The organism is Pseudomonas mandelii, from assembly GCF_900106065.1.
GTDB classification, from domain to species: Bacteria; Pseudomonadota; Gammaproteobacteria; order Pseudomonadales; family Pseudomonadaceae; genus Aquipseudomonas; species Aquipseudomonas mandelii.
In genome coordinates this window covers 5,605,514-5,661,612 of record NZ_LT629796.1, presented here as the reverse complement: position 1 = coordinate 5,661,612, position 56,099 = coordinate 5,605,514, and the positions used below count along the sequence as shown (strand labels likewise).

The 56,099-nt window shown below is 57.6% G+C and carries 56 protein-coding genes, 2 tRNA genes and 5 pseudogenes (2 of these 63 running past the window's edge); 40 read left to right on the top strand and 23 right to left on the bottom strand.

From position 1 onward, the window contains the following. From BLU63_RS33905 to rarD, 7 genes and pseudogenes are all read left to right on the top strand, one after another. Positions 1-1,114: pseudogene (locus BLU63_RS33905) on the top strand (cache domain-containing protein) (its annotated part extends 14 nt beyond the left edge of the window); the annotation flags it as partial. A 339-nt stretch (positions 1,115-1,453) separates the two neighbouring features. Beyond that, positions 1,454-1,978: pseudogene (locus BLU63_RS33900) on the top strand (methyl-accepting chemotaxis protein); the annotation flags it as partial. A gap of 192 nt (positions 1,979-2,170) precedes the next feature. Beyond that, positions 2,171-2,617 (top strand): DUF411 domain-containing protein, encoded by a 447-nt coding sequence (locus tag BLU63_RS26335; protein WP_010460685.1) that lies wholly within the window; start codon positions 2,171-2,173, stop codon positions 2,615-2,617. Beyond that, positions 2,617-3,051, top strand: coding sequence for a YqaA family protein (locus BLU63_RS26330; RefSeq protein WP_077747751.1), 435 nt, complete (start codon positions 2,617-2,619; stop codon positions 3,049-3,051). Before BLU63_RS26335 ends, BLU63_RS26330 begins: the two co-directional genes overlap by 1 nt. Positions 3,052-3,136: 85 nt before the next feature. Beyond that, positions 3,137-4,162, top strand: a complete 1,026-nt coding sequence (locus BLU63_RS26325) for an alpha/beta fold hydrolase (protein WP_083376640.1) — start codon at positions 3,137-3,139, stop codon at positions 4,160-4,162. A gap of 13 nt (positions 4,163-4,175) precedes the next feature. Next, entirely contained in the window at positions 4,176-5,129 is a 954-nt protein-coding gene (locus BLU63_RS26320) for a D-2-hydroxyacid dehydrogenase family protein (RefSeq protein ID WP_083376639.1), read from the top strand. A 102-nt stretch (positions 5,130-5,231) separates the two neighbouring features. After that, a complete protein-coding gene (gene rarD / locus BLU63_RS26315; protein ID WP_010460694.1) occupies positions 5,232-6,113 on the top strand; it encodes an EamA family transporter RarD in 882 nt (293 codons plus the stop codon). A 127-nt stretch (positions 6,114-6,240) separates the two neighbouring features. Here rarD and hppD read toward each other — a convergent pair whose 3' ends face one another. After that, on the bottom strand, positions 6,241-7,317 hold the full coding sequence (gene hppD / locus BLU63_RS26310; protein ID WP_010460695.1) for a 4-hydroxyphenylpyruvate dioxygenase: 1,077 nt from the start codon (positions 7,315-7,317) through the stop codon (positions 6,241-6,243). Positions 7,318-7,566: 249 nt separating this feature from the next. Continuing rightward, the gene (locus BLU63_RS26305; protein WP_083376638.1) at positions 7,567-8,505 is read right to left on the bottom strand and encodes a DMT family transporter; all 939 of its coding nucleotides are present in this window, start codon (positions 8,503-8,505) and stop codon (positions 7,567-7,569) included. 78 nt (positions 8,506-8,583) lie between these two features. Between BLU63_RS26305 and BLU63_RS26300 the strand changes: the two genes are divergently transcribed. From BLU63_RS26300 to BLU63_RS26290, 3 genes are all read left to right on the top strand, one after another. Beyond that, positions 8,584-9,456 carry a LysR family transcriptional regulator gene (locus BLU63_RS26300; protein ID WP_010460697.1) on the top strand — a complete coding sequence of 291 codons (873 nt, stop codon included), beginning with the start codon at positions 8,584-8,586 and terminating at the stop codon, positions 9,454-9,456. A 116-nt stretch (positions 9,457-9,572) separates the two neighbouring features. Further along, the gene (locus BLU63_RS26295) at positions 9,573-11,105 is read left to right on the top strand and encodes an EAL domain-containing protein (RefSeq protein WP_083376637.1); all 1,533 of its coding nucleotides are present in this window, start codon (positions 9,573-9,575) and stop codon (positions 11,103-11,105) included. A 232-nt stretch (positions 11,106-11,337) separates the two neighbouring features. Further along, a complete protein-coding gene (locus BLU63_RS26290) occupies positions 11,338-11,700 on the top strand; it encodes a histone-like nucleoid-structuring protein, MvaT/MvaU family (RefSeq protein WP_077747869.1) in 363 nt (120 codons plus the stop codon). Between the two features lie 176 nt (positions 11,701-11,876). On the opposite strand, the gene BLU63_RS26285 is transcribed toward BLU63_RS26290, so the two are convergent. Then, positions 11,877-12,401 (bottom strand): DUF4946 domain-containing protein, encoded by a 525-nt coding sequence (locus BLU63_RS26285; protein ID WP_077747746.1) that lies wholly within the window; start codon positions 12,399-12,401, stop codon positions 11,877-11,879. A 145-nt stretch (positions 12,402-12,546) separates the two neighbouring features. On the opposite strand from BLU63_RS26285, the gene gloA reads away from it, so the two are divergent. Next, positions 12,547-13,068, top strand: a complete 522-nt coding sequence (gene gloA, locus BLU63_RS26280; protein WP_010460703.1) for a lactoylglutathione lyase — start codon at positions 12,547-12,549, stop codon at positions 13,066-13,068. A 131-nt stretch (positions 13,069-13,199) separates the two neighbouring features. Here gloA and ahpF read toward each other — a convergent pair whose 3' ends face one another. From ahpF to BLU63_RS26265, 3 genes are all read right to left on the bottom strand, one after another. After that, the gene (gene ahpF, locus BLU63_RS26275) at positions 13,200-14,762 is read right to left on the bottom strand and encodes an alkyl hydroperoxide reductase subunit F (RefSeq protein ID WP_083376636.1); all 1,563 of its coding nucleotides are present in this window, start codon (positions 14,760-14,762) and stop codon (positions 13,200-13,202) included. Between the two features lie 123 nt (positions 14,763-14,885). Then, complete coding sequence (gene ahpC / locus BLU63_RS26270; RefSeq protein ID WP_010460707.1) at positions 14,886-15,449, bottom strand: alkyl hydroperoxide reductase subunit C; 564 nt, start codon at positions 15,447-15,449, stop codon at positions 14,886-14,888. A 150-nt stretch (positions 15,450-15,599) separates the two neighbouring features. Further along, positions 15,600-16,538 (bottom strand): site-specific integrase, encoded by a 939-nt coding sequence (locus BLU63_RS26265; RefSeq protein ID WP_083376635.1) that lies wholly within the window; start codon positions 16,536-16,538, stop codon positions 15,600-15,602. A gap of 178 nt (positions 16,539-16,716) precedes the next feature. On the opposite strand from BLU63_RS26265, the gene BLU63_RS26260 reads away from it, so the two are divergent. Beyond that, positions 16,717-17,736 (top strand): DNA-binding protein, encoded by a 1,020-nt coding sequence (locus tag BLU63_RS26260; RefSeq protein WP_083376634.1) that lies wholly within the window; start codon positions 16,717-16,719, stop codon positions 17,734-17,736. Here the strand turns inward: BLU63_RS26260 and gorA are convergent. Together gorA and galU are read right to left on the bottom strand one after the other, a co-directional pair. Next, positions 17,733-19,091, bottom strand: coding sequence for a glutathione-disulfide reductase (gene gorA / locus BLU63_RS26255; RefSeq protein ID WP_077747742.1), 1,359 nt, complete (start codon positions 19,089-19,091; stop codon positions 17,733-17,735). The genes BLU63_RS26260 and gorA overlap by 4 nt on opposite strands. A 132-nt stretch (positions 19,092-19,223) precedes the next feature. Further along, positions 19,224-20,063 (bottom strand): UTP--glucose-1-phosphate uridylyltransferase GalU, encoded by an 840-nt coding sequence (gene galU / locus BLU63_RS26250; RefSeq protein ID WP_010460715.1) that lies wholly within the window; start codon positions 20,061-20,063, stop codon positions 19,224-19,226. A gap of 258 nt (positions 20,064-20,321) precedes the next feature. On the opposite strand from galU, the gene BLU63_RS26245 reads away from it, so the two are divergent. Then, positions 20,322-20,510 (top strand): hypothetical protein, encoded by a 189-nt coding sequence (locus BLU63_RS26245; RefSeq protein WP_010460717.1) that lies wholly within the window; start codon positions 20,322-20,324, stop codon positions 20,508-20,510. Between the two features lie 139 nt (positions 20,511-20,649). Continuing rightward, a complete protein-coding gene (locus BLU63_RS26240; RefSeq protein WP_010460719.1) occupies positions 20,650-20,931 on the top strand; it encodes a hypothetical protein in 282 nt (93 codons plus the stop codon). An 11-nt stretch (positions 20,932-20,942) separates the two neighbouring features. Here BLU63_RS26240 and BLU63_RS26235 read toward each other — a convergent pair whose 3' ends face one another. Together BLU63_RS26235 and BLU63_RS26230 are read right to left on the bottom strand one after the other, a co-directional pair. Further along, positions 20,943-21,173 carry a hypothetical protein gene (locus BLU63_RS26235; protein ID WP_010460721.1) on the bottom strand — a complete coding sequence of 77 codons (231 nt, stop codon included), beginning with the start codon at positions 21,171-21,173 and terminating at the stop codon, positions 20,943-20,945. A gap of 72 nt (positions 21,174-21,245) precedes the next feature. Next, positions 21,246-21,602: a hypothetical protein gene (locus BLU63_RS26230; RefSeq protein WP_083376633.1), complete on the bottom strand. Its 357-nt coding sequence runs from the start codon at positions 21,600-21,602 to the stop codon at positions 21,246-21,248. A 212-nt stretch (positions 21,603-21,814) separates the two neighbouring features. On the opposite strand from BLU63_RS26230, the gene BLU63_RS26225 reads away from it, so the two are divergent. From BLU63_RS26225 to ada, 6 genes are all read left to right on the top strand, one after another. Next, positions 21,815-22,117: a DUF1883 domain-containing protein gene (locus tag BLU63_RS26225; RefSeq protein WP_007946189.1), complete on the top strand. Its 303-nt coding sequence runs from the start codon at positions 21,815-21,817 to the stop codon at positions 22,115-22,117. Positions 22,118-22,146: 29 nt separating this feature from the next. Beyond that, positions 22,147-22,323, top strand: coding sequence for a hypothetical protein (locus BLU63_RS32875; RefSeq protein WP_010460725.1), 177 nt, complete (start codon positions 22,147-22,149; stop codon positions 22,321-22,323). A gap of 137 nt (positions 22,324-22,460) precedes the next feature. Beyond that, positions 22,461-22,967 (top strand): methylated-DNA--[protein]-cysteine S-methyltransferase, encoded by a 507-nt coding sequence (locus tag BLU63_RS26220; protein ID WP_010460727.1) that lies wholly within the window; start codon positions 22,461-22,463, stop codon positions 22,965-22,967. Further along, entirely contained in the window at positions 22,964-23,668 is a 705-nt protein-coding gene (locus tag BLU63_RS26215; RefSeq protein WP_077747739.1) for a 2OG-Fe(II) oxygenase, read from the top strand. Before BLU63_RS26220 ends, BLU63_RS26215 begins: the two co-directional genes overlap by 4 nt. Continuing rightward, a complete protein-coding gene (alkB, locus tag BLU63_RS26210) occupies positions 23,658-24,338 on the top strand; it encodes a DNA oxidative demethylase AlkB (RefSeq protein WP_077747738.1) in 681 nt (226 codons plus the stop codon). Before BLU63_RS26215 ends, alkB begins: the two co-directional genes overlap by 11 nt. 87 nt (positions 24,339-24,425) lie before the next feature. Continuing rightward, positions 24,426-25,490, top strand: a complete 1,065-nt coding sequence (ada, locus tag BLU63_RS26205; RefSeq protein ID WP_083376632.1) for a bifunctional DNA-binding transcriptional regulator/O6-methylguanine-DNA methyltransferase Ada — start codon at positions 24,426-24,428, stop codon at positions 25,488-25,490. Here the strand turns inward: ada and acuI are convergent, their stop codons facing one another. Next, entirely contained in the window at positions 25,491-26,474 is a 984-nt protein-coding gene (gene acuI / locus BLU63_RS26200) for an acrylyl-CoA reductase (NADPH) (protein WP_083377304.1), read from the bottom strand. Between the two features lie 238 nt (positions 26,475-26,712). Between acuI and BLU63_RS26195 the strand changes: the two genes are divergently transcribed. The 8 genes from BLU63_RS26195 (at position 26,713) to BLU63_RS26160 (ending at position 32,802) form a co-directional block, all read left to right on the top strand. Then, positions 26,713-27,777, top strand: coding sequence for an NAD(P)H-dependent flavin oxidoreductase (locus tag BLU63_RS26195; RefSeq protein WP_083376631.1), 1,065 nt, complete (start codon positions 26,713-26,715; stop codon positions 27,775-27,777). 145 nt (positions 27,778-27,922) lie between these two features. Beyond that, positions 27,923-28,690: a molybdate ABC transporter substrate-binding protein gene (gene modA / locus BLU63_RS26190; protein ID WP_083376630.1), complete on the top strand. Its 768-nt coding sequence runs from the start codon at positions 27,923-27,925 to the stop codon at positions 28,688-28,690. Beyond that, positions 28,691-29,371, top strand: a complete 681-nt coding sequence (gene modB, locus BLU63_RS26185) for a molybdate ABC transporter permease subunit (protein ID WP_083376629.1) — start codon at positions 28,691-28,693, stop codon at positions 29,369-29,371. A 3-nt stretch (positions 29,372-29,374) separates the two neighbouring features. Continuing rightward, positions 29,375-30,454 carry a molybdenum ABC transporter ATP-binding protein gene (modC, locus tag BLU63_RS26180; RefSeq protein WP_083376628.1) on the top strand — a complete coding sequence of 360 codons (1,080 nt, stop codon included), beginning with the start codon at positions 29,375-29,377 and terminating at the stop codon, positions 30,452-30,454. Between the two features lie 78 nt (positions 30,455-30,532). Beyond that, positions 30,533-31,573 carry a DNA topoisomerase IB gene (locus BLU63_RS26175; protein WP_083376627.1) on the top strand — a complete coding sequence of 347 codons (1,041 nt, stop codon included), beginning with the start codon at positions 30,533-30,535 and terminating at the stop codon, positions 31,571-31,573. Positions 31,574-31,645: 72 nt separating this feature from the next. Continuing rightward, entirely contained in the window at positions 31,646-31,867 is a 222-nt protein-coding gene (locus BLU63_RS26170) for a hypothetical protein (protein ID WP_083376626.1), read from the top strand. A 115-nt stretch (positions 31,868-31,982) separates the two neighbouring features. Beyond that, positions 31,983-32,213 (top strand): hypothetical protein, encoded by a 231-nt coding sequence (locus tag BLU63_RS26165; protein WP_010460746.1) that lies wholly within the window; start codon positions 31,983-31,985, stop codon positions 32,211-32,213. Between the two features lie 304 nt (positions 32,214-32,517). After that, positions 32,518-32,802, top strand: coding sequence for a hypothetical protein (locus tag BLU63_RS26160; protein ID WP_010460748.1), 285 nt, complete (start codon positions 32,518-32,520; stop codon positions 32,800-32,802). 107 nt (positions 32,803-32,909) lie between these two features. Here BLU63_RS26160 and BLU63_RS26155 read toward each other — a convergent pair whose 3' ends face one another. Further along, positions 32,910-33,629, bottom strand: a complete 720-nt coding sequence (locus BLU63_RS26155) for a TetR/AcrR family transcriptional regulator (RefSeq protein ID WP_083376625.1) — start codon at positions 33,627-33,629, stop codon at positions 32,910-32,912. Positions 33,630-33,784: 155 nt separating this feature from the next. On the opposite strand from BLU63_RS26155, the gene BLU63_RS26150 reads away from it, so the two are divergent. Continuing rightward, positions 33,785-34,621, top strand: coding sequence for an NAD(P)H-binding protein (locus BLU63_RS26150; protein ID WP_083376624.1), 837 nt, complete (start codon positions 33,785-33,787; stop codon positions 34,619-34,621). Between the two features lie 86 nt (positions 34,622-34,707). On the opposite strand, the gene BLU63_RS26145 is transcribed toward BLU63_RS26150, so the two are convergent. Beyond that, positions 34,708-34,794 (bottom strand) — tRNA-Leu (locus BLU63_RS26145). Positions 34,795-34,956: 162 nt separating this feature from the next. Continuing rightward, positions 34,957-35,030 (bottom strand) — tRNA-Cys (locus BLU63_RS26140). Between the two features lie 412 nt (positions 35,031-35,442). Here BLU63_RS26140 and BLU63_RS26135 point away from each other — a divergent pair. From BLU63_RS26135 to BLU63_RS26125, 3 genes and pseudogenes are all read left to right on the top strand, one after another. Continuing rightward, positions 35,443-37,038, top strand: a complete 1,596-nt coding sequence (locus BLU63_RS26135; RefSeq protein ID WP_083376623.1) for a hypothetical protein — start codon at positions 35,443-35,445, stop codon at positions 37,036-37,038. A 126-nt stretch (positions 37,039-37,164) separates the two neighbouring features. After that, positions 37,165-37,419 (top strand): annotated as a pseudogene (locus tag BLU63_RS26130) (methyl-accepting chemotaxis protein); the annotation flags it as partial. A gap of 544 nt (positions 37,420-37,963) precedes the next feature. After that, positions 37,964-39,946, top strand: coding sequence for an LTA synthase family protein (locus tag BLU63_RS26125; protein ID WP_391564242.1), 1,983 nt, complete (start codon positions 37,964-37,966; stop codon positions 39,944-39,946). A gap of 10 nt (positions 39,947-39,956) precedes the next feature. On the opposite strand, the pseudogene BLU63_RS33190 reads toward BLU63_RS26125, so the two are convergent. Beyond that, positions 39,957-40,718, bottom strand: a pseudogene (locus BLU63_RS33190) (sensor histidine kinase); the annotation flags it as partial. 318 nt (positions 40,719-41,036) lie between these two features. On the opposite strand from BLU63_RS33190, the gene BLU63_RS26115 reads away from it, so the two are divergent. From BLU63_RS26115 to dctM, 4 genes are all read left to right on the top strand, one after another. Continuing rightward, complete coding sequence (locus BLU63_RS26115; protein WP_083376621.1) at positions 41,037-41,555, top strand: hypothetical protein; 519 nt, start codon at positions 41,037-41,039, stop codon at positions 41,553-41,555. A gap of 259 nt (positions 41,556-41,814) precedes the next feature. Continuing rightward, positions 41,815-42,810, top strand: a complete 996-nt coding sequence (gene dctP / locus BLU63_RS26110; RefSeq protein ID WP_010460763.1) for a C4-dicarboxylate TRAP substrate-binding protein DctP — start codon at positions 41,815-41,817, stop codon at positions 42,808-42,810. 67 nt (positions 42,811-42,877) lie between these two features. Continuing rightward, the gene (locus tag BLU63_RS26105) at positions 42,878-43,510 is read left to right on the top strand and encodes a TRAP transporter small permease (RefSeq protein WP_083376620.1); all 633 of its coding nucleotides are present in this window, start codon (positions 42,878-42,880) and stop codon (positions 43,508-43,510) included. Continuing rightward, on the top strand, positions 43,507-44,790 hold the full coding sequence (gene dctM, locus BLU63_RS26100) for a C4-dicarboxylate TRAP transporter large permease protein DctM (protein ID WP_083376619.1): 1,284 nt from the start codon (positions 43,507-43,509) through the stop codon (positions 44,788-44,790). Before BLU63_RS26105 ends, dctM begins: the two co-directional genes overlap by 4 nt. 70 nt (positions 44,791-44,860) lie before the next feature. Here dctM and BLU63_RS26095 read toward each other — a convergent pair whose 3' ends face one another. The 3 genes from BLU63_RS26095 to BLU63_RS26085 form a co-directional block, all read right to left on the bottom strand. Continuing rightward, positions 44,861-45,259: a DUF1850 domain-containing protein gene (locus tag BLU63_RS26095; RefSeq protein ID WP_083376618.1), complete on the bottom strand. Its 399-nt coding sequence runs from the start codon at positions 45,257-45,259 to the stop codon at positions 44,861-44,863. Continuing rightward, entirely contained in the window at positions 45,256-47,283 is a 2,028-nt protein-coding gene (locus BLU63_RS26090; RefSeq protein ID WP_083376617.1) for a TRAP transporter permease, read from the bottom strand. Before BLU63_RS26090 ends, BLU63_RS26095 begins: the two co-directional genes overlap by 4 nt. An 81-nt stretch (positions 47,284-47,364) precedes the next feature. Then, positions 47,365-48,318 (bottom strand): TAXI family TRAP transporter solute-binding subunit, encoded by a 954-nt coding sequence (locus BLU63_RS26085; protein ID WP_083376616.1) that lies wholly within the window; start codon positions 48,316-48,318, stop codon positions 47,365-47,367. 133 nt (positions 48,319-48,451) lie between these two features. On the opposite strand from BLU63_RS26085, the gene BLU63_RS26080 reads away from it, so the two are divergent. The 3 genes and pseudogenes from BLU63_RS26080 to BLU63_RS33440 all read left to right on the top strand — a co-directional run bounded on the left by BLU63_RS26080 (position 48,452) and on the right by BLU63_RS33440 (position 49,471). Further along, on the top strand, positions 48,452-48,712 hold the full coding sequence (locus BLU63_RS26080) for a cbb3-type cytochrome c oxidase subunit I (RefSeq protein WP_231990913.1): 261 nt from the start codon (positions 48,452-48,454) through the stop codon (positions 48,710-48,712). Positions 48,713-48,731: 19 nt separating this feature from the next. Further along, positions 48,732-48,965, top strand: a complete 234-nt coding sequence (locus BLU63_RS26075) for a hypothetical protein (RefSeq protein WP_083376615.1) — start codon at positions 48,732-48,734, stop codon at positions 48,963-48,965. 29 nt (positions 48,966-48,994) lie between these two features. Next, positions 48,995-49,471 (top strand): annotated as a pseudogene (locus BLU63_RS33440) (sensor histidine kinase). Positions 49,472-49,513: 42 nt separating this feature from the next. Here the strand turns inward: BLU63_RS33440 and BLU63_RS26060 are convergent. The 4 genes from BLU63_RS26060 to BLU63_RS26045 form a co-directional block, all read right to left on the bottom strand. Further along, complete coding sequence (locus tag BLU63_RS26060; RefSeq protein WP_083376612.1) at positions 49,514-50,506, bottom strand: TerC family protein; 993 nt, start codon at positions 50,504-50,506, stop codon at positions 49,514-49,516. 305 nt (positions 50,507-50,811) lie between these two features. After that, positions 50,812-52,596, bottom strand: coding sequence for a SulP family inorganic anion transporter (locus BLU63_RS26055; protein ID WP_042932019.1), 1,785 nt, complete (start codon positions 52,594-52,596; stop codon positions 50,812-50,814). 217 nt (positions 52,597-52,813) lie between these two features. Next, positions 52,814-53,590 (bottom strand): SDR family oxidoreductase, encoded by a 777-nt coding sequence (locus tag BLU63_RS26050; RefSeq protein WP_083376611.1) that lies wholly within the window; start codon positions 53,588-53,590, stop codon positions 52,814-52,816. Beyond that, positions 53,584-53,916: a nuclear transport factor 2 family protein gene (locus BLU63_RS26045; protein ID WP_083376610.1), complete on the bottom strand. Its 333-nt coding sequence runs from the start codon at positions 53,914-53,916 to the stop codon at positions 53,584-53,586. Before BLU63_RS26045 ends, BLU63_RS26050 begins: the two co-directional genes overlap by 7 nt. A gap of 105 nt (positions 53,917-54,021) precedes the next feature. Here BLU63_RS26045 and BLU63_RS26040 point away from each other — a divergent pair, with 105 nt between their 5' ends. Beyond that, positions 54,022-54,939, top strand: coding sequence for a LysR family transcriptional regulator (locus BLU63_RS26040; protein ID WP_083376609.1), 918 nt, complete (start codon positions 54,022-54,024; stop codon positions 54,937-54,939). A gap of 61 nt (positions 54,940-55,000) precedes the next feature. On the opposite strand, the gene BLU63_RS26035 is transcribed toward BLU63_RS26040, so the two are convergent. Then, positions 55,001-56,099 carry the 3' portion of an HD domain-containing phosphohydrolase gene (locus tag BLU63_RS26035; RefSeq protein WP_010460792.1) on the bottom strand. It continues 341 nt past the right edge of the window, so 1,099 of the gene's 1,440 nt are visible here — the last part of the coding sequence; its start codon lies beyond the right edge, outside the window; its stop codon occupies positions 55,001-55,003.

Here is a 56,099-nt window from a genome sequence, read left to right as displayed (position 1 = left end):
CACCATCCAGGCTCGTTACACGCTGTTTCTGGTCCTGTTCATCCTTCTGTTATTCGTCCTCACGGTGGTCGGCATCAGCCAGTTGGTCGCCCCCAAGCTTCGTCACACCGAAGAACAGGTGGCCCTCAACCGCATCGCCGAAGTGGCCGAGCAAATCCAGGGCGAACTGAACAAGGTTCAGGCGCAACAGCGCAGCATCACCCAGACCATTCCGTTGCTCGACAGCGCCGCCATCGACACGGTGCTGCCAGGCCTGGTCGATCAATACGGCGAGTTGAAAGTGTTCGGAGGCGGTATCTGGCCGTTACCCGGCCAGCGTGAGGCCGGGCGTAACAAGTTCAGCACCTTCTGGCACCGCGACGCCTCGGGCAAGCTGGCGGTCAATACGTTCTGGAACAGTGACGCCGCTCCCAACTATTACGACCAGACCTGGTACAAGGGCGGCATGCAAACCCCGCGCGGCCAATGCGCCTGGGCCGCGGCCTATAAAGATGACGCCAGCGCCGAGCCACGGACCAACTGCGCCATGGCCATTCAGAAAAATGGCGCGGCGTATGGCGTCTCGACTATCGACGTGACGCTGGGCTTCTTCAATGACTTGATCGCCCGCAAGGAAAAAGACCTCGGCGCCGAAATGCTGATCGTCGAAGCCGACGGCAAGATCATCAGCAACAGCTCGCGGATCAGTGGGCCAATCGTGCTGAAGAACATCAGTGAGCTGGCCGGCAACTCGCCGTTCGCCAGTCAAGTGAAGGCCGGCCTGCACAACCGTGATCAGTCGCAGCGGGTCGAGTTCGACAACAACGGTGAAGCCAACACCTTCTTCATGCGCCCGATCGAAGGCACCCCGTGGTTCCTCGCCACGGCCCTGCCGACCTCGCTGATCACCGCCCAGCGTGACGATGTGCTCAGTACCTTGAGCCTGCTGCAAATCCCGATGGTGATTCTGCTGGTGTTGCTGCAGATCTATGCGATTCGCCAACTGATCCAGCGGATGAAAATCCTCAAAGCCAACATTGATGCCCTGTCCGCGGGCGATGCCGACCTGACCAAGCGCATCACTATCCGCGCCGAAGACGAACTGGGCGCCATCGGGCACTCGGTCAACGCCTTCATCATTTATTTGCAGAACATGATCGGCGAAGTCACCCAGGCCACCGGTGCCATGGCCTCCAGCCTGGACAACCTGCAGCGGACTTCCGCCCACACCAGTCAGATTCTGGTGCGCCATGCGTCTGAAACGGATCAGACGGTCACGGCGATTACCGAGATGAGTTCGACCGCCGAAAGCGTCGCACAGAATGCCGCTGAAACGGCGGCCTTCACCCAGCGCGCCAACGAGAACGCCGATCGTTCACGGGTCGTGGTCGGTGAAGCGTCCAGCAGCGTGATCGCCTTGATCGACGAAGTGGCGAGCGCCACCCATAAGGTCGAAAGCATGCAGGAAGACGCGCAACGCATCACCGAAATCCTCGGGGTGATTGGCGCGATTGCCGGGCAGACCAACTTACTGGCGCTCAACGCCGCGATCGAAGCGGCCCGGGCCGGTGAGCAAGGTCGCGGTTTCGCGGTCGTCGCCGATGAAGTCCGCGCCCTCGCCGCCCGCACGCAAGCCAGCACTTCGCAAATCAATGAAATGCTCAAGCGCCTGACCCAAGGCGTGAGTTCGTCTGTAACTGCGATGGAAAATACCCAGGCCAGTTGCCAGTCTGCCGCCGACGCCACGGCGCGGGTCAACACGGGCCTGGATGAAATGGCCGGCTCGGTCAGCCACATCAACAGCCTGAGTACGCAGATCGCCACCGCCGCCGAGCAGCAAAGCGCGGTGACCGAAGAGATCAACCGCAGCATGGTGCAGATCCGTCACATGGTGGATGAGCTGGTGAAAAGCGGCCAGGCCAGCGAGCTTAATACCCAACAACTGCTGCAAGCCAACGCGCGAGTCAGCTCGATCATGGGGCGGTTCAAGGTTCGTTGATCGCTGCTGAATTACACATGCTCCCTGTGGCCGGGGAGTTGGGTCTGGTGAGGATCTTTGTGGTGAGGGGGCGTGCCCCCTCGCCACGACAGCTTGGCGTACCTGTATTACTTCGAAACAACCTCGTATCTCTTCCCGGCAAAAAATGGTCAAAATGCATCTTTTTGGCCGCAACCCGAGACGAGATCCCCCATGCGAATCCACCTGCGTCTGGTCGCCCTGAGCGCCCTTTTTATCTCCTCCATGGCCCAGGCCGCCGACCTGGTCCCGATCGAAGTCCACCGTGACGCCAACTGCGGCTGCTGCAAAAAATGGATCAGCCACCTCGAGGCCAACGGCTTCAAGGTTGAAGACCACGTCGAATCCAACATGAGCGAATTCAAGCAGCAGCACGGCGTGCCTCCACGCCTGGCGTCCTGCCACACCGGCCTGATCAACGGCAAATTCGTCGAAGGCCATGTGCCTGCGGATCAAGTCCTGGCCTTGAGCAAACGCAATGACCTGCTGGGTGTTGCGGCACCGGGCATGCCTATGGGTTCGCCGGGCATGGAAATGGACGGCATGAGCGATGCCTATCAAGTGATCGGCCTGAAAAAGGACGGCACTGATGTGGTGGTGGCGGACTACCCGGCCCATTGATGGGTGGCGCCTACATCGGGCTGTTCTTCGCGGCGTTCGGTGCCGCGACCTTGCTGCCGTTGCAGTCCGAAGCGCTGCTCGTGGGGCTGTTGCTCAGCGAACAGTATTGGCTATGGTTGCTGCTGGCCGTCGCGACGCTGGGTAATGTCCTCGGCTCGGTGGTGAATTGGTGGCTCGGCTGTCGCATCGAGCGGTTTCGCGACCGGCGCTGGTTTCCAGTCAGCCCGCGCCATCTGGAACAGGCCCGAAAACACTATCAACGCTATGGTCATTGGTCATTGCTGCTGAGTTGGGTGCCAATCATCGGTGACCCGCTGACGTTGGTGGCCGGCGTCATGCGCGAGCCGCTTGGGCGGTTCCTGCTGATCGTGACGCTCGCCAAAGGTGCTCGTTATGGCGTGCTGGCCCTGGCCACGCTCGGCTGGATCGGTTGAACGATCGGCGGCGGCGATTGCCTGTCTTTAATGTCGCCCTAATCATGCCGATCCAGCATCGGCGGGTTTTCTATGGAGTTCACCCATGTCCCTTCCCCTCTCCCGTTGGCTGCCCGGCCTGTTTCTGACCGCTGCACTGCCTGTTCTGGCTCACGCCGAAGGCCCGGAATACGGGCCGGAACTGCAAGGGTTCGAGTACCCGTATACGGTCAAGCACTTCTCGTTCGAGTCCCAAGGCAAATCCTTGCAGATGGGTTACATGGACGTCGCCGCCCACGGCAAGGCCAACGGGCGCAGCGTGGTGTTGATGCATGGTAAAAACTTCTGCGGCGCCACTTGGGACAGTTCGATCAAAGCCCTGAGCGAAGCCGGTTACCGGGTGATTGCGCCGGACCAGATTGGTTTCTGCACCTCCAGTAAACCGGATAACTATCAGTACACATTCCAGCAACTGGCGACCAATACCCAGCAACTGCTCAAAGCGCTTGGCATCCAGAAGTCCAGCGTGCTCGGGCACTCCACCGGCGGCATGCTCGCCACACGCTATGCGTTGCAATACCCCGATCAGGTCGAGCAACTGGCGCTGGTCAATCCCATTGGCCTGGAAGACTGGAAAGCCCTTGGCGTGCCCTATCGCACCGTCGATCAGTGGTACGAGCGCGAACTCAAGCTCAGCGCCGACGGCATCCGCACCTATGAACGCAACACCTATTACGGTGGCCGCTGGAAGCCTGAATTCGATCGCTGGGTCGATATGCTTGCCGGCTTGAACAAAGGCCCGGGGCACACACAGGTGGCCTGGAACTCGGCGTTGATCTACGACATGATCTTCACCCAGCCGGTGTACTACGAGTTCAAGGACCTGAAGATGCCGACGCTGTTGCTGATCGGCACGTCCGACACCACGGCCATCGGCAGTGACATTGCCTCCCCGGAGGTCAAGGCCAGGCTCGGTCATTACGACGTGCTCGGCAAGCAAGTGGCAAAGTTGATTCCGCAGTCCACACTGGTTGAATTCCCCGGCATGGGCCACGCGCCGCAGATGGAAGAACCGGCGAAATTCCACCAGGCATTGCTCGACTGGCTGAACAAAACCAATCCCGTGCGTTAATGAGGTAAGGCTGATGGCGGTGCAGATTGCGGTGATCGATGATTGGCAGGACGTGGCCCGTGACGTGGTCGACTGGTCAGTGCTGGACAGCCTCGGCGAGGTGAGTTTCATCCATGATTACCCCGCCGACAACGCAACCCTGGCGGAGCGTCTGGGTAAATTCGAAGTGATCTGCGTAATGCGCGAACGCACCCGCTTCGATGAAGATCTTCTGCGCCAATTGCCGACACTCAAGCTGCTGGTCACCGGTGGTATGCGTAATGCTGCGCTGGATCTCAAGGCCGCTGCGGCACTGGGTATCCAGGTCAGTGGCACCGACAGCTACAAACACGCCGCTCCAGAACTGACCTGGGCGTTGATAATGGCCGCGACCCGCAATCTCGTGGCCGAAGCCAATGCCTTGCGCGCCGGGAAATGGCAGCAAGGCCTGGGCGGTGACTTGCACGGCAAGACACTGGCGATCCTCGGCCTTGGCAGCATCGGCCAACGGGTCGCGCAGTTCGGTCAGGTGTTCGGGATGCGGGTGATCGCGTGGAGCGAAAACCTCACGGCCGAACGTGCCGCTGAAGTGGGCGTGACCTATGTCAGCAAGCAGGAACTGTTCGAGCAGGCCGATGTGCTGTCGGTTCATCTGGTGCTCAGTGATCGCAGCCGCGGATTGGTCGACGCCCAGGCGCTGGACTGGATGAAACCCTCGGCGCTGCTGGTCAACACCGCCCGCGGACCGATTGTCGATGAGGCTGCGCTGATCAAGGCTTTGCAAAAGAATCGCCTCGCGGGGGCGGCACTGGATGTGTTCGACATCGAGCCATTGCCGGTGAATCATCCGTTCAGAACGCTGGACAACGTGTTGGCGACGCCGCATGTCGGGTACGTCAGCCAACAGAACTACCATCAGTTCTTTTCGCAAATGATCGAGGACATTCAAGCGTGGTCGGCGGGTGAGCCGATTCGCCTTCTGAGCTAGGACCGAAGCGCCGCTCTCGCACTCGATCGATGTTGGTCAATACTGAACGTGAAAACCACGTATCCTCTGCGCCCGTTTCACGTTCAACCTCGCGAGGGCAGTTTGTCTAAAGGTATCGCTTTATCGGTCTCGGCCTCGGTGCTGTTTGCCGTCATGTATTACTACACCTCGCTGCTCACCCCCTTGAGCGGCGTGGAGATTTTCGGCTGGCGCATGCTGCTGACCGTGCCGTGCATGACCGTGTTCATGATGGTTTCCGGCGAATGGAAACGCGTGGTCGAGATTTTTCGGCGTATCGCCGGGAATCGCAAACTGATCGCCGGCCTGATCGCCTCCTCTGCCCTGCTCGGCGTGCAGCTTTGGCTGTTCATGTGGGCGCCGCTCAACGGCTACAGCCTGGATGTGTCGCTCGGCTATTTTCTGTTGCCGCTGACCATGGTCCTGACCGGGCGGATCGCCTATGGCGAGCGCCTCTCGTATCTGCAAAAAATCGCCGTGGTGCTGGCCTGCCTTGGGGTGATCAACGAGGTGTATCAGGTCGGTGGTTTTTCCTGGGCAACCTTGCTGGTCTGCATCGGCTATCCCTTGTATTTCATCCTGCGCAAGCGCCTGGCCGCCGACAACCTTGGCGGTTTATGGCTGGACATGGCGTTGACGCTGCCGGTGGCATTCTGGTTCGTGCAGAGTGGCGAACAGGGTTTCGGCGTGTTTGATCAACACCCGTGGTTGTCGCTGCTAATCCCGATACTCGGAGTGATCAGCGCGTCGGCGCTGGTGGTCTACATCATCGCCAGCCGGTTGTTGCCGTTCAGTCTGTTCGGGCTGTTGAGTTATGTAGAACCGGTGTTGCTGCTGGGCGTTGCGTTGCTGCTTGGGGAAAGCATCAAGCCCGGGGAATGGTTGACTTATATTCCGATCTGGCTGGCGGTGGTGGTGCTGGTGTTTGAAGGGTTCAAGCACCTGGTTCGGCATCGCAAACCTTAAGCCCTACACAAAACCAAATGCAGGAGTGAGCCTGCCCGCGATAGCTATCTGTCAGTCAACAATGATGTTGAATTTGACGACACTATCGCGAGCAGGCTCACTCCTGCAGTTTTAACGGTGAAGCGGCTTAATCGGTGGCGAGTACACCGCGGCGAACCTGATCACGTTCGATCGATTCGAACAGTGCCTTGAAGTTGCCTTCGCCGAAACCGTCGTCGCCTTTACGCTGGATGAATTCGAAGAACACCGGCCCCATCAGGGTTTCCGAGAAAATCTGCAGCAACAGACGCTTGTCGCCCGACTCGGACGAACCGTCCAGCAGGATCCCACGCGATTGCAGCTGATCGACCGGCTCACCGTGGTTCGGCAGGCGGCCTTCGAGCATTTCGTAGTAGGTTTCCGGTGGCGCGGTCATGAAGCGCATGCCGATGCTTTTCAGGTGATCCCAGGTCTTGATCAGGTCATCGCTGAGGAAGGCCACGTGCTGGATGCCCTCACCATTGAACTGCATCAGGAACTCTTCGATCTGCCCGGCGCCCTTGGACGATTCTTCGTTCAGCGGGATGCGGATCATGCCGTCCGGCGCGGTCATGGCCTTGGAGGTCAGGCCGGTGTATTCGCCCTTGATGTCGAAGTAACGGATCTCACGGAAGTTGAACAGCTTCTCGTAGAAGTTGGCCCAATACGCCATGCGACCGCGATACACGTTGTGGGTCAGGTGATCGATGATTTTCAGACCGGCGCCGACCGGGTTGCGGTCAACACCTTCGATGAACACGAAGTCGATGTCGTAGATCGAGCTGCCCTCACCAAAACGGTCGATCAGGTACAGCGGCGCGCCGCCAATGCCTTTGATCGCCGGCAGGTTCAGTTCCATCGGCCCGGTTTCGATGTGGATCGGCTGGGCGCCGATTTCCAGCGCGCGCTTGTAGGCCAGTTGCGAATCCTTGACGCGGAACGCCATGCCGCACACCGACGGGCCGTGCTCGGCCGCGAAGTACGAAGCAACGCTGTGCGGTTCGTTGTTGAGGATCAGGTTGATCTGGCCTTGGCGATACAGGTGCACGTCTTTGGAGCGGTGGGTCGCGACCTTGGTGAAGCCCATGATCTCGAAGATCGGCTCCAGGGTGTTCGGGGTCGGCGATGCGAACTCGATGAACTCAAAGCCCATCAGGCCCATTGGGTTTTCGTATAAATCTGCCATTTTGGCGCCTCATCATTTTTTAGAATTAACGGAACGTTAGTTGCTAAGAATGCTGAAGCCGGCGGGTGGCGCGCAGGAGATGCCCCGCACGCTGCGGGCGAGGAAGTCACCGTAGATCAATTGAAACCCAAAACTTTTCATTGTCGACCCAAGGCTGATGCGGGCGAGGCTTCTGCTGGCAGAAGACGATTATTATTGTATGCGTAACCCGATTCTACACAGCGTAAATAGGTTTGTCCGCCTTCTGTATCAAATCCCCTTTTTCCCTGCTCGCGCAAGGGGTTTGTTGCACAGGAAAATCCCCGCGAGAATCAGCCCGCCTCCCAGGCACATCGCCAGCGTCAACTGCTCGCCCAACAGTAACGCGCCGAGGATCACCGCCGTCAGCGGATTCAGGGCAATGAACACCCCCGAACGTGTCGCGCCGATTTGGCGAATGCCATCGTAATAGCCGATGTAGGCCAGCGCCGAGCCCAATACACCCAGGTACATCAGGCTCATCCATTGCTGCGGACCGAGGCTCATGAGCGCGCTGACACTCAGTTCACCCCGTATCGCACTTGCCACCCACAGCATCAGGGTGCCGAGCAGAATCGAATACGCCACCGTCTGCACCGGCCCCAGGGAGTGGTTCAGTTCTTTGGAGAACAGCGAGTAAATCCCCCAGCCGAGCACGCAGCCGAAAATCAGCAGGTCACCGATCCACGCGTCGGCGTTGTCGACCAGTAACTGCGGGTTGCGACTGACGATCACCAGGCTCGCCCCGGCGATACAGATCGCGATCCCGATAACCTTCGCCCGACTCAAGCGCTCCTTGAACAGCAGCCACGACGCCAGTCCGATCACGGCGGGATTCAGCACCACAATCAATGACGCTCGCGATGCATTGATGTAATGCAGTCCATAAAAGAAGCACAGGTTGTAGAAGAAAATGCCGAAGAACCCCAGCAGCGCCAGTTGCAGCCACTGCCCGGGGCTCGGCTTCGCCAGTGGTACGCGGGCCAGCAGCAAAAACAGCAGCAATACCACGCTGACCAGGAGGAATCTGAGGCTGGCGGCGAACAATGGGCTGAGGCTGTCCGCGAGAAACCGGCCAGCCACGAACGTCCCGCCCCAGATCATGGTGACGGCGGCGAGTTTCAAATAAACCGGCACATCCGATGAGGTTGTTTGCGCGTAAGCATTCATGAGGTGCAAGGACTTCAGTCAGGGAAGATGACGTATCATTTGACTAATGCATGATCATCGTAAAATGAGTAAAGACTCATGACCCTGACACAACTCGAGATTTTTTCGCTGGTCGCCGAACTGCGCGGGTTCACGGCGGCGGCCAATCGGCTGGGGATCTCCCAATCGGCGGTGTCGCATGCCTTGAAGTCGCTGGAACAGGAATTGGGTGTCGAGTTGTTCCGGCGCCACCAGTCCCAAGTCGAGCCGAGCGACATCGGTCTACAGCTCTTGTCGCGCGCCCGGGCCATGCTCGGGTTGGCCGACACCTTGCGCCAGGAAGCCGCCGACGCTCGCGGGATGAAGCGCGGCACCCTGCGCATCGGCTCGTTCGGCCCCACCTCATCGATCAAACTGCTGCCACAGATCCTGGCGCACTACCGCGCCGCTCACCCCGGTATCGAAGTGCACATCGACGAAGGTCCGGACCGGCAGATTATCCAGTGGCTGGAAGAACGACGAATCGATATCGGTTTCGTGGTGCTGCCCGAAGATCGCTTCGATACCTTCAGGCTGATCGAAGACCGGATGGTCGCGCTGTTGCCCTCCGATCACCCGCTGACCGGTCGCGACAGCCTGAGTTTGAGCGACTTGTGTCACGACCCGTTCGTGCTGACCGAAGCCGGGTCTTCGGAGCTGGTTTCACGGCTGTTCACGGCTGCCCGGCTGACACCGAACATCCGTTATCGCTGCTCGCAGCTGCTCAGCACCCTCGACACGGTAGGCCGAGGCGATGCCGTGACCGTGGTCGCCGAAGGTTCGTTGCCCGACGACAACGACAGCCGCTACGTGAAAAAACCGCTGTCTCCATCCGTCAATCGGCAGGTGGGCCTGGCAGTGCTCGACCAACGTCAATCGTCGCCCGCAACGCTGGCGTTTATCCAAATGGCTACAAACCTTGACTATCGTTGACCGGCATAAGTACCGACAGCCATCTATCATGCCCACTACCTGAACTCTTTTTTGGGAGGCGTGCCGTTGTCCTCCCTGCATTTGAGAGCCGTATCCCTTCGTCACAGGCTTTGTGAATGCCACTAAACGCCAAGACCCACAAACGCGGCAAACGAATGGCTGTGACCGTTTTGAGCGGGGTACTCCCGGTGCTGTTGGGGGTTGTCATTCTCTATATGCAGGCCGAGCGTGCGCTCAAGCAGAGCACCGAGCTGACGGCCGAAGAAGCCATCCGCCAATTCGAACTGATGCTCGACCGTAACGCCCAGGCGGCACGAGAACTGCTGCCGCTGGCCGGCCAAAACTGCAAAGACGTCAAATTGGCCCTGCGTGAACAGGTCACCCGCGGTCCATTCGTGCGCGCGACGAATCTGGTGTGGGACGACAGCATTTATTGCAGTTCTTTGTTCGGTGACTACCACGAAAAGCTCAGTGCCGGCGACTACTCCAAAGGCCGGTTGCTACTGATGAAAGGCAACCTGGTCACGCCTGACACTGCGATACTGGTGTATCGACTGGGCGAAGGAAAACAGGGAGCTTTAAGTACGCTGGACGGTTATCACCTGAGCAACGTGCTGCGCATGATTGGTCGCAAGACGATCCTGTTGCTGCAAGTCGGTCCCAACTGGTTATCCGCCGACGGCAAGGTTCACGATGTCGCCCTTCCCGTCCCGCCCGTAGCCGAGAGCAAACTGACGTCCACGCGTTATGGCTTTACGGTCGCAGCCGGTTTCCCCGAGGGTGAAACCTGGCGCTACATGAACAGCGAGTACCCACCGCTGTTCAGTTTGCTGATCTTCTTCGGCGTGGTCTCGGGCGCAATCGGACATGTCCTGCAAAAACGCTCGTCGTCCCCCAGCCATGAAATGCAGCGTGCGCTGGAGGCAGGTGAGTTTGTTCCGTACTTTCAGCCCGTGGTGCATGGCGATACTAAAACCTGGTCCGGCGCCGAAGTGTTGATGCGCTGGAATCACCCGAAGGAAGGCCTGGTACGCCCGGACCTGTTCATTCCTTTTGCCGAGCATTCCGGGTTGATCGTGCCAATGACCCGCTCGTTGATGCGGCACACCGCGGCGCTGTTGGCGCCTGCCGCTGCTTCGTTCGATGGGCCATTTCACATTGGCATCAACATCACCGCCAGTCATTGCAAGGACTTGGACCTGGTCGAAGACTGCCGGGAGTTTCTCAGTGCCTTCGCACCAGGGGCCATCCACCTGGTGCTGGAATTGACCGAGCGCGAACTGATCGAACCAACGGCCATTACGCACCAGCTGTTCGAGCAGCTTCGCACCTTGGGCGTAATGATCGCTATCGATGACTTTGGCACAGGTCACTCAAGCCTCGGTTATCTGCGTCAGTTCAATGTGGACTTTCTGAAAATCGATCAGAGTTTTGTCGCGATGATCGGCGTTGACGCGCTTTCCCGGCACATTCTGGACAGCATTATCGAATTGTCGGCCAAGCTTGATCTGGGCATCGTCGCCGAAGGCGTGGAAACCGAGGAGCAAAGTGACTATCTGGCCGCACACGGCGTGAACTTTCTGCAAGGTTATTTGTTCGGTCGACCGATGCCAGGAGCCGAATTCATTAATGCATTAAGGCACCATTAACCTGCGGTTTAAGCGACGATGCAACGAAGCAGCGCACCAAATTGAATCAAAAGACTACTGTAGTTACATGAAGAAAAAGACAGGATTTACTCTTGGCCAATTAACTACTACAATTTTTCATGCCTGCGCAAGATTGGCAGGTGAGCCACTATCACCGAGTCGCTTCAAGGCTCTTGGCTTATAGCTTTGTTTGCGGTTGGTATCAGCCAAACACACTATTGGAGTAATGAATTTGTCCAGACTCGCTGAATTTCGTGCCGCTGAGAAGGCCCTTCAAGAACAGCTCAAGCAGCTGGAATCGCTGAAGAATGATGCCGGGCTCAAGAAAGAAATCGAATTCGAAGAAAAGCTCCAGGGGCTGATGAAAACCTACGGCAAAAGCCTGCGCGACATCATCGCCATCCTCGATCCGAACCCGGCAAAATCCGGTCTGCAGGCAGCAGCCCCTAAAACCCGTCGCGCCCGTGTGGTCAAGGTTTATCACAACCCGCATACCGGTGAGCTGATTGAAACCAAGGGCGGCAACCACCGTGGCCTGAAAGCCTGGAAGGAACAATACGGTGCCGCCACCGTAGATTCCTGGCTGCGAGGCTAAGCGCTCGCGGTGATAAACAAGCCCTGCCAATGCAGGGCTTTTTTTATGGCCGGCCTCTCAATGCAACGAGGGGAGTCGTTCAACTCGCTACTTGCCGACTAAACTTTATGCTTAATCCGTTTGGGTATCTAAAGATTTCAGATCGCGCTGAAATCTGCAGTCACGCAAACCCGCAACTAAAGTTTCAAGCTGTTACGAGCCGCCGCAATTTCATCCTCACTTGCCTTATAAGCCTCAGCCTGCCCCGCGTAGGAAAGAACATAAGCCTTATCGGCATCCACCGCCGCGACCAATGTTTGCGACAGCACATGTCGACCATTCTGCGTAATCGTGCAGGTAGTTTCCAATCCCGATAAGCGGCTCAAGGTCGCCGGATGAATTTTGTTGCAGACACTTTGATAGCCGCCTTGAAAGAAGTCCTTCTGCACCGACTTGCGCATTTCCAGCAGCACACCCTCAAGATTGACCTGATGACCGCTTTCTACTTGAGTCATGGTCAATTCCATCACCATTACCGGCGTGCCGCCTTGGTCGACTTTCACCGCGCGCTGTCGGGAAACCCCTGGTTTGGCATCATCTTGCGGAACGGCTTCCACCTCCCAGCCCTTCGGCCAGGTCACCACCGGTGCATCCGCTTGAGCGCTGGCGACACCTGACAACAGGAAAATCAGGACCCACGTCGATTTACAGAATCGGATCATTGCAATGAGCACTCACGGATTGAACCGTAAAGTCTGAGCCTCACCCGTCCGTCAGGCAATAGCAGACTCTTAGCGTTTGGTGATGTCCCAGCCCTTGCGTATCATTGTCGCCATTCGTTAGCCCCACTTATTTTCCGGAGGGCCCATGAGCCTGCACGAATTGAACACTTTCCCCGGCGTGACCGCTCAACCTGACACCGCCACCCAGAAGTTCGTCTTCAACCACACCATGCTACGGGTCAAGGACATCACCAAGTCCCTGGATTTCTACACGCGCATCCTGGGTTTTTCGCTGGTGGAAAAACGCGACTTCCCGGAAGCCGAGTTCAGTCTGTATTTCCTGGCGCTGGTTGATAAAAACCAGATTCCGGCTGACGCCGCCGCCCGTACCGAATGGATGAAATCGATCCCTGGCATTCTCGAACTGACCCATAACCACGGCACCGAGAACGACGCGGATTTCGCCTACCACAACGGCAACACCGACCCGCGCGGCTTCGGCCATATCTGCATCTCCGTGCCGGACATCCGTGCGGCGTGCGAACGTTTCGAAGCGCTGGGCTGCGATTTCCAGAAACGCCTGAACGACGGGCGCATGAAGAGCCTGGCCTTTATCAAAGACCCGGATGCGTACTGGGTCGAGATCATCCAACCGGCACCGATGTAAAAAATTCGCTGCCAAGCTCTGCGTGGAATTCAGCCCGGTAGGCGTTACCACGCAGAGCTTGGGAACGATCAGTATCACGCACACAAAAACCCCATGATCGCTCATGGGGTTTTGTGTTTCAGCGTTGGTGTTTAAGCCGGCGCGGAGGTGCGGATCAGGTGATCGAATGCGCTCAGCGAAGCCTTGGCGCCCTCGCCCACTGCAATCACGATCTGCTTGTACGGCACGGTGGTGACGTCACCGGCAGCAAACACGCCCGGCATCGACGTTTCACCACGGGCATCGACGATGATCTCGCCGCGAGGCGACAGCTCGATGGTGCCTTTGAGCCAATCGGTGTTGGGAAGCAAACCGATCTGCACGAAGATCCCTTCCAGCTCTACGTTACGCAGCTCGTCAGACTGACGATCCTTGTAACGCAGGCCATTGACCTTCTGACCGTCGCCCAACACTTCAGTGGTTTGCGCACTGGTGATCACGGTGACGTTCGGCAGGCTGTGCAACTTGCGTTGCAAGACCGCGTCGGCGCGCAGTTGTACGTCAAACTCCAGCAACGTGACATGAGACACGATGCCCGCCAGATCGATGGCCGCTTCGACGCCGGAGTTACCGCCGCCAATCACCGCCACGCGCTTGCCTTTGAACAGCGGACCATCACAGTGCGGGCAGTACGCCACGCCTTTGTTGCGGTATTGCTGCTCGCCCGGGACGTTCATTTCACGCCACCGCGCACCGGTCGCGAGGATCACGGTCCTGGCTTTCAGGGTCGCGCCACTGGCGAAATGGACCTCGTGCAACTCACCGTTCTTGCCCGGCACCAGTTTATCGGCACGTTGCAGGTTCATGATGTCGACGTCGTATTGCTTGACGTGTTCTTCCAGCGCTACTGCCAGTTTCGGGCCTTCGGTTTCCTGCACGGAGATGAAGTTCTCGATGGCCATGGTGTCGAGCACCTGTCCACCAAAACGCTCAGCCGCCACACCGGTGCGAATGCCTTTACGAGCAGCGTAGATCGCTGCCGAAGCACCGGCCGGGCCACCGCCGACGACCAATACGTCAAAGGCTTCCTTGGCGCTGATTTTCTCGGCCTGGCGCTCGATGCCGCTGGTGTCGATCTTGGCGAGGATTTCTTCCAGGCCCATGCGGCCCTGGCCGAAGTTCACGCCGTTGAGGTAAATGCTTGGCACGGCCATGATCTGACGATCATCGACTTCGGCCTGGAACAACGCGCCGTCGATGGCGACGTGGCGGATGTTCGGGTTCAGTACCGCCATCAGGTTCAGCGCCTGGACCACGTCCGGGCAGTTCTGGCAGGACAGCGAAAAGTAGGTCTCGAAGCTGAAATCGCCTTTGAGCGAACGGATCTGTTCGATCACTTCAACACTGGCCTTCGAAGGGTGGCCGCCCACTTGCAGCAAGGCCAACACCAACGAAGTGAATTCATGGCCCATCGGGATGCCGGCAAAACGCAGGCTGATATCGGCACCCGGGCGATTGATCGAGAACGATGGCTTGCGTGCATCGTCACCGTTATCTAACAACGTAATCTGGCTGGAAAGACTGGCAACGTCTTTCAGGAGTTCGAGCATTTCCTGGGATTTCGCACCGTCGTCGAGGGAAGCAATGATCTCGATCGGCTGGGTGACCCGTTCCAGGTACGATTTCAACTGGGCTTTAAGATTGGCGTCCAACATACGGGCGATTTCCTTTTACTTGAGACGAAAAAAAACGCCCGAGCGAATCTCGCCCGGGCGTTTTTGAGGGCGGTTGCAGCTCACTGAGGTGCGGAAACCCGCCCTGATAGTGCTTTCACAGACTTAGATCTTGCCGACCAGGTCCAGGGACGGAGCCAGAGTGGCCTCGCCTTCTTTCCACTTGGCTGGGCAAACCTGGCCTGGGTGAGCAGCGACGTACTGGGCAGCCTTGATTTTGCGCAGCAGCTCGGAAGCGTCACGGCCAACGCCGCCATCGTTCAGTTCAACGATTTTGATCTGGCCTTCAGGGTTGATCACGAAGGTGCCACGGTCAGCCAGGCCAGCGTCTTCGATCAGCACGTCGAAGTTGCGGGAGATAGCGTGAGTCGGGTCGCCGATCATGGTGTACTGGATTTTGCCGATGGCTGGCGAAGTGTTGTGCCAGGCAGCGTGGGCAAAATGGGTGTCGGTGGAAACGCTGTAGATCTCGACGCCCAGTTTCTGGAACGCGTCGTAGTTGTCAGCCAGGTCTTCCAGTTCGGTCGGGCAAACGAAGGTGAAGTCGGCTGGGTAGAAGAACACGACAGACCACTTGCCTTTCAGGTCAGCGTCCGACACTTTTACGAAGTCGCCATTTTTGAAGGCGTCAGCTTTGAACGGTTTAACTTGGCTGTTGATGATAGGCATCGATGACTCTCCGTCAGGGTTGAAAAGTTTGGTTGAGAAGTTGATGGGGTGAATCCTACCCACTCGATCGCCGCCTGGCTCATTGGCAAAGCTCATGCTGCTGATTGGTTTTCGCTATTAGCGGACAGTATTAATAGAAGAAAACGGTATCTAGCTCACCAATGGCTTTTCAGCGACTCGGGCCATCCCGAGAAACGGGCTGACTTCAACATAGCGCATGGCTGACTTCACATCCTTCCAACCCACATAACTCATCAACGATTTCAGATCCCAACCACTCTGATGGGCCCAACTGGCAAAGCCGCGGCGCAGGGAATGGCTGGTGTAGTGGTCCGCCGAAATGCCGGCACGTTCCAAGGCCTGACGCAACAAAGGGATCACGCTGTTGGCGTGCAAGCCCTCCTCACTCAAGTGACCCCAGCGGTCGACTCCGCGAAACACCGGCCCGCGGACCAGCGCAGCTTCCGTGATCCATTGAATGTAGGCGTTCACTGGGCAGAGGCGCTGCAGGGCCGGGGTCTGGTAAGTCTTGCCGAGGTTCTCGCGATCACTCTTGCTGCGCGGCAGGTAGAGGGTGATGCCTGAACTGGCGATCGCCTGCACGTGTTCGATTTGTACGCGGCACAATTCATCACTGCGAAAGCCACGCCAGAAGCCCAGCAAGATCAGCGCGGTGTCACGTTTGGCGCGAAGCAATCCTGGCTGATCGTTTTGCGCCCTGGCGGTTTTGGCCTCCTGTTCCAGCCATGCCACCACTTGCTCCAAATGCTGAAGCTGCAATGGTTCGGCCTGTTTCTCCTGGGCCGGGTGCAGCGCCCGTATGCCCTTGAAGACCTTGCGCACCACCGGCGACTTGGTGGGGTCGGCGAATCCCTGGCTGTTATGCCACTGCGCCAGCGCTGACAAACGCAGCTTCAACGTATTGATCGACAGCACGCCCGCATGGGCCACCAGATAACGCGCCACGCTGTCGCTCGTCGCAGGCAGGAAACCACCCCAACTGACTTCGAAATGCTCGATGGCCGCCCGGTAGCTGCGACGCGTGTTGTCGCGGGTGGCGGCTTGCAGGTAGCGATCCAGATCGGTCATGGGCTTATCTCTCGAAAATGTACCGCTTTGGTGAAGTAAAACGTGTAACACGGCGTATCACGCGGGGTAATACCAGTATATCCCGCCTTAATAACTTACATTTTTTATCTTTTTGTTGATGATGGTACACTGCGTACTTTAGTGGCATGTACCACAGTACGAAATCGTAGGAGAAGAAATGGCTCGTGGCGGCGTAAACAAAGCAGTGGTGCAGGCGGCACGGTTGGCAATCCTTGCCCGTGGCGAAAACCCCAGCATCGATGCAGTACGGATCGAGATGGGCAATACCGGCTCAAAAACCACCATTCACCGCTATTTGAAGGAGCTGGACGACGGCAGCGAGCGCGCTGAAACGCCCTCTGAACCCATCGATGATGAGCTCGCAGGCTTGGTCGCGCGTCTGGCGCAGCGCCTCAAGGAGCAGGCGCAAGAGCCCATCGACCAGGCACGCACGCAGTTCGATCAGCAACGGAAGGAACTGGAAATCCAGCTGACTGAAGCCCGGCAAGCCAACACTGAACTGCACCAGCAATACGAAATTCAAAGCCTGGCCCTGACTCAAGAATCCGAAGCGCTGCACGAAACCCGCGCCATGCTGCAGACCGAGCAAACCCGCAACGCCGGATTGAACCAGGCACTGGCCGATTTCGATTTACGCTTGCAAGACAAGGATGTGCAGATCCGCTCACTGGAAGAAAAGCACCTGCACGCACGCGATGCACTGGAACACTACCGCAACGCCATCAAGGAACAGCGCGAGCAGGAACAGAGCCGCCACGAAGGCCAGTTGCAACAGATTCAGATGGAATTGCGCCAGGCCCAGCAAAGCGCATTGGTGCGTCAGGACGAAATCACTCAATTGCACCGCGACAACGAGCGCCTGCTCACTGAGAACCGTGGAACGCTACGCGAACTTGGGCTGCTACAGGAGCAACTCAAACACACCCACAGCCGCCAGGATCAACTGCTGGAGCAGGTCAACCGCATCGACAGTGAGCGCACCCTCCTCCAGGAACGCTTGCGTGCCGCGCTGTTGGAAAGTCAGTCGCTCAAGCAAAGCGTCGACGAGCAGTCGCAGATAAACAAAGCGCTGGAAATCGATTTGCTCAAGACTCAGGCGAGCCTCGACGAAAGCCTGCGCCTGGCCGCTGTCATTGCAACAGCGCCAGACGCATCAGAGAGTGAAAAGAGCGATTAACCGGCAACCGGCGTGCGCATGGTGACGAACTCTTCGGCGGCAGTAGGATGCACGCCGATGGTTTCGTCGAAATCGCGCTTGGTCGCACCAGCCTTCAAGGCAATCGCCAAGCCCTGAACGATCTCACCGGCATCCGGCCCGACCATGTGGCAACCCAAAACCTTGTCGGTCTTGGCATCGACCACCAGCTTCATCAGCGTGCGCTCCTGGCACTCGGTCAGGGTCAGCTTCATCGGCCGGAAACGGCTTTCGAAAATCTGCACCTCGTGGCCAGCTTCGCGCGCATCTTCCTCGCTCAAGCCGACAGTGCCAATGTTTGGCAGGCTGAACACGGCGGTCGGGATCATCTTGTAATCCACCGGACGATATTGCTCAGGCTTGAACAAGCGACGCGCCACGGCCATGCCTTCAGCCAACGCGACGGGGGTCAGCTGGACACGGCCGATCACATCGCCAAGCGCCAGAATCGACGGCTCCGCAGTCTGATACTGATCATCGACCGCGATGAAACCTTTCTTGTCGAGTTTGACGCCGGTATTTTCCAGTCCTAGGTTGTCGAGCATCGGCCGGCGACCGGTGGCGTAGAACACACAATCCGCTTCCAGCTCGCGACCATCCTTGAGCGTCACCTTCAGGCTGCCATCGGACTGTTTATCGATGCGCTCGATGTCGGCGTTGAATTGCAGGTTCAGGCCGCGCTTGGTCAGCTCCTCCTGCAAATGCTTGCGTACCGCACCGTCGAAGCCGCGCAGGAATAGCTCGCCGCGATACAACAACGTAGTGTCGGCGCCCAGCCCGTGGAAGATCCCGGCGAATTCGACAGCGATGTAACCGCCGCCCACCACCAGAACGCGCTTGGGCAACTCTTTGAGGAAGAACGCCTGGTTGGAACTGATCGCGTGTTCATGCCCCGGAATCTCCGGGATCTGCGGCCAGCCACCGGTCGCAATCAGGATGTTTTTAGCGGTGTGACGCTCGCCATTGATTTCGACGGTGTTCGGGTCGACGATCTTGGCGTGGCCTTCATGCAAGGTCACACCGCTGTTGACCAGCAAGTTGCGGTAAATGCCATTCAGGCGATTGATCTCGCGATCCTTGTTGGCGATCAGCGTCGCCCAGTCAAACTTCGCTTCACCCAACGTCCAGCCAAAGCCCGAAGACTGCTCGAAGTCTTCGGCGAAGTGCGCGCCGTAGACCAGCAATTTCTTCGGCACGCAGCCGACGTTCACGCACGTACCACCCAGGTAACGACTTTCAGCCACAGCCACTTTCGCGCCAAAACCGGCAGCGAAACGCGCAGCCCGTACACCGCCGGAACCGGCGCCAATTACATAAAGGTCAAAATCGTAGGCCATTTTCAATCTCCTCGGCAGGCAACCAGCATACCCGCAGACGTCCGTTGGGCAAGCGCTGCAAGTGATATCGGGGGGCGGCAAATGAAAAAGCCACCCGAAGGTGGCTTTTCAATACAAGCAGGTCAAGCGCTATCAGTAAGCCTTGCCAGTCTTGTAGAAGTTCTCGAAGCAGAAGTTGGTCGCGTCGATGTAACCTTCAGCGCCACCGCAGTCGAAACGCTTGCCTTTGAACTTGTAAGCCATGACGCAGCCGTTCTGGGCTTGCTTCATCAGGGCGTCGGTGATCTGGATTTCACCACCCTTGCCTGGCTCGGTTTGTTCGATCAGGTCGAAGATGTCCGGCGTCAGGATGTAACGACCGATGATCGCCAGGTTCGACGGTGCATCTTCAGGCTTTGGCTTCTCGACCATGCTGTGAACACGGTAGATGTCATCGCGGATCATCTCACCAGCAATCACGCCGTACTTGTGAGTTTCTTGCGGGTCGACTTCCTGGATGGCAACGATCGAGCAGCGGAACTGCTTGTACAGTTTGACCATCTGGGTCAGTACGCCGTCGCCTTCGAGGTTGACGCACAAATCATCCGCCAGCACCACGGCGAACGGTTCGTCGCCGATCAGTGGGCGACCGGTCAGAATCGCGTGGCCCAGGCCTTTCATTTCGGTCTGGCGGGTATAGGAGAACGAGCAGTTGTCGAGCAGCTTGCGGATACCGACCAGGTACTTCTCTTTGTCGGTGCCCTTGATCTGGTTTTCCAGCTCGTAGCTGATGTCGAAGTGGTCTTCCAGGGCGCGTTTGCCACGACCGGTGACGATGGAGATTTCAGTCAAACCAGCGTCCAGTGCTTCTTCGACGCCGTACTGGATCAGTGGCTTGTTTACCACCGGCAGCATTTCTTTGGGCATGGCTTTAGTCGCTGGCAGGAAGCGAGTACCGTAACCGGCTGCTGGGAACAAGCATTTCTTGATCATATAAGTCCTTGAAAGGGCTGTGTGTACGAGTTTCGGCGCAGTCTAATCAGGCGGCGTGCACCTTACAATGCCCCGCGCTGGCTAACCAATGCCATCATAGAGAAATATTCCCGCGGATAGTTCAATCCGCATTTTCACGCGGTCAAATCAGCGTAGCTCAAAGAGGCCGACAAACTCGACCACCATACGCTTATCGTCCCCCAATGCGAGCATTTGCCGGTATCATGGCGACTTTGAACCAGTGAACGAGACAGATAGATGACCGTAGCAAAAATCATCAACGGGTACACGGTCGACAAAGGAAAAGATGGCCAGTGGCACATTACCGCCGCCAATGGCGAAGATGTTTCCGGGCCGTTACCCAGCGAAGCGATGGCGGTTGAAGTGGCGTCGGTGCTCGACTACACCCCCCCCGCGCCGAAGCGACGCGGCAAGAGTCAGGACTGATATCCTGCAGCACTCGCAGAGCCCTGCCATTGAGCAGGGCTTTTTTGTGGCCAGGTACAAACAAGTGGCCATTCGCTATAACCTTTTGCTGCCTGCGCTGTCACAGGCTTAGCCCCATCATCCTGACGACGACAACGACATGACTAAATTTTTGCCCCTGATTGCAATCCTGGCCCTGAGCGGCTGCGCCACTTCCGAGAAAATGTACCTGAACAACGGAGAGCAAGGCCTGGCAATCGACTGCTCCGGCGAAGCCAACTCGTGGGCCACGTGCTATGAAAAAGCCGATGCCTCTTGCGCGGGGACCGGCTACCGGATCGTCGGCACCGACGGATCGCCTTCCACCAAGGAAAGCGACAAAACCCTGGGGGTCGATGTCGGCAACTTCAAGAACCGCAGTGTCGTGGTGGTCTGCAAGTAGGGCGCCCTGCCCTACATGTGAATTTCCGCAAATTTGATTCCGAGACCACGCACGGTCTCGATCAAATCGTCGAGACGAGCAAACGACTCGACCTCATCGTTATCATCCACCAGAAAATAGCTGCGCCCGGCACTCTTCTTGAAAAACACGATCCATTCCCCCGGGTTCGCGGGATTTTGAATGACGTGGGTGGCAGAGATCAGTCCCTCTGCATGGCGTTCCTGTACCTGCTCTCGCTTCATGCTCGACTCCAGAAAAGACAATGCCGCCAAAGCATGACTTTGACGGCATCGGTGTGAACGGTGGCTAGTCTATCAGCCGGAAATGCAGGCGTTGGCGGCTTTCTGCACGTCTTTAGGACGCACCGGCACATTGGACATACGCTCATGCAGCTTTATACCACTGCCACCCGAACGGTCTTCGATGTCGAACACGGCTGCCGGGGCCGATGAAAATTTCGCCGGCACGATGACGCGCATCCCGTCCTTGGTTGACTCCAGTTGCAGGGCGCCACGACTGTCGGCCAGTTTTTCGACCAGGCATTGCGCGTATTCATTGGGCTTTTTGCCTGAGATCACGTTCATGGTAGGCAACGTCTCATTAATCTCCGAGACATTCGCACAGCCACTCATCACCAATGCCAACGGCAAGGCCAACACACCCCACTTCATACAAAACCTCCGATAAAGACCCTCCGACAGCACAAATGCTGATTTTCTCCGAGGCTCGCTGCGTTTATCGCTCATAGAATTCCGAATAACTGTTTTTAATTGTCAAAGCGAACCTCGACGACCGGATAATAACCTGTTCGGGCTGATAAACTGCGCCAATCGCCCATGCTATCGTTTTGATTTTGTAGAAAAAGCCCTTCTGGAGGCGCCTCATGAAATTTATCCACCAGCGCGAGCACCTCAACGAAGACGACATCGTCGTCATCCAGTGCTCCCAAACATGCAACATCCGCTTGATGAACGACGCCAACTTCCGCAGCTTCAAGAACGGCGGCCGTCACACTTACCACGGCGGTGCGTTCGATACTTTCCCGGCCCGGATTACTGCACCGAGCACCGGTTTCTGGAACATCACCATCGATACGGTCAACCGCCGTCCGATCAGCGTGACCCGCAAACCGACCCTGACGCACTCGATCAAGATCATCCGTCGCTCCAGTACAAAACTGAGCTGAGTGACGCTCCCACACGAATAAAAGCAGGTATGACCGTGGCCCAAACGACCAAGTACGTCATCAAATACAAACTCAACGGCGAACGCCGCTTCGAATTTGCCCAGCTCGAAAAAGGCACTGAAGAAGAAGCCAAAGCTGCGCTGGACGCCATTCATGGTTCGAGCGACGACGTCATCAGCGACATTGCCGTCAGCAAGGCACTGTAACGCGACCCGGCACCCGGAGCGACAACATGGACGTCGTGCTCCGCGCCCGTCTTGAATTCGACCGCAAGCGCCGGAGTGTTCACTCCCTTGGCGCCCCCTAGACTGGCCACCTCGACCTTTGGTTAAGGAGTCAGAACATGTCTACCTCCCCGATTCGCTACATCAGCGGCACTTCCAGCCTAGGCGTCTTGTTGCTGGCGTTCAGCGCCGAGGGCCTGTGCGCGTTGCTGCTCGGTGAAGACTTGATCACGCTCGAACGCGATCTGGCGCGGCGTTTCCCTGGCCCGCCACCGCCGCAGCGCGATGAAGGTTTGATGCCGGCCCTGGAGCAAACCCTGCGCCACCTCGAAAACCCACACACCGCACTCGATCTCCCACTGCACCTGAGCGGCAGCGTATTTCAACGGCGAGTCTGGGAGGTCCTGCGGAAAATCCCCGTCGGTGAAACCGCCAGCTACCGTGATATCGCCCAGCGTCTGGGTCAGCCCAGCGCTTCCCGGGCGGTAGCGAATGCCTGTGGAGCCAACCCGGTGGCCGTTATCGTGCCTTGCCATCGGGTGCTGCGCCAGGACGGCAGCCTCGGCGGTTATCGCTGGGGAATGGAGCGCAAACGGCAGTTGCTGGATCGCGAGGCTCAGCGATGAGCGAGCAAACCTTCGATGCGCTGGACTGGGCAGCCCTGGGGCAACAAATCGATCAGGATGGCTGCGCTGTCATCAAGTCGCTGTTGAGTGCGCAGGCGTGCGATGACGTCAGTGCGCTCTATACCCAGTCAGCGCCCTTCCGCTCTCAAGTGATCATGGCGCGACACGGTTTTGGCCGTGGCGAGTACAAGTATTTCAACTACCCCTTGCCGGACACAGTCGCCCGCTTGCGCAGTGCGCTCTACCCTCGACTGGTGCCGATCGCCAACCGCTGGTATGAATGCATGGACTTGCCGTCCCGTTTCCCCGCAACCCACGAAGCGTTCCTGCAACGCTGCCATGCCGCCGGTCAGGAACGCCCGACTCCGTTATTGCTGCAATATGGCCCGCAGGACTACAACTGTTTGCACCAGGATCTGTACGGCGAACACGTGTTCCCGCTGCAGGTGGCGATTCTTCTGTCGGAACCGGACGAAGACTTTACCGGCGGCGAGTTTGTGCTAACCGAACAACGCCCGCGGATGCAGTCACGCCCGCAGGTGATCCGCCTGAAGAAAGGCGATGGTCTGATCTTTGCCGTGAGCCAGCGACCGGTCAAAGGCGTTCGCGGCTATTACCGAGTGACCATGCGTCACGGCGTGAGTCGCCTGCACAGCGGAAAACGGCATACCCTTGGAATCATCTTTCACGATGCGTTATGACCCCATGAGCCCGACCACTTTCGATCTTTTTGCCGATGCCGAACCCGAGCAGGAGCCCAGACGTGAGCAGATCGGTGAACAGTCCTTCGTCTTGCGCGGCTTTGCCCTGCCCCGGCTCGATCGATTGTTGCCAGCACTTGAAGCGGTTCTGGCGGCCGCTCCGTTTCGGCAGATGGTCACCCCCGGCGGCTTTACCATGTCGGTGGCCTTGAGCAGTTGCGGCACCTGGGGCTGGACCACCGACCGCAGCGGCTACCGGTATACGCGCAATGACCCACAGACCGGACGCCCCTGGCCCGAGATGCCTGACGTGTTTTTCGAACTGGCACAAGCGGCGGCACGGGAAGCGGGATTTGCCGGGTTTGTCCCTGACTCCTGCCTGATCAACCGCTATGTCCCCGGGGCCAGGATGTCATTGCACCAAGACAAGAACGAAGGTTCCTACGCCGCACCGATCGTGTCGGTGTCATTGGGATTGCCGGCAATGTTCCTGTTCGGCGGGTTTGAACGAAGCGATAAAAGCCAGCGTGTACCGTTGCTGCATGGCGATATCGTGGTCTGGGGTGGCGTCGATCGTTTGCGTTATCACGGCGTGCTGCCGATCAAGGACGGCCATCACCCGCGCCTGGGTGAACAACGGATCAACTTCACCTTTCGAACCGCCGGATGAAGCCCAAGAATTCAACCGCAAGACTCGGAGTGCTGTGGTGCTGGGGGCTTGTTAATCTGGAAAAAACGGGTCAACGGACATGAAACCATGACAACTCATTCGACCAGGATTGCCACCGAGGACGATCCTCGCTGGGCCGCCGTCGTTGCACGGGATCCCGGTGCCGACGGGCAGTTTGTCTACGCCGTGAAAACCACTGGAATCTATTGCCGCCCCAGCAGCCTGGCACGCTTGCCGAAACCGCAGAATGTCGAATTTTTCGACACGGCAGAACAAGCCCTGGCGGCGGGCTATCGTCCCAGCAAACGGGCCACGAAGGATCAAAGCGATGTAGCCGCACAACACGCAGCAACCGTCGCTGTCGCCTGCCGCCACATCGAATCCGCCGAAAATCCGCCTGCGTTAAATGAGCTGGCGCAGGCAGCAGGCCTGAGCAGCTTCCATTTCCACCGCGTATTCAAAGCCGTGACCGGGCTGACACCCAAGGGGTACGCAACCGCCCATCGTTCCCGCAAAGTGCGCGAACGCCTGGCCGACGGCGGCTCAGTCACCGACGCCCTGTATGACGCCGGTTTCAACTCCAACAGCCGCTTCTATGAATCGGCCGATAAACTGCTGGGCATGAAGCCGGGGGATTACCGCGCGGCGGGCCAGAACAACGACATTCGTTTTGCCGTTGGCCAGTGTTCCCTGGGGGCCATTCTGGTGGCGCAAAGTGAACGCGGTGTTTGCGCGATCCTGCTGGGGGATGATCCGCATCAACTGGTTTGCGACCTGCAGGACAAGTTTCGGCGTGCGAATCTGATTGGCGCCGATCACGCGTTCGAGCAGTTGATTGCCAAGGTTGTCGGTTTTATCGAAGCCCCGGCAATTGGCCTGGATTTGCCGCTGGACGTGCGCGGCACCGCTTTTCAAGAGCGGGTCTGGCAGGCGCTGCGGGAGATTCCTGCAGGCAGCACCGCCAGCTACGCCGATATCGCTCAGCGTATCGGCGCGCCCAAAGCCGTGCGCGCCGTGGCTCAGGCCTGCGGCGCGAACAGTATTGCAGTGGCGATCCCGTGCCACCGCGTGGTACGCAGCGACGGCAACCTCTCGGGCTATCGCTGGGGTGTCGAGCGCAAGCGTCAGTTGCTGGAACGCGAAACCGTGTAATCACCGATTCACATCGACCACCACTCGCCCGCGCAATTGTCCGGCGAGCAAGCGCGGTGCGGCGTCGATAGCTTCGCTCAAGCCGATTTCATGGCTGATCAGTGGCAGCAACGCGAAGTCCAGATCCTTGGCCAGCCGATTCCAGGCTTCCATCCGCTTGGCTTTGGGCTGGGTCACGCTGTTGATCCCGGCCAACGTCACGCCACGCAAAATGAACGGCGCGACGGAGGCCGGGAAATCCATGCCTTGTGCAAGACCACAGGCGGCGACCGTGCCATTGGCCTTGGTGCTGGCGCAGGCGTTGGCCAGCGTGTGGCTGCCGACCGAGTCGATCACCGCCGCCCAGCGTTCCTTGGCCAGCGGTTTGCCCGGCAAGGACAGAGTGGCGCGATCAATGATCTCGCTGGCGCCCAGTTGCTTGAGGTAATCGTGCTCGGCGGTGCGCCCCGTGGACGCTACGACTTTATAGCCAAGCTTGCTCAGCAGCGCGATGGCGAAACTGCCTACGCCGCCGTTGGCCCCGGTGACCAGGACTTCGCCCTGCTCAGGCGTGACACCATTATGTTCCAGCGCCAGGATGCACAGCATCGCCGTGTAACCGGCCGTGCCGATTGCCATGGCTTGAGCCGCGGTGAATTCCTTGGGCAGTGGGATCAGCCAGTCGCCCTTGAGGCGCGCTTTTTGTGCGAGCCCGCCCCAATGCCCTTCGCCTACGCCCCACCCATTGAGCAAGACCTGGTCACCGACCTTGTAGTCCGGATGCTCGCTGACTTCGACCGTACCGGCCAGGTCGATTCCGGGCACCATGGGGAATTTCCTGACCACCGGGCTGCTGCCGGTGATCGCCAGGCCATCCTTGAAGTTCAAGGTGCTGTACGCGACCCGCACCGTCACATCGCCCTCGGGCAGTTGATCGTCATTGATCTCTTGCAGTGTGGCCCGGTAACCGCTGTCGTCTTTGTCGATCAAAATACCTTTGAACATCATTGCCTCTCAATGCAATCGATCAGGTTGTGGGGGCATTGAAATACCACAAAGAAACATCTCGCCGTACAAGACTTTAGCCAAACCTACGATGCACCGAGCGCTACCATGACGTGCGGTTACGCCTTTTTTTTAAGGCCCTTGAATAATGGAAAACGTCCCGGATACAAAAGTCGACTGGCTCTACATCAACCATTGCTGGTAAAAAACCGGTTCTATCCGCCGGAGAATCATTGAAATGAGCCAATGGCCAGACACCCGTATTCTTGACCTGCTCGGCATCGAACTGCCGATCATCCAGGCACCTATGGCCGGCGCTACCGGCTCGGCCATGGTTATCGCCGCGAGTAACGCTGGCGGCCTGGGCTCGATGCCCGCGGCGATGCTGAGCATCGAGCAGTTGCGCGAAGAGCTGAAGACGATCCGCCAACAGAGCCAGCGTCCGTTCAATATCAACTATTTTTGCCATCAGACCCCGGCCGCCGATGAGCAACGGGCTCGGGAATGGAAAAACCTGCTGGAACCGTATTATCGGGAACTGGGCGTCGATTTCGAGGCCCCCACACCGGTATCCAATCGCGCGCCGTTCGATAACGCCGCCTGCGAAGTGCTCGAAGAATTCCGTCCCGAAGTCGTGAGTTTTCACTTCGGCCTGCCGGAACAATCACTGCTGGATCGGGTAAAAGCCACCGGGGCGAAAATTCTTTCCTCGGCGACCACCGTCGAAGAAGCCGTCTGGCTGGAACAACATGGCTGCGACGCGATCATCGCCATGGGCTACGAGGCAGGCGGACATCGGGGAATGTTCCTCAGCGATGACTTGAGCAGTCAGGTCGGCACATTCGCCCTCGTGCCTCAGGTCGTCGATGCGGTGAAAGTGCCGGTGATTGCAGCGGGCGGGATCAGTGATGCGCGGGGGGTGGCGGCAGCTTTTCTGCTGGGCGCTTCGGCGGTGCAGGTGGGGACGGCTTACCTGTTCACGCCAGAGGCCAAGGTCAGCGCGTCTCACCACAAGGCGTTGCGCACGGCCAAGGAAAGCGAGACGGCGGTGACCAATCTTTTCACCGGCCGCCCAGCACGAGGAATCCTCAATCGGGTGATGCGCGAACTCGGCCCCATGAGCGATAAAGCCCCGGCCTTCCCGTTGGCCGGTGGTGCGTTGATGCCGTTGCGGGCCAAGGGCGAAGCGGATTTCAGCAATCTCTGGGCTGGGCAGGCATTCACGTTGGGCGTTGAAGTGAGTACGGCAGAGCTGACTCGGCGTTTGGCGGAGGAAGGTTTGGCCAAGTTGCTCCGTCGCTGAAGCACGCTGCTGTAGCCTGCTGCTCCAGGATCACGCAACTTCACAGATTCGGCTCCAACACATTCCGTTTGCGGGCATTACGCTATATATTTCGATATATAGCGTTTCGTCCCCTCGTTGCATTCGCCTATCACGGAGCCGTTTCATGCCCATGCGTGCCTCACGTTTTGCCCCGGCCTGCCTCGCAAGCCTGCTCGCCGTCTTCGCGTTCGGCTCCGCTCAGGCAGGCGAAGTCCAGGTGGCCGTCGCCGCCAACTTCACCGCGCCGATCCAGGCCATCGCCGCCGATTTCGAAAAAGACACCGGGCATAAACTGGTCACCTCCGTTGGTGCAACCGGTCAGTTCTACGCCCAGATCAAGAATGGCGCGCCGTTCGAAGTGTTCCTCGCTGCCGACGACACCACCCCGCAAAAACTCGAAGCTGAAGGCGACACCGTCAAGGGTTCGCGCTTCACCTACGCCGTAGGCACGCTGGCACTGTGGTCAGCCAAGGAGGATTACGTCGATGCCAAGGGCGATGTGTTGAAAAGGAACGAATACAAGCACCTTTCCATCGCCAACCCGAAAGCCGCGCCTTATGGCCTTGCCGCCACTCAGGTGCTGGCCAAACTGGGCCTGACCGACAAGGTCAAAGACAAGCTCGTTGAAGGCCAGAACATCACCCAGGCCTATCAGTTCGTTTCCACCGGCAACGCTGAACTCGGCTTCGTGGCCTTGTCGCAGATCTACAAAGACGGCAAAGTCACCGGCGGTTCGGCCTGGATCGTCCCGGCCGACATGCACGACCCGATCAAACAAGACGCGGTGATCCTCAACAAGGGCAAGGACAACCCGGCCGCCAAGGCACTGGCTGACTACCTCAAGGGGGCGAAAGCGGCCGCCATTATCAAGTCCTACGGTTACCAACTCTAAATGACGCTGACGAGTGCCGACTTTTCCGCCATCTGGCTGACCCTGAAACTGGCGTCCCTGACGACGCTTATCCTGTTGATCATCGGCACTCCGATTGCGTTATGGCTGTCGCGCACACGCTCGTGGTTGCGCGGCCCGGTCGGGGCAATTGTCGCCCTGCCCCTGGTCCTGCCGCCCACGGTGATTGGCTTTTATTTATTGTTGGCGCTCGGCCCTAACGGCTTTGTCGGCCAATTCACCCAGTCACTGGGGCTCGGCACGCTCACATTCAGTTTTGCGGGACTGGTGATCGGTTCGGTGCTGTACTCGATGCCGTTCGTGGTCCAGCCGCTGCAAAACGCCTTTTCCGCCATTGGCACCCGCCCGCTGGAAGTGGCCGCTACCTTGCGCGCCAATCCATGGGACACCTTTTTCAGCGTGATTCTGCCGCTGGCTCGCCCCGGCTTCATCACCGCGGCCATTCTCGGTTTCGCCCACACTGTCGGCGAGTTCGGCGTGGTGCTGATGATTGGCGGCAACATTCCCGACAAGACCCGCGTGGTCTCGGTGCAGATCTACGATCACGTTGAAGCCATGGAATATGCCCAGGCCCATTGGCTCGCCGGGGCAATGCTGGTGTTCTCCTTTGCCGTATTGCTGGCGCTCTATTCCAGCCGTAAAACCAAAGCGGGCTGGAGCTGATCGATGATTCATATGCGCCTTAAACTGACTTATTCAGGATTCGCCCTGGAGGTGGATCTGCAATTGCCCGGCCGCGGAGTAACGGCACTTTACGGCCATTCCGGGTCAGGCAAAACCACGTGCCTGCGCTGTATCGCCGGTCTGGAGCAGGCCGAACAGGGCTTTATTCAGGTCAACGATGAAGTCTGGCAGGACAGTGACAAGAAGATTTTCGTACCGCCGCATAAACGTGCGCTGGGGTATGTTTTTCAGGAGGCCAGCCTGTTTCCTCACCTTTCGGTGCTGGCCAATCTGGAGTTCGGGCTGAAGCGCATCCCCAAGCAGCAACGCCGGGTTGACATGGCGCATGCCACTGAACTGTTGGGCATTGGTCATCTGCTGGACCGCCATCCGCAGCACCTGTCCGGAGGCGAACGGCAACGAATCGGCATCGCCCGCGCGCTGCTCACCAGCCCCAAACTGTTGCTGATGGACGAACCGCTGGCGGCGCTGGATAGCCAGCGCAAAAACGAAATCCTGCCTTATCTGCAACGCCTGCACGATGAACTCGATATCCCGGTGCTGTACGTCAGCCACTCACAGGATGAGGTCGCCCGACTGGCCGACCACATCGTCCTGCTCAGCGAGGGCAAGGCGTTGGCCAGCGGACCAATCGGTGAAACCCTGGCGCGTCTCGATTTGCCCCTGGCGCTGGGCGACGATGCGGGCGTGGTGATTGAAGGCCATGTCAGCGCCTATGACCCGCACTATCAGTTGCTGACGCTGCAGCTGCCCGATACCGACCTGAGCATTCGCGTGGCGCACGCTCCGATGACCCAAGGCCAGGCGCTACGTTGCAAGGTCCAGGCGCGGGATGTCAGCCTGAGCCTGCAAGGCGTCGAGCACAGCAGCATCCTCAATCGCTTGCCGGTGACGGTGATCAGCGAAATCGGCGCCGATAACGCCGCCCACGTGCTGATCCGCCTGAATGCGGCCGGCACACCGCTGCTGGCACGCATCACCCGCTACTCCCGGGACCAACTGGGCGTGCACCCCGGCCAGCAACTCTGGGCGCAGATCAAAGCGGTGGCCGTGCTGGCGTAAATTCGTCGGCACCACGGCGAATGGACGCGGTCAATGGCTGTACAGGCCCCCTGACTTCGTCGCCAAGGATTTTTTGCCATGCCCGATACCGCGCTGCCCGATGTGCTGCCACCCGACCTGCACTACGTCGACGACACGCAGCCTGGAATCACCCGCAAACGCTTGCGCGGCAAATTCTGCTACTTCAATTCTGCGGGCCAGCGCATTACCGATCCCGACGAAATCAAGCGCCTCAACGCCCTTGCCGTGCCGCCGGCCTATACCAATGTGTGGATCTGCGCCGACCCGCGTGGTCATTTGCAAGCCACCGGCCGTGACGCTCGCGGTCGCAAGCAATACCGTTATCACGCGCGTTGGCGCGAAGTGCGCGATGCCGATAAATACTCACGCCTGCGGGACTTTGGCCTGGCACTGCCGAAGCTGCGCAAACAGCTTGAAACGCTGCTGGACGCTCCGGATTTCAGCCGAGATAAAGTCATGGCCACCGTGATTACCTTGCTCGATGCGACGCTGATCCGGGTCGGCAACACGCAATACGCCCGGGAAAATCGATCCTATGGCCTGACCACCCTGCGCAGCCGTCACGTCGAGGTCAACGGCAGCGCGATCCTGTTCCAGTTTCGCGGCAAGAGTGGTGTCGAACACCAGATCACCTTGAAAGACCGACGCCTGGCGCGAATTATCAAGCGCTGCCTGGAGATTCCCGGACAAGACCTTTTCCAATACCTGGACGAAAATGGCGAGCGACACACCGTCAGCTCCTCAGATGTCAATGCTTACCTGCAAACCCTCACCGGCGCCGACTTCACGGCCAAGGATTATCGGACATGGGCCGGGAGCGTCCTGGCGTTGTCGGTGCTGCGTGAGTTGCAGTGGGAGCCTGAGTCGGACGCGAAACGGCATGTGGTCGAGATGGTCAAGAACGTTGCCAGGCAACTCGGTAACACCCCGGCCGTGTGCCGCAAGTGCTACATCCACCCGGCGGTGCTCGAAGGTTTTATGCTCGGCGCCTTGGCCCAACTGCCGCGGCCGAGACTGCGTAAAGGTCTCAGGGCAGAAGAAGTCGGGCTCGCCATGTATCTGGAGAAAATGATCGCTGAGGCAGAATCGACAAAATGACCCGTCCATTTTTTGCACGATTGCAAAGAGCTTCTATAGTTGATGTGGACATGAATCAGCTGCGGTGACGCCATGGAAGACATTTTCGTTGTGAAGCGTTGCAACAAGATCATCATTCATGGCCGCCGGGCCGGAGAAGCCGGCCACCCACCACCCGACGCCGCCGTCTGGTATCGCATTGAAGATACCCGCACCCGTGGCTTTATCGGTGACGGCTTTGATCTTGAAGAAGATGCCCAACGTGAATGCCGGCAGCTCAATACCAGGTCACAAGTGACGGCCCGACAAGCCTGAAGTCCGGGTCTATACTGAAATCAGCTGAAGGACCAGCGACCCCATCGGCAGAAAGCTCGCACCCAGCGGGCTTTTTGCTGCTATTTGTCAGGTTTCTTGAACGGAGGTGTTTGCCATGTCCGAAAAAGAGTCCATCACCACCCTGCTTACCCTGCTCGACTCCCGCCAGGCTCGACTTGCCGCTGCGTGCAAGGAGATTGCCGATTGGGTAGATCATCAAGGAGGGCATCCGACAGCCCTCAGAATTCGTGACCGCCTGAACGACATTGAAAAAGACGCGCCACTGATTCGAAACACCCTGTCTTCGTTAAAACCTGTCGACCCGCCTCTTCCTCGGTTCAGATGATTCGATCTGGGCGCGCGATTCAAGAACAGGGCCTGATCCAGGACGTGTGAATGGCGACTTCATCGTCAGCGCGTCCGTGCCTGTCTGATTATCTTTTTCTCCACACCCTACCTGGCCTGACGCCGGGATTTTTTGTGACTTCTTTTCACGTAACGTTCACAACACACACCCTACAGTGGGTTCACTCCTTTGATGAACCCCTTGGCCTGCCCGCATGCAGGCCATTTTTTTGCCCGCTGGGCAGCCAACGAACGTCTTCATTAGCTGGAGGTCAAACAGTCACACGTCACGAAGGAGACGTCCCATGGTCACTCACTTCAAAGTCAGCGGGCATCTGGCCTGCGGTCACAAAGGCAGCAATCTCACATCAACCAGCGAATTGACCCGCGTAAAGTGCAGAAGCTGCCGCAACACCGACGCGTTCAAGGACGCGCGCAAAGCCGAACGTAACGCAGCACGCCGTGCTGCGCGTAAGGCCAAAGTCACTCACACCGCCAATGACTGGCGCGCCGCCTGGGTACAACGGTTGACCGCCATGGCCGGATTGCAAAGGTTACCCCGTGGTTTTACCGGCCAGCCTTTCGTTTAAAAACTGCGCCAGGAAATATCTCGTGCGGGAGAGAACCTGCTCGCGATGAGGGCAGCACATTCAACATTGATGTGACTGACCTTCAACCATCGCGAGCCGGCTCGCTCTCACCGGGGGATTGGCCCTGACAAGTCTGTTGATGAGTCGCACGTGTTCAGGTTCGCCGGCTCCATGATTTCAGCGAGCGACATGCGCTTGAAGGCTTCAAACAACCGCCGGCCCTCTTCGGGCGCACAAGAAATGGCCAGTCGCATAGTCGCTTCACCTAGCTGCCAGATCAGAAAGGCAGAATCAGCAACCCGCTGCGCATCGCTGCCTGGAAACACCCGCAGCATCGCATCGGCCAGCAAGCCGCCCGCCACACGACTCTCCTCCAGCTCCAACGCCAGCAACTGCTTGTCTGCCTGCATGCCTGACCAAATATCACGCATCGCAGGTTCGGCCTGAACGATCTCGTAATACTGATCCAGCAGGTCCGAATAGGCATCCGCCAACCCTTGCGCATCTTGCACCGTCACCAGCGCCTCTTCGATACAACGACGGCTTGCCGCGTTATAGCGCTCGGCCAGTGTACGAATGACCGAGCTCTTGTCAGGGAAGTACTGATAAAGCGATCCGATCGAGATCTCCGAGCATTCGGCAATTTCGCTCATTTTTACCTGGTCGCTGCCCTTGGTTGCGATCAGTTGCGTCGCCACCGCCAGGATTCGCTCCTGCCGCTCGCGACTGCGTTGTTGCGTGGGATTGCGGCGGGTCGGCTCTGCAGCAGGTTGCTCGAGCCCGGTGGCAGCTTTCTTTGGCACTGGCGTGATTCCGATCAATAACATGACAAGCACTCACCTTAGCACCCCCCGCGAACGCCCCCAAGTGGTTGCATCCGTATGTCGGTTTCCTCCTTAACATTGGTTGACGGTAGAACATGAGCGTTTATCATCTTCTTAACGTGAGTATTACTCACATTAACCCGATGGAGACGAACGCGATGAAAACCACTCAGGACACCCTCCTCGTTCTCGGTGCGACCGGTAAAACAGGGCGCAGGATCACCCAGCATCTCCAGGCCGCAGGATTGCCTGTGCGCTTGGGTTCTCGCGGCGCGAATCCTCCCTTTGACTGGGAAAATCGACGGACCTGGGATGCGGCGCTTGATGGCGTTCACGCTGTTTACATTTCCTATCAACCGGACCTCGCCGTTCCGGGCGCCCTCGATACTATCCAGGCGTTTACCAACCTGGCCGTCAAACGTGGCGTCGGCAAATTGGTTCTGCTGTCCGGACGTGGCGAGGTTGAAGCGGAACAAGCCGAACGCGTCATTCAAAACAGCGGTGTCGACTGGACGATCCTGCGGGCCAGCTGGTTCTTCCAGAACTTCAGCGAGGCGCATTTTCTGGAGCCCATTCTTGAAGGAGAACTGGCCCTTCCCGTCGGCAATATCGCGGAGCCCTTCGTCGATGTGGAGGACATTGCCGAAATTGCAGTCCAGGCACTGACCCAACCGGGGCATTCACGCCAACTCTATGAATTGACCGGGCCACGGGCACTGACTTTTGCCCAAGCGGTCGAGGAGATTGCTCAAGGGACCGGGCGCGAGATCAGTTTCGTCGCCGTACCGCCGGATGCATATCGTCAGGCACTGGAGCAGGCACAACTTCCTGCGCAGTCGATTGACCTGGTGCTTTATCTCTTCACCACGGTGCTCGACGGTCGCAACACGCCGTTAGCCAATGGCGTTCAGCGCGCACTTGGCCGGCCCGCGCGCGACTTCAACGATTATGTTCGGCGCACCGCTGCTACAAAAATCTGGCAGAACCAGGTTTGAGGTTGACGAGGATCATCTATCAAGAATTGCGGAGCAGAAACGACAAAGGCCTGCATGAGTTTCCTCATGCAGGCCTTTGATATGTATGGTGCCCGAAGCCGGAATCGAACCGGCACGCCCTTACGAGCGGGGGATTTTAAGTCCCATGCGTCTACCAGTTTCGCCATTCGGGCGGTAGCGCGGTGAAGCTGTCTGGCTTGTGCAACAGAGGACGAAATATATACATCCCGCCCCGGTGAAGCAAGTTCGCAGATCCCCTTTTCAAGACAAAATCTTGCAAGGTTGCGCAAATAAAAAAGCTCCGTAAATCATAGATCTACGGAGCTTGTTTATAGTGGAGGCCGAGGTCGGAATCGAACCGGCGTAGGTGGATTTGCAATCCACTGCATAACCATTTTGCTACTCGGCCTCAAACATTTGATGTCATGTAGCGCAACATCAAATGTGTACAAACCTGGAACAGGAAACGAGCTTATGATTCACGCTCTATCTCCTTGAAAACATTGAGCTTTTTCAGCCGTCTGTGCTTTCGATGGCGTGAATTATGTACTCATTTCCTGAGGCTGGCAACCCCTTGATTTCAAAAAAAATTCTGGCAGCAAGTTTTGTTGGCCCCCGGGTGTTTGTGCCCTTCCCTCTGATCGCCCGGGCATTGATGCACGATTCTACAGCCAGGCAACAAGAGACTGATCATAAGGTGACTGGCTTGGTATCTGATCCCTGCAAGGTTGTCGTTTTCCGGTAGTACCTCCGGGCGGACCTCAAGTTGTCACTATCACCGCCGACTAGTGAGGTAGGAACTTAATGAGCATGGAGCTGCCGTGACCCTGATATCTTCAATCTCCGCCCCCCAGCCACTGGCAATCGCTAAAGTGGTGGCCACCGTGCCCATCGGCAATCCCATCGAATCAACAGCCGTCACTGATTCGCCCTCGTCGATAGTCACCTTGCTGCAAGATAACAAAGCCGTCGATGCACTGACGTATACCTCCCGGGGCGGGATAGCGCAGCTTGACGCACCGCTTTCCTGGGAATACACGCAGCATGACAAAGTGTCCTTGCACATGAGGGGCAATTTCGGAAGTTCGTCGACGGCCGGCCGGTTCCAAAATCTGGGCGCATCGCTGCTTTTGCAACTGGCTGAGACCAACAAGAACATTTCCCAGTCAGTCCTTCGCTCATCGACTGGAAGGCCTCTTGAAGCTGGCGAACTGGCGGCTGCCCAAGCCAAACTCCATAGTGGCATCGCAGATAACTCCATCAGCCTCACGCTGAATACAGCGAGTGGCAAAACTATCCAACTGACCCTCTCCAGTCAGGACAATGCGCTGGCGGTACAGGCGCAGGTCGAGGGTGGTGATCTCAGCAAAGAAGAACTTGCTGCGCTGGGCGCAATGGCAGACGGATTTGAGTCGGCCATTCAAGGGCTCACTGCGGTGCCTCCGCAACTCAAACTGGACACCTTGATTCAGTTCGACTCCAAGGTGTTTTCCTCGGTCGATCTGGTGAAACGATTCAAGCTCAGCGATGACAGCACGCAGACCCTTGAGCTGCATGCCGATGCAAGCCAGCGCCGGGTAAGCATGAAGGGCGCATCGGGCGATCTCAACATAGCCGTGGACTTGAAAAATGCTGCGATTCTGGGCAACAGCACTCAGAAGGCCAAGGCGCTTGAGGGGTACATCCGTCAAATAGAAGCGGCGCGCGACCGAGGCGACGGCGACCGACACCTGCTATCGATGTTCGAAAGTGCATTTAAGGCCGTTCACACAAATTACTCGGAAAGCCTCGCCGCAACCGTGCGGCAGCCCCCAGGCTCGAACTACCTGACAGACACCGACCGCAGCTTGCTTACCGGCCTGGCCGATTTCAGTGCGACGGTCACCGAGAAGACTGTAAACGGCAATCCTGCGCGGCCTGCCGAACTTGATTCATTCAGCTATGACGTTTCCCAATCCACGCAATCCAAAGGTGCGAATCGGCTCAATCGCACGCTTGTTCAGGATCAGCAATCCCATCTGACAGCCCAGTACCATAAGCCTCTGTATGCCGGGCAAAAGCTGGAACTGACGACGGACTCGGAATCGCAGAATTACCTGTACTACCAGATCAACGATCAGGCCAGCAGCACGAGCCGCATCGGTTATGCCGAAGGTGAGTTGGTCGAGGCTTCCATCAGCCATTCGGCAAGCCAGTCCACTCGCATTGCCAAATACGTAAAGGGGAATTTGGAAGAAGACAATTTGACGCCTGCCTCATCCTCGAAGACGCAGAATCTTCTCGTCGTTCTGCAACAGGCACTGCAGCAGGATAAGGCGGCGAATTTGGGACGAGGCAGGTCATTTCTCGAATACGCCTTGGCCGCTATCCAGGACAAAGTAATGTTGGTCAGCGATCCGAGTGAAATCAAGGATTGACCCGTCAACCGAGCGAGAGAGAGTCACTCATACCAGGTCTGGGGCAGATTTATGACCTGCCCTTGTTATTACCGACGGCATGCACGATGAGCCAACTTGTTGAGCGGGGATGGTGCGGAGAAATACCTGGGAAATGCCGCGGGTGATTCTTTAACACAGATAACCGAGCCTATTTCTCAGATCAACGAGCGAAATCTGGTCATTGCAAGCGCTTCGGAGTAACAGGCACAAGTATCTAGAGAGGTTGATCGTAATCTGGTTAATATCCGCGACCTGTCGACTCAGTCTGCAGCAGGTGCCAATCAAACCAGTGCGGCCAGTAATGAGTTGTCACGGCCGGCTGTTGATCTAAGTGGAATGGTGAATCGATTTATAGTTTAACCACAGCCAAAAGCCAAAAGTGTGGCGAATTACAACGTTCTCGTCACCCGGCATTGTGATGCCGTGCGCACGTCCGCCCGCAATCGGACGGAACACGTTAAACAGCCTGAAACAGTTAATGTTCACGGCCATCACCCGGCATTAATATCCTTCATTCAGGGCTCTGGAACGGGGGTCAAGAGCTGAAGCTTTTAGCCGGCAGGCCAATATCCAGGCTACCCACCGTTTCAGTACCCCTCCTCCTATTCGAATGTCCCGACCAGTCCTGCCATCGCTTGATACCATTCAGCACACTTGTATGAAGCTTTAATGTCTGGAAGGTCTTTTTGTGAACGTTATCCGTCACTGGTTACGACAACCCTATGCGCGCCTCGTCGCGCTGATCGGATTGGTCCTGATCTTGCCTCTATGCCTGCGTGCGGCACTGGGTTGGTCGAGTCCACTCGGCTACCTTTCAGATCTGGGAATTGCCAGTCTTCTCATCGTCACCCTGCATCGTCGTCCCTGGTGGTTAGCGCTGCCGGTGTTGCTGGTTTGGGGAATTATGACGTTGGCGACTGCTGAACTCGTCAGCGCGGTCGGGAGGTTTCCAAACGCCACAGACCTGCAGTACTTGATTGACCCTCAATTTTTGGAAAACTCTACCGGAGGTGGTTTCGCCCAGCCATGGCTGGCAGCCACTCTGTGCTTTGGACTGGCGATCTGGTTGATCACGCAGTGGATGGGCCGCTCCAAACCTATTCCGGCCTTACCACGTAGCGTGTGGGCAGCACCGTTGCTGCTGTTGATCGGCCACTGGGGCGCCCAGCACCTCTACCCCACCGACGAAGACCCTTGGCGCTTGTTCAACCTCCCGCATCAGTTACTGTCCGCGAGCGTTGGAGACGTTCAGTCAAGTGCTGAAGAATGGTTAGCAGGTGATGTTGTCGATGTCACTCCACAAATGGCGGGACTCACCCAACTCGATCTGGAAGGACAGAAACTGCTCGCCGCTCCCGGGCGGGCGCGGAATGTGTTGATCATCGCACTGGAAGGTATTCCCGGCGCCTACGTGGGTGTGAATCGCGAAGCCTTGCACAGCAGCTATCAGGAAAATCTCATGCCCAATCTCAGTCGATGGGCAGAGCGCGGCATGAATACGCCGGACTACGTCCTTCACAGCCACCAAACCATTCGCGGTCTGTATGCAATGCTGTGTGGCGATTACGACAAACTGGACAACGGCACGCCGAAGGGGGTGGAAATGTTGACCCAGAGCGAACGCAATCAAGCGTGCCTGCCAGCCCAGTTACACCAGAACGGATTCGCCACGCACTATCTCCAGGGTGCGGGCCTGCGTTTCATGGCAAAAGACAAAATCATGCCGCACATCGGTTTCGATGCCACTCATGGACTGGAATGGTTCACCAACAGCAACTACCTGGAATTCCCTTGGGGCAAGGACGACAAGGCCTTCTTCGAAGGAGCCCTTGAGTACGTTGGCCAGCTGAAAAAACAGAAAAAACCGTGGATGCTGACGCTACTGACCGTTGGCACCCACCAGCCCTATTCGGCTCCTGAAGACTACCTGGAGCGCTACGACACACCCAAGCAGGCCGCCGTCGGGTATCTGGATGATGCGCTTGGGCAATTCCTCAACGGCCTGGAACGTCAGGGAATGTTGAAAGACACCCTGGTGGTGATCACCTCGGATGAATCCCACGGTATCGATGGAGTGCGCCTGGCGTCCTCTTGGGGCTTCAATCTAATGCTCGCGCCCGAGCAGGATCAGTTGCCCAAGGTGAAGTCCGGGGTTTACGGGCATGTCGATCTGAGTGCCTCGATACTCGACTATTTCGCCTTGCCCTTCCCCCCAGCCTTGAGCGGTCGCTCGCTGTTTCGCGACTATGAAACGGGCCGCGAAATCATGTCGTACACCAACGACAAGCTGCGCTATCACAATGGTCAGGGCACCTTGACCGAGTGTGACTTTCAACAGCGCTGCCGGAATTACGCCAGCCCAGGCTTCATCGCGGAACATGCGACCTTGACTGGTCAGTACGGAGGCAAGCGCGCCCGTCAAATCGCAGCCAGAGCGACGGCGCTGGATCATTCGCTGCTGCGCACACCCTTGAACCAGCACTACCAGTTCGGCAGTTCCGCCATCATCCCTCTTCAGACAGCGATCAAGGATGACTGGGCCGATAACCTCATTGGCGCGCAGTACCTGGAAATGCCAAAGGGCTCACTCACTCGCGTGCGTCTGACCGTGCGCTCGGTAGATCCACAACAGGATGCCTACATTCTGCTCAAGGCCAAGGAGCGGGAACAGGATGTCCCGTTGGGCCTCCCCGCAGAAATGATTGTCACTGCGGATCAGCCATTGGAGATGCACTTCAGTTTCGACAATCCGCAGCCGCGCAAGGCGTTCTCTTTTCACTTGCTGGGCTACGGGTTGGGGGCCGTTGAGGTGAGTGACTTCAGTGTAATTACTGAGTTACCGGGGCAGGACGACCTACCCACGAATATCGACAAGGCAGAGGGCTAGTCGCGACCGATCAGGCAGGCGTATGAGGCGGCAGAAAGAATTGAATCATCGCTCCCCGGGGCTGATTCGAACTTGCCCATAATCGACCGCCATGCGCCTCTATGATCGAATGTCAGATTGACAGCCCCTTGCCCAGGCCGGTCGCCTTGGTCGTATAGAAAGCGGTGAACACCCGCTCGGTTTCACCTGCAGCGAACCCTGGGCCGCTGTCGCTCACCTGCACCAGCACGCTGCCCTGCTCTTCCATCTCGGCGTTGATCTGTAACTGTCTCTCGCCGCCGTTGACGCTGCTCATTGCCTCTAAAGCGTTAAGAATCAAATTCAGCAACACCTGTTGCAGTTCTACACGATCGCCGTGTACTAACGGCAAATCTTGCGCGATGTCTGTATGCACCGAAGCACCATTACTGGTTGCCTGACTGCGAGTGAATTCGACCATTTCGCCGATGATTTTCGCGATGTCTACGGGTCCCTTTTGTGGCGGGGCCTTGCGGATATGCCCCCGGATCCGATCCAGAACCTCGGCCGCGCGATGAGCATCCTTAATCACGTTGTCGAGTACCTGTTTTATCTCGCCAAGATTAGGTGGCTGGGCGCCCATCCAACGCAGCGCAGCGTGAGCCCCCATAACGGTGGCGGCAATAGGCTGGCTGACTTCATGGGCTATCGAAGCTGCCAGTTGGCCCATCGTCGCGACACGGTTAGCGTGCGCCAACTCCACCTGGACATTGCGATAACGCTGTTCGCTTTGACAAGCGTTTTCTTGCGACTGGGCATTTGCTCAATGAGCGGCCCTCATAAAGATTCGGCGCTCCTATCGCCTCATTGAACCATGACAATTCACAGCGTTTGTATAATTCGGCGATACAAAGGCACTGCGCACAATTGCAGCTGTCACCTTCGTTATCGAAGCGCTTAGACAAGCCGAGTAATTATTCTTAGGTGTTACCTGGTCACACTAAGAGGTTAGTCAGGCAACCGATCGTAGAAGCCATTAAATGCTATTTTCAGCGGACAATAAATCTGTTCCGTGGAGGGATGTCTTAGCCCATATATTTGCATTGGAGAAAACGCTATAAAATTTCTGCCCATGCTATTGGCTATTGGCTATTGGCTATTGGCTATTGGCTATTGGCTATTGGCTATTGTTGCGATAGCGAATTTTGGATTCGCTGGTCCGCCTAGCTGGATTGCGAAAGATACTGTGTTTTCGGGCCCTGACAGCGATACTCGACTGCGCGCGAATACATGGTCGACCAGCGCGGATGGGACGGAAGGTTGTTCGAGTCCTGTACGGGATATCCGCGCCGACAGTACTAGCGGCAATACTATTAGATTTGTTGCACAAGGCGCCGACCACATACCTGAACATCTCAGTCTGATCATCGATATCGCGTCGCCCTCTCTCGCCGATGATGCCAAGCGTGAAATGATCAAAGCCACCAAGCGCCTCTCGGTGAGAGCGCTGGGCTTATCAATACCGCATAAGATTGACGAATCGATACTGAAAGGCGAGAACGTGCAACTTGAAGTGGGCAGTGGCGTCGTGACGATCACCCGTACTAACCGGGCCCAGGGGGCGTATCAGTTGACGTTGACCATGCGATAAACGCCGGATAACAACGCTGAAATCACCGAAGCCGATTAAACACGACACGCCGCTAACCCTTAGCGCATTCACGCCAAGCGTTAATATTGTAAGAGAGTGTTTCCGAAGGCGACACCCTCTTACAGACAAGATTTCTAACTACATTCAGTCATCGCCTTTCAAATCGCGGTTTTCTGCCTAGACTTGCTCTTGTCCGCCGTGCGCATGCTTTTCAGAGCATGGAATCGCACGAAAAACTAAAACAAGAGGAATTCCCCCCATGTTCAAACCCATGTGGAAAGCACTCGCCTGCGCCCTTGCCCTTGGCACCATGAGCACGGTCATGGCTGCTGATCCGGTGATTATAAAATTCTCCCACGTCGTTGCAGAGCAGACTCCCAAAGGCCAAGGCGCCCTGCTGTTCAAGAAACTGGTGGAAGAACGCTTGCCCGGCAAGGTCAAAGTAGAGGTCTACCCCAACTCTTCGTTGTTTGGCGATGGCAAAGAGATGGAAGCCTTACTGCTCGGGGACGTACAGATGATTGCACCGTCGCTGGCCAAGTTCGAGCACTACACCAAGACCGTTCAACTGTTCGACCTGCCTTTCCTGTTTGATGACATCTCCGCCGTTGACCGCTTTCAGCTGAGCCCGCAGGGCCAGGGACTGCTCAAGTCCATGGAAGACAAAAACATCACAGGACTGGCCTATTGGCACAACGGGATGAAACAACTGTCCGCGAACAAAGCGCTCCGAGTGCCGGGTGATGCCCGTGGGTTGAAGTTCCGGGTGCAGGCCTCTGCCGTGCTAGAGGAACAGTTCAAGGTCATACGCGCCAATCCACGCAAGATGAGCTTCGCCGAGGTTTATCAAGGCTTGCAGACCGGTGTTGTCAACGGAGCGGAAAATCCTTACTCGAACATTTACAGCCAGAAAATGCATGAAGTACAGAAGTACATCACCGAATCCAACCACGGTGTACTGGACTACATGCTGATCACCAACACCAAATTCTGGAATGGTTTATCGCCAGAGCTTCGTGGCGAGCTGGACAAGATCCTCGTCGAAGTCACCGCCCATGTGAACAAAGAGGCCGAGCAGCTGAATCAGAACGCCAAGCAGAGCATCATTGCGGCCAAGACCACCGAGATCATCATCCTGACGCCTGAGCAGCGCGACCAATGGCGCGTTGCGATGAAGCCCGTGTGGAAGAAGTTCGAAGGCGATATCGGCGCCGAGCTGATCACCGCGGCTGAAGCTGCCAACCAGGCCCAATGATCGGTGGACGACAGGTGTTGCCGCCTTGGCAGCACCTGCCTGCCATCCGCTACAGGAGATGCCATCCATGAATGCTCTTCGGCGCATCTGGGAACACTTCGAGGAAGGCTTCATCGTCTTCCTTCTGGCGGCCATGACGTTGGTAACATTCGTCTACGTTGTCCTCAACAACCTCTACACCCTGTTCTACCGCCTCGCCGAGAGCTGGGAAGGCGCCAGCGAATCGCTGTTCGCCATCGGCGACGGCGTCATGGGTATGGCACAAGCCATGACCTGGAGCACCTCACTGACCAAGGCCCTGTTTGGCTGGCTGATATTTTTCGGGCTGTCGTACGGCGTGCGCACCGCAGGCCATATCGGCGTCGACGCCCTGGTCAAACTGGCCAGCAAACCGGTGCAACGGTTCATTGGCATTATCGCCTGCCTTTTCTGCCTGACTTATGCCGGGCTGCTCAGCATCGCCAGTTTTGGCTGGATCCAGACCTTGATGGTTGCCCAAATTGGCGCCGAAGACCTGGGCCAATACGGGATCATGCAATGGCACATCGGGTTGATCGTCCCCGTAGGGTTCGCCTTGGTTTTCATCCGTTTCGCTGAAATTCTCGTGCGCATCCTGCAAAACAGGCAGACCGGCCTGGGCCTGGCTGATGAAGCCGCAGATGCGTTGAAGCTGACCGAACACGAGGATGACAAGTCATGACCATTGCCTTCCTCTTTGCATCATTGTTCGTGCTGATGTTGATCGGCGTTCCCATTGCTATCTCCCTGGGGTTAGCAGGCTCACTGACCATCGTTTTTTTCAGCCCGGACTCCGTGCGCTCACTGGCGATCAAGTTGTTCGAAACGTCGGAGCACTACACGCTGCTGGCCATCCCGTTCTTTCTGCTCGCGGGGGCCTTCATGACCACCGGTGGCGTCGCTCGGCGGCTGATTGACTTTGCCAATGCCTGTGTCGGTCATATCCGTGGTGGTCTGGCTATCGCTGCCGTGTTGGCGTGCATGTTGTTCGCTGCCCTTTCAGGATCGAGCCCAGCCACTGTGGCGGCGGTGGGTTCAATTGCCATTGCCGGCATGGTCCGCTCCGGTTATCCGCAGGCCTTCGGCGCGGGGATCGTCTGTAACGCTGGGACCCTGGGCATCCTGATTCCACCCTCGATCGTCATGGTGGTCTACGCCGCCGCGACCGAAACGTCTGTCGGCAAACTGTTCATGGCGGGCGTGTTACCAGGCCTGCTGCTGGGGTTGGCGCTGATGGTGGCGATCTACATCGTCGCCGTGAAGAAAAAGCTGCCCGCCATGCCGCGCGCGACGTTCCGTGAATGGCTTGGCACGGCACGCAAGGCGATCTGGGGTCTACTGCTGATGTTCATCATCCTGGGAGGTATCTACTCCGGGATGTTTACCCCCACCGAAGCTGCGGCGGTGGCGGCCGTGTACTCGGCCTTCATCGCCTTGTTCGTCTACAAAGACCTGACGTTCCGCGAAACGCCAAAGGTCCTGCTGGACTCGGCCAAGCTGAGCATCATGCTGATGTTCATTATTGCCAACGCCATGCTCTTCGCGCACGTTTTGACCACTGAGCAGCTACCGCAACAGATCACCGCGTGGGTGATTGAAGCGGGGCTGACACCGGTGATGTTCCTGCTGGTGGTGAACATTGTGCTGTTGATTGCAGGGGCTTTTATGGAACCCTCGGCCATCATCCTGATCCTGGCACCGATCCTCTTCCCCATCGCCATGAAGCTGGGTATCGATCCGATTCACCTGGGCATCATTATGGTGGTGAATCTGGAGATCGGCTTGATCACGCCGCCCGTGGGTCTGAACCTGTTCGTGACCTCTGCTGTGACGGGTATGACACTGCCGGCGACGATCAGAGCCGCCATGCCTTGGCTGATGATACTGTTCCTGTTCCTGATCCTGATTACCTACGTGCCTTGGATCTCCCTGGCTTTACCAAACTGGCTGGGCATGAGCTGATGCGCCCCCTGTCCGGGTACTGGACGTTCGTATCCGGACAGGGCTTTCACGTTTGTGCTACCCCGGTCACTTAGCGTTGTCCTGAGTCCGTCCAGCAACTCCATAGATCCACTGAGGCCGGGTTGCTGACGGGTGGCCCTAGCCACTCGCTCATCTCATGACATTGCTGTTGGAAGCATAACTGGTAGTCACCTGCTTGCGGGGTGCGTCCCAGACTCAGAGGCTGCAAAGGCGGCAGGTGACGTTGATAGTGCCAACTGCCTTTTTCCAACCTGGCCTCCGGGGGAATCTCCATACCCGCGCCATTCCCTTTGACCCTGGCCTCGGTGAGCACAAGTCCCTGCTCCGAGACGCGGTAGTCTTCTTCCCAACGAATTTTTTCAATTGAGTGGTTCCAAGCCAGTGTAAAGCTTGAAACAGGGAGTTGGGCCCAGGCGACGCCGGCCAAACCCAGGCACAAGCCAATCATGCGATGGCCGGTCTGACACGACGAGATCGCCAGACATGCTGAAGTATTATCAACACACCCAGCACGAAACCGATTTCGTCAGTCAACGGCAGCGCAACGACCAACAAAGCACCTGCGGCGAAACTCAATACACGCTCCCAAATCGGCATCTTCTGTTGCAGATAACCTGTGGACGCCATTCCCCAGAGGCCAACGGCCAACACTGTCTTCACCAACATATAAGCCGTCATCCACAAATTGTCGCCTTGCATCATGAGCGCAGGGTTGTAGACCGCCATGAACGGAATGACAAAGCCAGCCAATGCAATACGAACCGCCCACAGACTGATCTTGAATCCTGTTTCCTTGGCGATGGGCGCCGCGGCAAAGCATGCCAAGGCAACCGGTGGCGTAAGGTCTGCAAGAATTCCGAAATAGAAAACGAACATGTGCGACACGATCAGCGGCACACCCAACTCAAGCAGAGCAGGTGCTGCAATCGAACTGGTAATGATGTAGTTGGGAATCGTCGGGATACCCATGCCCAACACAAGGCAGGTAATCATCGTCAGTATGAGTGACAACAACAAATTATCCCTGCCGATGGCCAGTATGTAACCAGCGAAAGTCGAGGCTATCCCCGTCAATGACACTACGCCGATGATGATTCCCACTAGCGCGCAAGCAATCCCGACCGGTACAGCATGGCGAGCACCTTCGACTAACGCATGCAGGCAAATACTCAGGGTTGCTCGGCCTCCCTGAATGAACCAGCAGATGACCACTAACGTGGCGATCACCGCAAAGATCACGCTAATACCCAACTGGAAAAAACCGACGCAGAGGACACCAAGCGCGATCCAGAACGCACACCGCAACGCGAAACTGGACACCCGAAGAATGATTGCCGAACCGAGAATAACGATGGCTGTTAGCGCCAGCCCCACCATTCCGGAGAACAGCGGAGTACGTCCGGAAAACAGCAGGTAGACCAAGACAAAAAGCGGAATCAGCAAATACCAGCTTTCCTTTACCGCACCCCATGCGCTGGGGCATTGGTCTTTGGGTAACCCCTTAAGGTCGGAACGTTTTGCCTCAAGGTGAACCATCCAGAACACCGAACCGAAATACAGGATGGCTGGAATTAACGCAGCTTTGGCGATCTCTACAAACGGGACATTAATTGTTTCCGCCATAATAAACGCGACAGCCCCCATCACAGGCGGCATCAGTTGGCTGCCCATGCTCGAAGTCGCCTCTACGCCGCCAGCAAATGCTGCCTTGTAGCCGAAGCGCTTCATCAATGGAATCGTGAACTGCCCGGTTGTGACAACGTTCGCAATGCCTGAGCCTGTGATCGTCCCCATCAAAGCCGATGACGCGACCGATACTTTTGCCGGCCCCCCGAGTTTGTGGCCAAACAGTCCCATCGCGAAATCTGTGAACAATTTGATCATGCCGGCCTGTTCGAGAAAGGACCCGAACAAAATGAACAGGAAAATATAGGTAGCGGAAACGTAGGTTGGTGTCCCGTAGAGACCTTCGGTGCCGAATGACAACTGGTTGACGATTTGATCGAATCCGTAGCCTCGATGAGCCAGGTCGCCTGGCAGGTATTCACCCAATAGACCGTAGGCCAGAAACAAACCACAGATGACAGGCAAAGCGATCCCCATCACCCGACGCGCCGCCTCAAACACCAAGGCGATCAATACCAGCCCAACCACCATGTCAGCTGTAGTCAGGTCACCTGAACGCTGGATCAAATCCGCCTCGAAGAACCATTGATACAAAGCAGTGGTAATCCCCGCGAGGCTCAATATCCAGGCCAGCGGCTGCCAAGGACGTGCTCTGCCGTAAGCCGGGTAACTCAGAAACACCACCCACAGCAGGAAACCAACGTGCACCGCGCGCAGCACCTGGCTGGAAACAGGCGCAAACGCAGCGGTAACAATCTGGAAAACAGAAAACAACAACGCCACGTAGAACAGCGTCTTAGGCCAGTCGCGTGGGTTGGCGGCGATGCCATGATGATCTTCGCTCATTGGGTACCTGCCTCAAAACTACATAGAAGGGTACGAACCGCTCTATCGCTCTAGCGACCATCCCCGTGGCGCGTTTTTGGATTACAGCGCTCCAGCTTCTTTGTAGTAGCGCTCGGCACCGGGGTGAAGTGGAATGGGTAGATTCCTGGCAGCATTTTGCAACTTGATGTCCTTGGCGGCTGAGTGAGAATTACCCAGGCGAGTGAGGTTTTCGAACATCAGCTTGGTCATCTGGTAGGCAACATCCTCTGAGACGTCCTCGCGCGTCACAAAAATATTAGTGATCGCCACAGTAGGCACTGACTCAGGTTGTCCGTCATAGGTATTGGCTGGAATTTGTGCAGGCTGATAAGCGGCATTGCCGATTTTCGTAACCACATCAGGAGGGATCGCGACGTAGTTCAATGGCATGGTTGAGGAAAGGTCGCGGATGGCCGCCATGCCTAACCCCGAGGACTGAAGCGTGGCATCTAACTGACGGTTTTTGATCAGCTCTACCGACTCCGCGAAGGGTAGATATTGGACTTTGCTCATGTCTTCGTACGTCAATCCCGCCGCTTTGAAAATCGCACGTGCGTTCAGTTCGGTACCGGACTTAGGGGCGCCGACGGAGATGGTTTTCCCTTTCAAATCCGCCAAGGTTTTGATGCCGGACTCTTTATTCGCAACAATTTGAATGTAGTTCGGATAGGCGCCTGCAATTGCTCGCAACTTTGTCAGCGGGGCCTTGAAGCCGGCATCTTCTACTCCGTTTTTTGCATCAGCCACAGAGTCACCAAGCGCCAGAGCGAGCTCCCCACGACCAGCTTGTAAAAGGTTGAGATTTTCCACCGAGGCTTTGGTCGCTTGGACAGAAGTCTTCGCACCCGGTATCCCATCGCTGTATATCTGTGACAGCCCAACCCCAATGGGGTAATAAACCCCGCTAGTACCACCTGTAAGGATGTTTATGAACACAGGTGCGGCGTTAGCTGCGCACGAGACTGTCAACGCAGCGGTGGCCGCAAAGAGGCTAAAGCGACTGGTTACTCGCATGGAAAACTCTCCGTCTTGTTATGGCTTTATGCAGAGTCTTACCACTGTAGTCGAAACCAACGACTTGAGTGGGAAACTGAGTTGGCCTGGGGAAAACGGGCGTCTGCGCGACCGCGCCCCGTGGATGGAACGCGTGCGTTGGCCATTACAGTTTTTCGTGGCCTGCGCCTTCTGGAACATGCTCGGTGCCGGAGTCTTCGGTTTCCTGATCAACCCGCCAATCGCGCTGTTCTACATACAAGGTTTGAACACCACCCCGCTACATGCCCACGCTGCCCTGTTCGGTGTCTATGGCTTCCTGGCGCTGGGGTTTGGCTTGTTGATCCTGCGCTACATACGCCCCGACCTGCGGTTCAACAATCGCCACTATCTCCGTCATCAATCTTTTGATTGACTCGGATCTCGCGCATGCCGTGCTCTACATCACCCTGCTGTTCATGTCGGCGCATGTTTTTTCGATCCGGATAGTGACCATTGTCGCGCTGTTCTGCTTCCTCCTGGTCACCGGCAGTTTCATCATCGATTACTTCTACCAAGCCACAGGCAGCATTGTTGGCTACATCAGGTGCCTTGTCTCGCTGGTGACCGTGCGTTGTCGAAGAAGTGCGTCCCACAACGTCAACATCATGCCTTCGACAAAATCGTGACTGACACTCTGCTGCTGGTTCAGCATGAGATGAGTCATAAACACATCAAACAGCATTTGTTGCTGGATGCCGCCGACGCTCGCATCAATGGCGATCGCGTGCAGTTGCAACAAGTCATCATCAATCTCGTCATGAACGCCTGCCAGGCCATGGGCAATCTGTGTGAAGGAGCGCGCTCGCTGAACATTTGCACGAGGGTTGAGCGCAACGAAGTGATCATAGAAGTCAATGACAGCGGCGAAGGCATTGATGTCGCCGATTTGCCGTTACTGTTCAACCCGTTCTAGACCACCAAGGCTGAAGGGCTGGGCATAGGGCTGTCTATTTGCCGCTCGATCATCGAATTTCATCACGGCAGGATCTGGGCCACGAGCATCAAGGGACAAGGCGCTACGTTTATGTGCGCCTTGCCACTGCTCTTGCCAGAACCGCCCGTCTTGAACACGGCACAGGACACCGACACTGACACCCAGTGGTCGACGGATTTGGGCGTCAGTTTCGGTTGAAACTGAGGCGAACAAGAGGTGCTGGCCGCCACCTTTGGGGATTTACACCTGCGGGCCAGCAGAGGCCTGATCGCGGGTTTTCCACAGCGACAGCAGCACACCGCTCAGCAGCAACCCCAGGGTCACGCTCAAGGAAATGACCGCCGGAATCTTGCCGATGATGCCGACCAGGAAGATCTTGGCACCGATAAACACCAGCACCAGTGCCAGCGCGTACTTGAGGTAGGCGAAACGGTGAATCATCGCCGCCAAAGCGAAATACAACGCACGCAGACCAAGGATGGCAAAGATGTTGGAGGTGTAGACAATGAAGGGGTCTTGGGTAATGGCGAAGATCGCCGGCACACTGTCCACGGCGAACACCAGGTCGGCACACTCGATCAGCACCAGGGCCAGGAACAACGGCGTCACCCAGACCACGGACTTGCCGCTGGCGTCCGCCTGGCGGACGAAGAAGCGCCCTTCATGCAGTCGCTCGGTCACCCGCATGTGTCTGCGCAGAAACTTCACCAGCAGGTTTTCGCTGAGGTTCGGGTGGGCATCGACCTTGCTGAACAGCATCTTCACGCCGGTCAGCAGCAGGAAAATGCCGAACACATAGAGAATCCAGCTGAACTCGGCGATCAGCGCCGCCCCCAGGGCAATCATGATCGCGCGCAGCACGATGACACCGAGAATGCCCCAGAACAGCACCTCGTGTTGATACTTACGGGGGATTGCGAGAAAGCTGAAGATCATTGCCATCAGGAATACGTTGTCCATCGACAACGATTTCTCGATCAGAAAGCCGGTGTAGAAATCCATTCCGGCGTCACCGCCTTTGATCTGCCAGACCCAGAGGCCGAACAGCAAACCGGCCGTGATATAGCCGGCTGACAGCAGCAGACTTTCACGAACACCGATTTCTCGCTGCTCACGGTGCAACACCCCGAGGTCGAACACCAACAGGCCTATTACGATGCTGATAAAGGCGAGCCACAACCAAGTGGCGGTGCCGAGAAACTCGGCCAGGAAGAACGGTTCCAGGGCAGTCATGAGCCCCTCCTCTAGGTGTCGAAGTTATACAAACTGCAACTCCGACATGGCAGCGGTTAGCTGTCAGAGGGGCCCGGCATTGCGAGTTCAAATCTAGAGAGGCGTGTGGGGTTTCTCAATCACGCAAGGTTTGCAAGTTATTTCAAATCGGTAGGTCGTAGCGGAAGTCGGAGTGCCGATAGGCAGAGATCCTATCTGCATGCAGAGGCATCACCCTGGACGCAGGCGGACCGCTTATCGCCGATTCTGCAACTCGCAAGCGACTGCTGCAGGCCCAATAGCAGTCGCTCGAGCACGATCGCCACTCAGCGTGTCTCGTCCTGCCCTGCCCCATCCCTCGAATGGATCACCAGGTAGCTGTCGACGGCATCGTCAATGGTGGGAAAGAATGCTGTTTCGCCAAGTCGCGCGAAAAGACCGAATCGCTTCAGCTTGTCTTTGACCGGGTCCTTCATCTCGGCCATGCACAACTTGATGCCTGCTGCGCGTAGGGTTTCGTCCAGCTCCAATAGCATGTCGGAAGAAGTGACGTCGACACTGGTGACGGGTTCCGCTGCAACGACTAACCAGCGCACGGGCGTTGGCGATGCCGCCACTGCGTCCAGCACGCGGTCATTGAACAGCTCGGCGTTGGCGAAAAACAACGGCGCATCCCAGCGAAACAGCACCAGGCCGGGGATGAGGCTTGCGTCGGGATAGCGCTGGATATCGTGGTAGCCCTTGACCCCCTTGGCTTGTCCCAGCACTGCGGAATACGGCCGCCAACCATCCCACAGAAATTCGATGACGGCGACTACGATGGCCAGGCCGATGCCCTCGATTGCGCCGAACACAGCCACGCCGACAGTGCAGACGATCGACAACCAGAACTCCCAGCGCTGGATGCGATAAATGCGTCGCAGGTCAGCGACTTCAATCAGACCGATGGCCGACGCGATCACCACCGCTGCCAATGCACTGCTGGGCAAACTCTGCAACAGGTCCGGCCCCACCATCAGCAGCAGGGCCACGGCCAATGCGCCGACAACGCCGGTCAACTGGGTTTTGGCGCCCGCAGCTTCGGCGACAGGGGTACGAGAGGAACTGCTACTGATCGGAAAGCCTTGAAAAAATCCGGCCGCCAGATTGGCAAAACCTAGCCCTGCCATCTCCTGGTTCGGATCGACGTGGGTTCTGGTCCGTGCTGCATAGACACGAGAGAGCACACTGGTGTCGGCGAACGACACAAGTGCGACGGCGCAGCCGCCGATGAGCACGGGGATAATATCGGCTCGGGTGATCCAGGGGATGGTCAACTCCGGTAAACCTTGTGGAAGCGAACCGAGTACCGACACCCCCGCGCGTGTACCAAGGTCCAGCATACCGACAGCGACAGTGGCGCCTGCCACTGCAATCAAGATGCTCGGCACGCGTTTGTAATCCTTGAGTAGCAGGATCACGATCAAGGTGGCTGCGCCGATCATGAATGCGGTCCAGTTGGTCTTTCCTTCCATCACCGCAGTGACGACAGCCCATATGTTTCTCAGCGGGCCGTCGGACTCAATCGAAAAACCGAAGAGCTTTGGTAATTGGCTGATGAGTACAGTCAGCGCGATGCCGTTCATGTACCCGTAACGGATCGGTTTGGACAGCAACTCCGTAATGAACCCTAAGCGCATGATACCCGCCAGGATGCACACCGTTCCTGAAACGATCGCCATCATGCCCGCCAGTGCGATGGCGCGTTGTGGATCGCCGCCCGAAAGGGGCAGGACGACCGCGAGAATAACGGCGGCCAGTGAAGAATCCGGGCCAAGCACCAGAATTCGGCTGGGCCCAAACAACGCGTAAGCGATCAGAGGAACGATGGTCGCATAGAGGCCGTAGATGCCGGGCACGCCCGATGCCACGGCGTAGGCGATGCCAACGGGCACCAACATCGTGGTGAGCACCAGCCCGGCCATGATGTCGTGACGCAACCAGGCAACCCGGTACCCGCGTAGCGTGCGAAGTCCAGGAAGCCAGCGACCCCACCCGGTTTCGTTACCGACACCGCGACGTGCAATCCGGCCCGGTTCAGGGACGGGAGGCAAAGAATCCGAATTGCTCATAGCGCTGTGGCCTGCGGTAATGTGATTAGACAGTAGCTCAATCAGGCAAATTGTCCCGTCCTGATGCCCGATTCCGAGGGGGCGAATGCCGGGGTCGGTAGCTGCCAATGATGAAATGCAGCTAACGGCCAAGCGGACATCCGCCAAATGTCCACTGGCAGTGAACACGCGCTGGTCGCTGGTTTCGGCATTCGGCAAATTCGCGCGAAAAAGACGGCTAGACAGTCGGCACCGTTCCGCCGTCGATGACAAACTCACTGCCCGTGATAGATGAAGCTCGAGGCGAAGCCAGAAAGCCAATCAGGTCGGCAACCTCTGACGGCGTCGATGGGCGCCCGAGCGGGATGCCCCCTAGTGCGTCCATGATGATCTGCTTGCCGCCTTGATAGTCAGTCCCTGCCTCCTGCGCGAGTCGCTCGGCCAATGCGACCGAGGCTTCGGTTTCAACCCAGCCCGGCGAAACCCGGACAACACGGACGCCTTTGGGCGAAACCTCTTTCGATAAACTCTTGCTGTAAGTCGAAAGCGCAGCCTTGGCCGCTGCGTAGGCTGTCGTAGCGTCCGGCAGAGGCAGCCGACTCTGGATGGAGGTCACGTGGAGGATGACCCCTTCCTTTCGCTCCAGCATATCCGGGAGCAAGGCACGATCCAGGCGCACGGCCGGAAACAGATTCAGATTGAGCTCACGTTGCCACTGCTCTTCGTCCAGTGCAGCGAAGCCGCCGCCAGGTGCCGACGAACCACCCAGGACATGGATGATGATGTCCACACTGCCCAGTCGCTGTCGGGTCGCGGCGATGACTGCATCACAGCCTTCCCGGGTCGAAAGATCGGCCAGAACCAACAGGCCATCCGGCAGGGCACTGTTTGGCTCCCGAGCAGAGGTAATCACCTTCGCGCCCTCGCCCAGGAACAGGTCGACCACGGCCTTCCCGATGCCCTTGGTGCCTCCGGTGACGAGGACTCGCTTACCACTCAAGCCAAGGTTCAGCATGGCGTGATCTCCAAGGAGGCTATGCGATCGCTCTCCAGTGTGAAGACGTGACTCAGCTGGACCGGGCTACCGGGAAAACGGCCGGTAAGCCGTGCAATGACGGTCAGCCTGCCCTCTCCCTGCATTGCCTGCAGAGGTTGGACTTCAAAAGAGAAAGCCCGCCGGACCTCCTTCTGCCAGACGTCGATGGCCTGAATGCCTTCATGCGTTTTGTTTTCATCGAACACCCTGGCATGCGAGCAGAAGCAGCTCGCAAGTTGTGATAGGTCGCCGCCATTGCTGACATCGAAGTACGTCTCAACGGCGACGGGAAGCTGAAGGCTCATTTGCTGATCTCCTGGATGGATTACCTGGAGTGATCTTGCGACCTGACTGATAGTTTGCTCAACTGGGATAAACTTTATGACCTATCCCATAATACAGGACAATTCATGTCAGACCCTCGTTTAGGCCTGAGCGAGCTGGACGCCGTTATAGCGGTTGCCCGCAGGGCTTCGTTTCGACAAGCCGCCATCGATCTGAATGTCTCAACCACCGCGTTAAGCAGCACCATCGCTAAACTGGAAGCAAGCCTCGAAACGCGGTTGTTCAATCGCACGACCCGCAGCGTGGCCGTCACCGAGGCCGGCAGGATTTTTCTGGAGCAGGTGGGGCCGGCGCTGCAGGATTTGCGCGCGGCGCTCGACGCGGTGCGATCCCACAATGCCGGCCCTTCGGGTACGCTGCGCATCAATGCGTTCGCCAGCGCTGCTCGCGCAGCACTCCTGCCATTGGTGGTGGAATTCTTGCGGCATCATCCGAAGGTACACATCGACCTTGTCACCGAAGGCCGCCTGGTGGATATCGTCGCTGATGGCTTCGATTTCGGCGTACGTTCCGCGAGCCTCGTGCCGAGCGATATGATCGTGATCCCCCTCGGCCTGCCGCAACGGTACGCCGTGGTCGGTACACCGGCGTACTTCGACCAATACGGCAGGCCACGGACACCGCCTGATCTGCTCAACCATCGGTGCGTGCGTGTCCGTCTGCCCAATGGGGCGATTTTCCCGTGGCATTTCGAGCGAGATGGAGAAGTGACCAGGCTCGATGTGAGCGGGCCGCTCACGCTTGATGAACCGAGCGTCGTCAAAGCAGCGGTGCAGGAAAGCATGGGGCTCGGCTTTTTCATGGAGCAGGACGTTCGGGATGAAATCGAGGCCGGACAGTTCGAGCGGGTATTGGAAGATTGGACGCCGCCCAGAGACAAGCTCTGCCTGTACTACCCGAACCGCCGCAACCCCTCCGCCGCGATCAAGGCATTCATCGCCCTGGCTCGCGCCAATCCGCCCGCCAAAGATGGACCCGCGTAAACGTCGCCCATCGATTGTACAAACGAGCCTCACGCACTGATTAACCTGGCGCTACTCGGCATCAGGCGATCAAACCCAGCGTCAATCCTTTCAGGGTCGCGGCGGCTCGGGTCGAGCATTCCAATTTGCGAAATATGCTTTCCATGTGGGTGCGAACAGTGCTCGGACTGATGTCCAGCAGTCGCGCCACCTGCTTGTTACTAGCGCCGCGGCTGATTTCCAGGAGCACGTCACACTCGCGTGCGGTGAGTAACGAGCCCTTCGGCTGATGAGCCCGCCGCTCGCCACGGGCAGCGGCGATAACCGCGTCACAAACATCCTTGTCGAACAAGCCACCGGCGGCATCCTGTGCGAGCAGTCTGGCCGCCTCCGATTCGCCATAGGCCGTCCTCCATGGCCGGGCTTCCCTTAGTGCGACCCAGGCCACGGAGGTGGCGAACAGTCGGTGCTCGGCACACAGTGCATCACCCATCACGCCTCGAAAATAACCACTGCCATTCAGCCGTTCGTAAGCATGGGCTGCAATCTCCGCAGACACGGCCAGCTCACTGATAGGCCTCAGCGCCTGCTGCGTCCAGTAGGGGACGAGGTGCACCCGCTCCACGGCGCTATAAGAAAGCGCCCCGGCGGTATTCCAGAGCTGGTTGGAAACGGCTGCCCGGCCGAGACCGTAAACGAGCGCTGCCTTGCCGATCGCAGTCAGGGAGGGTTCATCTAGCCCCCACGAACGTGCAGCCTCCATCGCGACATGCGCCACCCGTCGCGAGTGCCCCGCCAGCCAGGGTAGCTTCAAGTCAATCACGTCCCCCACTAATGTCAGCGAGACCGAACGTTCGGCCTGCGCGTCGGCCGGGTGTTGCGAGAGGCCTTCCAGGTCTGCCAGCCACTCCCTGGCGTTATCCATGAGCAACGACGCGAGGGAGGCGGGATAACGCCGATCCGACTGGTCGCGAATCCAGCGCAGCGCCGCGTCGAGGCCATGTGCTCGACTGAGAATATCCAGATCACCTGCAAGCACCACCTGATAGGCAACCTCCGGAATGTGTTCATGGGTCAAGCCCAGCGGTCGGCCAGTCCCATCGTAGGTTTCGAATACGCCGCACAAGCCGGCCTCGACAGCGGCACCCAGTTCGAGGGTTCTCGCGACTTCGCCAGAGACC

Coding starts and splice junctions, on each gene's coding strand:
- BLU63_RS26335 (WP_010460685.1), top strand. CDS start 2,171: ATGCGAATCCACCTGCGTCTGGTCGCCCTGAGCGCCCTTTTTATCTCC.
- BLU63_RS26330 (WP_077747751.1), top strand. CDS start 2,617: ATGGGTGGCGCCTACATCGGGCTGTTCTTCGCGGCGTTCGGTGCCGCG.
- BLU63_RS26325 (WP_083376640.1), top strand. CDS start 3,137: ATGTCCCTTCCCCTCTCCCGTTGGCTGCCCGGCCTGTTTCTGACCGCT.
- BLU63_RS26320 (WP_083376639.1), top strand. CDS start 4,176: ATGGCGGTGCAGATTGCGGTGATCGATGATTGGCAGGACGTGGCCCGT.
- hppD (WP_010460695.1), bottom strand. CDS start 7,317: ATGGCAGATTTATACGAAAACCCAATGGGCCTGATGGGCTTTGAGTTC.
- BLU63_RS26305 (WP_083376638.1), bottom strand. CDS start 8,505: ATGAATGCTTACGCGCAAACAACCTCATCGGATGTGCCGGTTTATTTG.
- BLU63_RS26300 (WP_010460697.1), top strand. CDS start 8,584: ATGACCCTGACACAACTCGAGATTTTTTCGCTGGTCGCCGAACTGCGC.
- BLU63_RS26295 (WP_083376637.1), top strand. CDS start 9,573: ATGCCACTAAACGCCAAGACCCACAAACGCGGCAAACGAATGGCTGTG.
- BLU63_RS26285 (WP_077747746.1), bottom strand. CDS start 12,401: ATGATCCGATTCTGTAAATCGACGTGGGTCCTGATTTTCCTGTTGTCA.
- gloA (WP_010460703.1), top strand. CDS start 12,547: ATGAGCCTGCACGAATTGAACACTTTCCCCGGCGTGACCGCTCAACCT.
- ahpF (WP_083376636.1), bottom strand. CDS start 14,762: ATGTTGGACGCCAATCTTAAAGCCCAGTTGAAATCGTACCTGGAACGG.
- ahpC (WP_010460707.1), bottom strand. CDS start 15,449: ATGCCTATCATCAACAGCCAAGTTAAACCGTTCAAAGCTGACGCCTTC.
- BLU63_RS26265 (WP_083376635.1), bottom strand. CDS start 16,538: ATGACCGATCTGGATCGCTACCTGCAAGCCGCCACCCGCGACAACACG.
- BLU63_RS26260 (WP_083376634.1), top strand. CDS start 16,717: ATGGCTCGTGGCGGCGTAAACAAAGCAGTGGTGCAGGCGGCACGGTTG.
- gorA (WP_077747742.1), bottom strand. CDS start 19,091: ATGGCCTACGATTTTGACCTTTATGTAATTGGCGCCGGTTCCGGCGGT.
- galU (WP_010460715.1), bottom strand. CDS start 20,063: ATGATCAAGAAATGCTTGTTCCCAGCAGCCGGTTACGGTACTCGCTTC.
- BLU63_RS26245 (WP_010460717.1), top strand. CDS start 20,322: ATGACCGTAGCAAAAATCATCAACGGGTACACGGTCGACAAAGGAAAA.
- BLU63_RS26240 (WP_010460719.1), top strand. CDS start 20,650: ATGACTAAATTTTTGCCCCTGATTGCAATCCTGGCCCTGAGCGGCTGC.
- BLU63_RS26235 (WP_010460721.1), bottom strand. CDS start 21,173: ATGAAGCGAGAGCAGGTACAGGAACGCCATGCAGAGGGACTGATCTCT.
- BLU63_RS26230 (WP_083376633.1), bottom strand. CDS start 21,602: ATGAAGTGGGGTGTGTTGGCCTTGCCGTTGGCATTGGTGATGAGTGGC.
- BLU63_RS26225 (WP_007946189.1), top strand. CDS start 21,815: ATGAAATTTATCCACCAGCGCGAGCACCTCAACGAAGACGACATCGTC.
- BLU63_RS32875 (WP_010460725.1), top strand. CDS start 22,147: ATGACCGTGGCCCAAACGACCAAGTACGTCATCAAATACAAACTCAAC.
- BLU63_RS26220 (WP_010460727.1), top strand. CDS start 22,461: ATGTCTACCTCCCCGATTCGCTACATCAGCGGCACTTCCAGCCTAGGC.
- BLU63_RS26215 (WP_077747739.1), top strand. CDS start 22,964: ATGAGCGAGCAAACCTTCGATGCGCTGGACTGGGCAGCCCTGGGGCAA.
- alkB (WP_077747738.1), top strand. CDS start 23,658: ATGCGTTATGACCCCATGAGCCCGACCACTTTCGATCTTTTTGCCGAT.
- ada (WP_083376632.1), top strand. CDS start 24,426: ATGACAACTCATTCGACCAGGATTGCCACCGAGGACGATCCTCGCTGG.
- acuI (WP_083377304.1), bottom strand. CDS start 26,474: ATGTTCAAAGGTATTTTGATCGACAAAGACGACAGCGGTTACCGGGCC.
- BLU63_RS26195 (WP_083376631.1), top strand. CDS start 26,713: ATGAGCCAATGGCCAGACACCCGTATTCTTGACCTGCTCGGCATCGAA.
- modA (WP_083376630.1), top strand. CDS start 27,923: ATGCCCATGCGTGCCTCACGTTTTGCCCCGGCCTGCCTCGCAAGCCTG.
- modB (WP_083376629.1), top strand. CDS start 28,691: ATGACGCTGACGAGTGCCGACTTTTCCGCCATCTGGCTGACCCTGAAA.
- modC (WP_083376628.1), top strand. CDS start 29,375: ATGATTCATATGCGCCTTAAACTGACTTATTCAGGATTCGCCCTGGAG.
- BLU63_RS26175 (WP_083376627.1), top strand. CDS start 30,533: ATGCCCGATACCGCGCTGCCCGATGTGCTGCCACCCGACCTGCACTAC.
- BLU63_RS26170 (WP_083376626.1), top strand. CDS start 31,646: ATGGAAGACATTTTCGTTGTGAAGCGTTGCAACAAGATCATCATTCAT.
- BLU63_RS26165 (WP_010460746.1), top strand. CDS start 31,983: ATGTCCGAAAAAGAGTCCATCACCACCCTGCTTACCCTGCTCGACTCC.
- BLU63_RS26160 (WP_010460748.1), top strand. CDS start 32,518: ATGGTCACTCACTTCAAAGTCAGCGGGCATCTGGCCTGCGGTCACAAA.
- BLU63_RS26155 (WP_083376625.1), bottom strand. CDS start 33,629: ATGTTATTGATCGGAATCACGCCAGTGCCAAAGAAAGCTGCCACCGGG.
- BLU63_RS26150 (WP_083376624.1), top strand. CDS start 33,785: ATGAAAACCACTCAGGACACCCTCCTCGTTCTCGGTGCGACCGGTAAA.
- BLU63_RS26125 (WP_391564242.1), top strand. CDS start 37,964: ATGACGTTGGCGACTGCTGAACTCGTCAGCGCGGTCGGGAGGTTTCCA.
- BLU63_RS26115 (WP_083376621.1), top strand. CDS start 41,037: ATGCTATTGGCTATTGGCTATTGGCTATTGGCTATTGGCTATTGGCTA.
- dctP (WP_010460763.1), top strand. CDS start 41,815: ATGTTCAAACCCATGTGGAAAGCACTCGCCTGCGCCCTTGCCCTTGGC.
- BLU63_RS26105 (WP_083376620.1), top strand. CDS start 42,878: ATGAATGCTCTTCGGCGCATCTGGGAACACTTCGAGGAAGGCTTCATC.
- dctM (WP_083376619.1), top strand. CDS start 43,507: ATGACCATTGCCTTCCTCTTTGCATCATTGTTCGTGCTGATGTTGATC.
- BLU63_RS26095 (WP_083376618.1), bottom strand. CDS start 45,259: ATGATTGGCTTGTGCCTGGGTTTGGCCGGCGTCGCCTGGGCCCAACTC.
- BLU63_RS26090 (WP_083376617.1), bottom strand. CDS start 47,283: ATGAGCGAAGATCATCATGGCATCGCCGCCAACCCACGCGACTGGCCT.
- BLU63_RS26085 (WP_083376616.1), bottom strand. CDS start 48,318: ATGCGAGTAACCAGTCGCTTTAGCCTCTTTGCGGCCACCGCTGCGTTG.
- BLU63_RS26060 (WP_083376612.1), bottom strand. CDS start 50,506: ATGACTGCCCTGGAACCGTTCTTCCTGGCCGAGTTTCTCGGCACCGCC.
- BLU63_RS26055 (WP_042932019.1), bottom strand. CDS start 52,596: ATGAGCAATTCGGATTCTTTGCCTCCCGTCCCTGAACCGGGCCGGATT.
- BLU63_RS26050 (WP_083376611.1), bottom strand. CDS start 53,590: ATGCTGAACCTTGGCTTGAGTGGTAAGCGAGTCCTCGTCACCGGAGGC.
- BLU63_RS26045 (WP_083376610.1), bottom strand. CDS start 53,916: ATGAGCCTTCAGCTTCCCGTCGCCGTTGAGACGTACTTCGATGTCAGC.
- BLU63_RS26040 (WP_083376609.1), top strand. CDS start 54,022: ATGTCAGACCCTCGTTTAGGCCTGAGCGAGCTGGACGCCGTTATAGCG.